The organism is Pseudomonas sp. RL_105y_Pfl2_101, from assembly GCF_963970585.1.
In the GTDB taxonomy this organism is placed as follows: domain Bacteria; phylum Pseudomonadota; class Gammaproteobacteria; order Pseudomonadales; family Pseudomonadaceae; genus Aquipseudomonas.
The window spans coordinates 171,998-229,668 of record NZ_CAXAPG010000001.1; the positions used below are offsets into that span (position 1 = coordinate 171,998).

At 61.9% G+C, this 57,671-nt stretch carries 48 protein-coding genes, 2 tRNA genes, 1 pseudogene and 1 riboswitch (2 of these 52 running past the window's edge); of the genes and pseudogenes, 15 read left to right on the forward strand and 36 right to left on the reverse strand.

From position 1 onward, the window contains the following. On the reverse strand, window positions 1-1,356 hold the 5' portion of the coding sequence (rnr, locus tag AACY31_RS00765) for a ribonuclease R (RefSeq protein ID WP_339478371.1). Its footprint begins 1,278 nt before the window's first position; only the first 1,356 of its 2,634 coding nucleotides appear in the window; the start codon lies at window positions 1,354-1,356; its stop codon lies beyond the left edge, outside the window. Window positions 1,357-1,582: 226 nt separating this feature from the next. Here rnr and AACY31_RS00770 point away from each other — a divergent pair. Both AACY31_RS00770 and AACY31_RS00775 read left to right on the forward strand, forming a co-directional pair. Continuing rightward, window positions 1,583-1,669 (forward strand) — tRNA-Leu (locus tag AACY31_RS00770). A gap of 176 nt (window positions 1,670-1,845) precedes the next feature. Continuing rightward, window positions 1,846-1,932: transfer RNA gene (locus tag AACY31_RS00775), tRNA-Leu, on the forward strand. A 236-nt stretch (window positions 1,933-2,168) separates the two neighbouring features. Here the strand turns inward: AACY31_RS00775 and AACY31_RS28785 are convergent. From AACY31_RS28785 to AACY31_RS00835, 13 genes and pseudogenes are all read right to left on the reverse strand, one after another. Beyond that, window positions 2,169-3,053: a methyl-accepting chemotaxis protein gene (locus tag AACY31_RS28785; RefSeq protein WP_445261514.1), complete on the reverse strand. Its 885-nt coding sequence runs from the start codon at window positions 3,051-3,053 to the stop codon at window positions 2,169-2,171. After that, a pseudogene (locus AACY31_RS28790) lies at window positions 3,027-3,767 on the reverse strand (HAMP domain-containing protein); the annotation flags it as partial. The gene AACY31_RS28785 and the pseudogene AACY31_RS28790, both read right to left, overlap by 27 nt. A gap of 487 nt (window positions 3,768-4,254) precedes the next feature. Then, entirely contained in the window at window positions 4,255-5,547 is a 1,293-nt protein-coding gene (locus AACY31_RS00785; RefSeq protein WP_339478367.1) for an adenylosuccinate synthase, read from the reverse strand. A 54-nt stretch (window positions 5,548-5,601) separates the two neighbouring features. Next, a complete protein-coding gene (locus AACY31_RS00790; protein ID WP_339478366.1) occupies window positions 5,602-6,789 on the reverse strand; it encodes an ATP phosphoribosyltransferase regulatory subunit in 1,188 nt (395 codons plus the stop codon). Between the two features lie 325 nt (window positions 6,790-7,114). Continuing rightward, entirely contained in the window at window positions 7,115-7,984 is an 870-nt protein-coding gene (gene hflC / locus AACY31_RS00795) for a protease modulator HflC (RefSeq protein WP_339478365.1), read from the reverse strand. Next, window positions 7,984-9,156: an FtsH protease activity modulator HflK gene (gene hflK, locus AACY31_RS00800; protein WP_339478363.1), complete on the reverse strand. Its 1,173-nt coding sequence runs from the start codon at window positions 9,154-9,156 to the stop codon at window positions 7,984-7,986. The genes hflC and hflK overlap by 1 nt, the downstream gene beginning before the upstream one ends. 85 nt (window positions 9,157-9,241) lie before the next feature. Continuing rightward, window positions 9,242-10,543, reverse strand: coding sequence for a ribosome rescue GTPase HflX (gene hflX / locus AACY31_RS00805; protein WP_339478361.1), 1,302 nt, complete (start codon window positions 10,541-10,543; stop codon window positions 9,242-9,244). 12 nt (window positions 10,544-10,555) lie between these two features. Beyond that, a complete protein-coding gene (gene hfq, locus AACY31_RS00810; protein WP_003186419.1) occupies window positions 10,556-10,816 on the reverse strand; it encodes an RNA chaperone Hfq in 261 nt (86 codons plus the stop codon). Between the two features lie 91 nt (window positions 10,817-10,907). Beyond that, window positions 10,908-11,879 (reverse strand): tRNA (adenosine(37)-N6)-dimethylallyltransferase MiaA, encoded by a 972-nt coding sequence (miaA, locus tag AACY31_RS00815; protein ID WP_339478358.1) that lies wholly within the window; start codon window positions 11,877-11,879, stop codon window positions 10,908-10,910. Next, complete coding sequence (gene mutL, locus AACY31_RS00820) at window positions 11,879-13,792, reverse strand: DNA mismatch repair endonuclease MutL (RefSeq protein ID WP_339478356.1); 1,914 nt, start codon at window positions 13,790-13,792, stop codon at window positions 11,879-11,881. Before mutL ends, miaA begins: the two co-directional genes overlap by 1 nt. Continuing rightward, window positions 13,789-15,219, reverse strand: coding sequence for an N-acetylmuramoyl-L-alanine amidase (locus AACY31_RS00825; protein ID WP_339478354.1), 1,431 nt, complete (start codon window positions 15,217-15,219; stop codon window positions 13,789-13,791). Before AACY31_RS00825 ends, mutL begins: the two co-directional genes overlap by 4 nt. A 3-nt stretch (window positions 15,220-15,222) precedes the next feature. Then, complete coding sequence (gene tsaE, locus AACY31_RS00830) at window positions 15,223-15,690, reverse strand: tRNA (adenosine(37)-N6)-threonylcarbamoyltransferase complex ATPase subunit type 1 TsaE (RefSeq protein ID WP_339478352.1); 468 nt, start codon at window positions 15,688-15,690, stop codon at window positions 15,223-15,225. Further along, window positions 15,678-17,177: an NAD(P)H-hydrate dehydratase gene (locus tag AACY31_RS00835; protein WP_339503664.1), complete on the reverse strand. Its 1,500-nt coding sequence runs from the start codon at window positions 17,175-17,177 to the stop codon at window positions 15,678-15,680. The genes tsaE and AACY31_RS00835 overlap by 13 nt, the downstream gene beginning before the upstream one ends. Before the next feature lie 63 nt (window positions 17,178-17,240). Between AACY31_RS00835 and queG the strand changes: the two genes are divergently transcribed. Beyond that, window positions 17,241-18,320 (forward strand): tRNA epoxyqueuosine(34) reductase QueG, encoded by a 1,080-nt coding sequence (gene queG, locus AACY31_RS00840; RefSeq protein ID WP_339478349.1) that lies wholly within the window; start codon window positions 17,241-17,243, stop codon window positions 18,318-18,320. Here queG and AACY31_RS00845 read toward each other — a convergent pair. After that, window positions 18,302-18,916 carry a trimeric intracellular cation channel family protein gene (locus AACY31_RS00845; RefSeq protein WP_204126993.1) on the reverse strand — a complete coding sequence of 205 codons (615 nt, stop codon included), beginning with the start codon at window positions 18,914-18,916 and terminating at the stop codon, window positions 18,302-18,304. The genes queG and AACY31_RS00845 overlap by 19 nt on opposite strands. Window positions 18,917-19,155: 239 nt before the next feature. Continuing rightward, window positions 19,156-19,698 (reverse strand): oligoribonuclease, encoded by a 543-nt coding sequence (orn, locus tag AACY31_RS00850; RefSeq protein WP_339478348.1) that lies wholly within the window; start codon window positions 19,696-19,698, stop codon window positions 19,156-19,158. A gap of 109 nt (window positions 19,699-19,807) precedes the next feature. Here orn and rsgA point away from each other — a divergent pair, with 109 nt between their 5' ends. After that, complete coding sequence (rsgA, locus tag AACY31_RS00855; RefSeq protein WP_339478347.1) at window positions 19,808-20,839, forward strand: small ribosomal subunit biogenesis GTPase RsgA; 1,032 nt, start codon at window positions 19,808-19,810, stop codon at window positions 20,837-20,839. 74 nt (window positions 20,840-20,913) lie between these two features. Here rsgA and motB read toward each other — a convergent pair whose 3' ends face one another. Together motB and motA are read right to left on the reverse strand one after the other, a co-directional pair. Further along, window positions 20,914-21,945 carry a flagellar motor protein MotB gene (motB, locus tag AACY31_RS00860; RefSeq protein WP_339478346.1) on the reverse strand — a complete coding sequence of 344 codons (1,032 nt, stop codon included), beginning with the start codon at window positions 21,943-21,945 and terminating at the stop codon, window positions 20,914-20,916. Window positions 21,946-21,948: 3 nt separating this feature from the next. Then, window positions 21,949-22,800: a flagellar motor stator protein MotA gene (gene motA, locus AACY31_RS00865; protein WP_339478345.1), complete on the reverse strand. Its 852-nt coding sequence runs from the start codon at window positions 22,798-22,800 to the stop codon at window positions 21,949-21,951. Between the two features lie 166 nt (window positions 22,801-22,966). On the opposite strand from motA, the gene AACY31_RS00870 reads away from it, so the two are divergent. From AACY31_RS00870 to AACY31_RS00885, 4 genes are all read left to right on the forward strand, one after another. Then, window positions 22,967-24,505, forward strand: coding sequence for an HDOD domain-containing protein (locus AACY31_RS00870; RefSeq protein ID WP_339503666.1), 1,539 nt, complete (start codon window positions 22,967-22,969; stop codon window positions 24,503-24,505). 42 nt (window positions 24,506-24,547) lie between these two features. Continuing rightward, entirely contained in the window at window positions 24,548-25,363 is an 816-nt protein-coding gene (locus AACY31_RS00875) for a rhodanese-like domain-containing protein (protein ID WP_339478342.1), read from the forward strand. A 19-nt stretch (window positions 25,364-25,382) separates the two neighbouring features. Further along, window positions 25,383-26,243 (forward strand): archaetidylserine decarboxylase, encoded by an 861-nt coding sequence (gene asd, locus AACY31_RS00880; RefSeq protein WP_339478341.1) that lies wholly within the window; start codon window positions 25,383-25,385, stop codon window positions 26,241-26,243. A 225-nt stretch (window positions 26,244-26,468) separates the two neighbouring features. Further along, window positions 26,469-28,229: a molecular chaperone gene (locus tag AACY31_RS00885; protein ID WP_339478339.1), complete on the forward strand. Its 1,761-nt coding sequence runs from the start codon at window positions 26,469-26,471 to the stop codon at window positions 28,227-28,229. 98 nt (window positions 28,230-28,327) lie between these two features. On the opposite strand, the gene serB is transcribed toward AACY31_RS00885, so the two are convergent. Next, entirely contained in the window at window positions 28,328-29,542 is a 1,215-nt protein-coding gene (gene serB, locus AACY31_RS00890) for a phosphoserine phosphatase SerB (protein WP_339478337.1), read from the reverse strand. A 133-nt stretch (window positions 29,543-29,675) separates the two neighbouring features. Here serB and AACY31_RS00895 point away from each other — a divergent pair, with 133 nt between their 5' ends. After that, the gene (locus AACY31_RS00895) at window positions 29,676-31,193 is read left to right on the forward strand and encodes an AhpA/YtjB family protein (RefSeq protein WP_339478336.1); all 1,518 of its coding nucleotides are present in this window, start codon (window positions 29,676-29,678) and stop codon (window positions 31,191-31,193) included. Between the two features lie 240 nt (window positions 31,194-31,433). Here AACY31_RS00895 and AACY31_RS00900 read toward each other — a convergent pair whose 3' ends face one another. From AACY31_RS00900 to AACY31_RS00940, 9 genes are all read right to left on the reverse strand, one after another. Continuing rightward, a complete protein-coding gene (locus tag AACY31_RS00900) occupies window positions 31,434-32,144 on the reverse strand; it encodes a PqiC family protein (RefSeq protein WP_339478335.1) in 711 nt (236 codons plus the stop codon). A gap of 179 nt (window positions 32,145-32,323) precedes the next feature. Then, a complete protein-coding gene (parC, locus tag AACY31_RS00905; RefSeq protein WP_339478334.1) occupies window positions 32,324-34,588 on the reverse strand; it encodes a DNA topoisomerase IV subunit A in 2,265 nt (754 codons plus the stop codon). 10 nt (window positions 34,589-34,598) lie between these two features. Continuing rightward, complete coding sequence (locus AACY31_RS00910) at window positions 34,599-35,117, reverse strand: retropepsin-like aspartic protease family protein (protein WP_339478332.1); 519 nt, start codon at window positions 35,115-35,117, stop codon at window positions 34,599-34,601. Next, window positions 35,114-36,100 carry an esterase-like activity of phytase family protein gene (locus AACY31_RS00915; RefSeq protein WP_339478330.1) on the reverse strand — a complete coding sequence of 329 codons (987 nt, stop codon included), beginning with the start codon at window positions 36,098-36,100 and terminating at the stop codon, window positions 35,114-35,116. Before AACY31_RS00915 ends, AACY31_RS00910 begins: the two co-directional genes overlap by 4 nt. Then, window positions 36,100-38,004 carry a DNA topoisomerase IV subunit B gene (gene parE, locus AACY31_RS00920; protein ID WP_339478329.1) on the reverse strand — a complete coding sequence of 635 codons (1,905 nt, stop codon included), beginning with the start codon at window positions 38,002-38,004 and terminating at the stop codon, window positions 36,100-36,102. The genes AACY31_RS00915 and parE overlap by 1 nt, the downstream gene beginning before the upstream one ends. A gap of 42 nt (window positions 38,005-38,046) precedes the next feature. After that, window positions 38,047-38,655 (reverse strand): YqiA/YcfP family alpha/beta fold hydrolase, encoded by a 609-nt coding sequence (locus tag AACY31_RS00925; RefSeq protein ID WP_339478328.1) that lies wholly within the window; start codon window positions 38,653-38,655, stop codon window positions 38,047-38,049. Window positions 38,656-39,179: 524 nt separating this feature from the next. Beyond that, window positions 39,180-39,995, reverse strand: a complete 816-nt coding sequence (gene cpdA, locus AACY31_RS00930) for a 3',5'-cyclic-AMP phosphodiesterase (protein ID WP_339503668.1) — start codon at window positions 39,993-39,995, stop codon at window positions 39,180-39,182. A gap of 123 nt (window positions 39,996-40,118) precedes the next feature. Then, on the reverse strand, window positions 40,119-40,571 hold the full coding sequence (locus tag AACY31_RS00935; RefSeq protein WP_003186471.1) for a DUF1249 domain-containing protein: 453 nt from the start codon (window positions 40,569-40,571) through the stop codon (window positions 40,119-40,121). After that, window positions 40,562-41,179, reverse strand: a complete 618-nt coding sequence (locus tag AACY31_RS00940) for an NUDIX domain-containing protein (RefSeq protein ID WP_339478323.1) — start codon at window positions 41,177-41,179, stop codon at window positions 40,562-40,564. The genes AACY31_RS00935 and AACY31_RS00940 overlap by 10 nt, the downstream gene beginning before the upstream one ends. A gap of 214 nt (window positions 41,180-41,393) precedes the next feature. Between AACY31_RS00940 and AACY31_RS00945 the strand changes: the two genes are divergently transcribed. Further along, window positions 41,394-42,131 (forward strand): DUF3298 domain-containing protein, encoded by a 738-nt coding sequence (locus AACY31_RS00945; protein WP_058546502.1) that lies wholly within the window; start codon window positions 41,394-41,396, stop codon window positions 42,129-42,131. Here AACY31_RS00945 and cytX read toward each other — a convergent pair. Further along, window positions 42,100-43,392 (reverse strand): putative hydroxymethylpyrimidine transporter CytX, encoded by a 1,293-nt coding sequence (gene cytX, locus AACY31_RS00950; protein WP_339478321.1) that lies wholly within the window; start codon window positions 43,390-43,392, stop codon window positions 42,100-42,102. The genes AACY31_RS00945 and cytX overlap by 32 nt on opposite strands. A gap of 84 nt (window positions 43,393-43,476) precedes the next feature. Continuing rightward, window positions 43,477-45,366, reverse strand: coding sequence for a phosphomethylpyrimidine synthase ThiC (gene thiC / locus AACY31_RS00955; RefSeq protein ID WP_339478320.1), 1,890 nt, complete (start codon window positions 45,364-45,366; stop codon window positions 43,477-43,479). A gap of 174 nt (window positions 45,367-45,540) precedes the next feature. Further along, window positions 45,541-45,646, reverse strand: a riboswitch (TPP riboswitch). A gap of 173 nt (window positions 45,647-45,819) precedes the next feature. Between thiC and AACY31_RS00960 the strand changes: the two genes are divergently transcribed. After that, window positions 45,820-47,259, forward strand: coding sequence for a TolC family outer membrane protein (locus tag AACY31_RS00960; RefSeq protein WP_339491201.1), 1,440 nt, complete (start codon window positions 45,820-45,822; stop codon window positions 47,257-47,259). A 118-nt stretch (window positions 47,260-47,377) separates the two neighbouring features. Here AACY31_RS00960 and waaA read toward each other — a convergent pair whose 3' ends face one another. Beyond that, on the reverse strand, window positions 47,378-48,658 hold the full coding sequence (waaA, locus tag AACY31_RS00965) for a lipid IV(A) 3-deoxy-D-manno-octulosonic acid transferase (protein WP_339478316.1): 1,281 nt from the start codon (window positions 48,656-48,658) through the stop codon (window positions 47,378-47,380). 22 nt (window positions 48,659-48,680) lie between these two features. Then, window positions 48,681-49,571 carry a LysR family transcriptional regulator gene (locus tag AACY31_RS00970; protein ID WP_339478314.1) on the reverse strand — a complete coding sequence of 297 codons (891 nt, stop codon included), beginning with the start codon at window positions 49,569-49,571 and terminating at the stop codon, window positions 48,681-48,683. Window positions 49,572-49,674: 103 nt separating this feature from the next. Here AACY31_RS00970 and AACY31_RS00975 point away from each other — a divergent pair, with 103 nt between their 5' ends. The 4 genes from AACY31_RS00975 to AACY31_RS00990 all read left to right on the forward strand — a co-directional run bounded on the left by AACY31_RS00975 (window position 49,675) and on the right by AACY31_RS00990 (window position 53,165). Then, window positions 49,675-50,007: a DMT family transporter gene (locus tag AACY31_RS00975; RefSeq protein WP_339478313.1), complete on the forward strand. Its 333-nt coding sequence runs from the start codon at window positions 49,675-49,677 to the stop codon at window positions 50,005-50,007. 173 nt (window positions 50,008-50,180) lie between these two features. Further along, a complete protein-coding gene (locus AACY31_RS00980) occupies window positions 50,181-51,356 on the forward strand; it encodes an NAD(P)/FAD-dependent oxidoreductase (protein WP_339478311.1) in 1,176 nt (391 codons plus the stop codon). Continuing rightward, window positions 51,353-52,165, forward strand: a complete 813-nt coding sequence (locus tag AACY31_RS00985) for an aldo/keto reductase (RefSeq protein ID WP_339478310.1) — start codon at window positions 51,353-51,355, stop codon at window positions 52,163-52,165. Before AACY31_RS00980 ends, AACY31_RS00985 begins: the two co-directional genes overlap by 4 nt. A gap of 34 nt (window positions 52,166-52,199) precedes the next feature. Continuing rightward, window positions 52,200-53,165, forward strand: a complete 966-nt coding sequence (locus tag AACY31_RS00990; protein ID WP_339503672.1) for a metal ABC transporter ATPase — start codon at window positions 52,200-52,202, stop codon at window positions 53,163-53,165. Between the two features lie 144 nt (window positions 53,166-53,309). Here the strand turns inward: AACY31_RS00990 and hldE are convergent, their stop codons facing one another. From hldE to msbA, 4 genes are all read right to left on the reverse strand, one after another. After that, a complete protein-coding gene (gene hldE, locus AACY31_RS00995) occupies window positions 53,310-54,731 on the reverse strand; it encodes a bifunctional D-glycero-beta-D-manno-heptose-7-phosphate kinase/D-glycero-beta-D-manno-heptose 1-phosphate adenylyltransferase HldE (RefSeq protein WP_339503674.1) in 1,422 nt (473 codons plus the stop codon). Between the two features lie 99 nt (window positions 54,732-54,830). Next, on the reverse strand, window positions 54,831-55,439 hold the full coding sequence (cysC, locus tag AACY31_RS01000; protein WP_339503676.1) for an adenylyl-sulfate kinase: 609 nt from the start codon (window positions 55,437-55,439) through the stop codon (window positions 54,831-54,833). Beyond that, window positions 55,432-56,136 (reverse strand): sulfotransferase family 2 domain-containing protein, encoded by a 705-nt coding sequence (locus AACY31_RS01005; protein WP_339503678.1) that lies wholly within the window; start codon window positions 56,134-56,136, stop codon window positions 55,432-55,434. Before AACY31_RS01005 ends, cysC begins: the two co-directional genes overlap by 8 nt. 216 nt (window positions 56,137-56,352) lie before the next feature. After that, window positions 56,353-57,671, reverse strand: the 3' portion of a protein-coding gene (gene msbA / locus AACY31_RS01010; RefSeq protein WP_339503680.1) for a lipid A export permease/ATP-binding protein MsbA. It continues 487 nt past the right edge of the window; 1,319 of the gene's 1,806 nt are visible here — the last part of the coding sequence; the start codon falls outside the window, past its right edge; its stop codon occupies window positions 56,353-56,355.

Sequence of the window (57,671 nt, forward strand, 5' to 3'; positions counted from 1 at the left end):
GACAATCCGGGTTTCCTGGGTCTCAAAATCGATCGCGCCACGCACGTGACGGGCGCCCAGCAGCACCTTGTACAGCGAGTACAGTTGCTTGAGGTGCGGCACCACGCCAGCGTATTCAGTACGCAGGGCCTTGGCTTCACTGGTCTTCGGCGTTTCCAGGATGGTGCTGACCTTGTTGTAAGTCAGGCGCGCCTGGGAGTGGATCACCGCTTCGTAGAACTGGTAGTCGGTCATTTCGCCGGCTTTGGAGATGGTCATCTCGCACACCATGGCCAAACGGTCAACTTTCGGATTCAGCGAGCACAGCCCGTTGGACAGCTGCTCAGGCAGCATCGGGATCACGCGCTCAGGGAAATATACGGAGTTGCCGCGCACCTGGGCTTCGTTATCCAGGGCCGAACCGATCTTCACGTAGCTGGACACGTCGGCAATCGCGACGAACAACTTCCAACCGCCGGAGAACAGGCGCAGCTTGCCAGGCCTTGCTTCGCAATAGACCGCATCATCAAAGTCCCGGGCGTCTTCACCGTCGATAGTGACGAATGGCAGATGGCGCAGGTCGATGCGTTTTTCTTTATCTTTCTCTTCAACTTCCGGCTTGAGCTTGGCGGCTTCCTTGAGCACAGCCTCGGGCCAGACGTGAGGAATGTCGTAGGTGCGCAGCGCGACGTCGATCTCCATGCCCGGCGCCATGTAGTTGCCGACCACTTCAACGATATCGCCCTGTGGCTGGAAGCGCGCCGTTGGCCAGTGGGTGATGTTCACCTCGACGAACTGACCAACCTTGGCAGCGCCATTACGGCCCGGGGTAATCAGCACTTCCTGCTGAACCTTCGGGTTATCCGGCACAACAAAACCGATACCACCTTCTTCGAAGTAACGGCCGACGATGGACTCGTGGGCACGGGACACCACTTCGACGATCACGCCTTCACGACGACCACGGCGATCCAGGCCGGACACGCGGGCCAGGGCCCGGTCACCATCGAACACCAGGCGCATTTGCGCCGGGCTCATGAACAGATCGTCGCTGCCGTCGTCCGGGATCAGGAAACCGAAGCCGTCACGGTGACCGGCAATGCGCCCCAGGATCAGGTCGAGCTTGTCCACCGGCGCATAGGTGCCGCGCCGGGTATAGATCAGTTGAGCGTCGCGCTCCATGGCACGCAGACGGCGGCGCAGGGCTTCGAGCTGGTCCTCGGTGGTCAGACCGAACTCTTCGACCAACTGCTCGCGGCTAGCAGGCGACCCCCGATCGGCGAGATGCGCCAGGATCAGTTCGCGGCTAGGGATAGGGTTTTCATATTTTTCCGCTTCACGAGCGGCCTCGGGATCGAGGGACTGCCAATCGGCCATTAGAGAGTTTTCACCTTGTCTATATGCGGGTTAGTTTGGCATAGGCGTAATGAAACGGGAAATTTCAAGCAGCCGATTGCTTTTCTAAAGTCTTTTGACCTGCCTTTGAAGCCCGGAAAAGCGCCACTCGTGAAATTTAGCGGTTTTTTTCTCAGAAGGGGTTTACAGTTAAAAAGACGCTCCGTATAGTGCGCGCCATCGACGACGTACACACGATGTCGATACTGCCCAGATGGTGAAATTGGTAGACACGCCAGCTTCAGGTGCTGGTGACCGCAAGGTCGTGGAAGTTCGAGTCTTCTTCTGGGCACCAATTTCGAGCAACAGGTCAATGGCCTGTAAGCTCAACAAAAACCCGCGAAAGCGGGTTTTTGCATTTTTGCCCCCTGCAATAGCGTCTGGAAATTACTAAAACAAAAACAGGGGTTTACAGATCAAAACGCGCTCCGTATAGTGCGCCACATCAACAGCGGCTACGCTGAAGATATTGCCCAGATGGTGAAATTGGTAGACACGCCAGCTTCAGGTGCTGGTGACCGCAAGGTCGTGGAAGTTCGAGTCTTCTTCTGGGCACCAATTCAAACTTCGAGGTTACAGCCTTGAAGCTCACAGAAACCCGCGAAAGCGGGTTTTTGCGTTTCTGGCCTCCTTACCCCCTCTCCCGCCAAACACGAGCCGTAGGCACTGCCAAGCACAACGAGGCTGCGATCTTTCTCCAGGCGATTGAATCGCGAGTGAAAGATCAAAAGATCGCAGACGCCTACAAACCTCACCACGAACTTGCTCGCAATGAGGCCTGCCCAGCCGCCTGATCAGGCCCGGAACTGCCCCAGGCTTGCCTTCAACTGCGCCGCCAGGGTGTCGAGCACCTTGCCGCTGGCGGTGGTCTCAACCACGGCCTGAGCCGCTTTCTCGGCCTGAGCATGGATGGTTTCCACCCGCCCACGCACCGCTTGCGCGCCCTGGGCCTGATGAGCCGCGGCCTGAGTCGCCAGGCCGATGGCCGCATGCACCTGCTCTACGGAGGCCTGCACCGACTGCTGCAACCGCGCGCTGTCGCGCAGCACCACCAAGCCTTCGCTGGCCTGGCGCCCGGCCTGGCCGATAGCGGCCACCGCCTCGCGAGCCCCCTGCTGCAAGGCCACGATATGCGCCTGGATATCGCCCGTTGAGCTTTGGGTCTTGCTCGCCAAGGCCCGCACCTCATCCGCCACCACGGCAAACCCACGCCCGGTTTCCCCGGCCCGCGCCGCCTCAATGGCCGCGTTCAAGGCCAACAAGTTAGTCTGCTCGGCAATGCCGTGAATCACCGTCAGTACCACTTCGATCTGCTCGCTCTGCTGCGCCAGCCGCTCGATCACTTTCGCCCCAGTGTCTACCTGCCCGGCCAACGCCTCGATCAAGCCACCGACCTTGGCCGAAGTGCGGGTGTTTTCATCGGTGGCCTGGCGAATCTCCACGACCTGCTGCAAGGCCGCCTGCATCGCCTGGCTTTCCGATTGAGCCTCATCAGCCATTTGCGACAGCGCACGCAGGCTCTCGGCCACTTCATCACGCTGCATCCCGGCAGCCGCATCGGCACCAGAGTTGCGCAAGGTCATCGCACCAATCTCCACACCGGTACGCTGGGCCACATCGCCCGCCTCGCGCACGATGGGTTGCAATTTATCCACAAAGCGATTGACCGCTGACGCCATGTCGCCGATTTCGTCCTTGCTATTGATTTGCACACGCTTGGTCAGGTCACCCTCGCCTGCCGCCAGGTCGTTCATGGCCGCGATCAGCAACTTCAAGCGATTGACCACCCGACGCCCCAGCACCACGGCCAGCAGGACCAGCACACCGAGGCCCACCAACGCCAACCCCAGGCCGATACGCCAGCGCAAAGTGCCTGCCGCTTCTTGCACGGTACTGGCGGTGTTGGCCTGCATCTGCGTGGCGGTAACCTGGGCCGACTCCAGGCGACCGCGCATGGCGGTGGCGCTGTCGGCAGCCGCCCCCTTGAGGCTGTCGCCGACCAACTGGTCACCGCTGGCAATCAAGGCCGAGAAGCGCTGGTCAAGCGCCTTCAGGTCAGTTTCAACGGTGGCCGTGGAAACCCCCATCAAGACTTTACCGATCTCGACGCCGTTGGGGCTGATCGAGGCTTCGAGGTAATACACCGACGGGTCATTCTTCGCCGCATCCAGCACTTTGTCCAACGCCCGCTCACCCTTGCCTTTTTCCAGCAGCGCCTTGTTGATCGGGTTTTGCCGATTCAGGTAGCGGGTCAGGTGCTCACCGTTAGCGTCGTCATAAATAACGAACAGTACATTAGGATTGCGCTGGGCCCGGCGGGCGAATTCGGAGAGGGCCGGTATGTCGCTGTCCCACATGGCGCGTGGCGAGACCGAGGCCAGGAGCTGCGCCATATCATTGGCGGAATCCTTGAGCGATTTCTCGAGCGTCGTGCGCAACTGCGCTTGCTCGTCCTTCAGACGCGTCGACAAACCGACGGTGAGGCGCTGACGAGTACTGACAGACAAACTGTCCAGGCTTGAGGTGACCTCACGTCCGGCCTGCTCCAGCTCGCCAGACAATTTCTGACTATCACCCCCCAGCCGGGCCCCTAGTTCGACCTCCAACGCGGTGACCGTGCTTCGGGTCAGCGCGACAGCCACGAGCACTTGCACCAAAAGGGCGATACCCAGGGTAACGAACACAGGCCGCAATAGACGGCTTTGTAACAGTGAGAGAACGGCCGACACAGGGGAATCCCTCTACTAAACGCCATTAAATTGATGGCACTTCAATGAAGTACTTATTGTTAACGATGTGTAGCAAAGGTCGTGCCGTTCGACAGGCAGATACGACAAAGGCCCCGAACGAGGGACCTTTGTGTTTTATATCAACGCGTTATCAGGCGAATGGGTGACGCAGAACGATGGTTTCGTTGCGGTCCGGCCCCGTCGAAATAATGTCGATCGGCGCACCGACCAGCTCTTCGACGCGCTTGATGTAGTTACGGGCCGCCACTGGCAGATCTTCCAGGGTCTTGGCGCCCACGGTCGATTCGGTCCAGCCTGGCATCTGCTCGTACACCGGCTCCAGGCCGATGTAGCTGTCGGCGTCGGTCGGTGCGTCGATGACGGCGCCGTCCTGGTTCTTGTAGCCCACGCAGATGTTGATGGTTTCCAGGCCGTCCAGCACGTCCAGCTTGGTCAGACACAGACCCGAAATACTGTTGACGTCGATGGCGCGACGCAGAATGACAGCATCGAACCAGCCACAACGACGGGCACGGCCGGTGGTAGCGCCGAACTCGTGGCCACGCTTGGCCAGGAAGGCACCGACGTCGTCGAACAGCTCAGTCGGGAACGGCCCCGAACCCACGCGAGTGGTATAGGCCTTGGTGATACCCAGGATGTAGTCCAGATACATCGGGCCGAAACCCGAACCGGTGGCGATGCCGCCGGCGGTGGTGTTGGAACTGGTCACGTACGGGTAGGTACCGTGGTCGATGTCCAGCAGCGAACCCTGAGCACCTTCGAACATGATGTCCTTGCCGGCGCGGCGCAGCTCGTGCAGCTCGGCAGTGACGTCGAGCATCATCGGCTTGAGCAGCTCGGCGTACTCCATGCACTCGTCCAGGGTTTTCTGGAAGTCGATGGCCGGTTCTTTGTAGTAATTGACCAGGACAAAGTTGTGGTAGTCCAGCAACTCGCCCAGTTTGGCGGCGAAACGCTCACGGTGGAACAGGTCACCGATGCGCAAGCCACGACGGGCTACTTTATCTTCATAGGCCGGGCCGATACCGCGACCGGTGGTGCCGATCTTCAGTTCGCCACGGGCCTTTTCACGGGCCTGGTCCAGCGCGACGTGATAGGACAGGATCAGCGGGCAGGACGGGCTGATACGCAGGCGCTCACGCACCGGTACGCCTTTTTCTTCCAGCTTGATGATTTCCCGCAGCAGAGCGTCGGGAGCAACCACCACACCATTGCCGATCAGGCACTGGACGCCTTCGCGCAGCACGCCCGAGGGAATCAGGTGCAGGACGGTTTTTTCACCGTCGATCACCAAGGTGTGACCTGCGTTGTGGCCACCCTGGTAGCGCACTACGGCGGCAGCATGTTCGGTCAGCAGATCAACGATCTTGCCTTTGCCCTCATCACCCCACTGGGTGCCCAGGACTACGACATTCTTACCCATAACACTTGTCCTCATTCGCGCAAACTTGGTGCCGGCCGCAGCCGGCAGGAAAACTCAAGAAGCCAGCGGCAATACTTGCCAAAGCCCGTTCTGCTGAATCAATTGCCGGTCGCAGCCCGCTTCACCGGCGGCGACCAAAGGCTGCCCAGGCAAGGCCTGGACGACACGCTGACCCTCACTGCGCAACTGGCAGACTGCTTGCCAGAGTGCCGCATCCGTACTGTCAGGCATCCAGATACCGCCAGACGGTAGCTCGACTTCAGCACGCCCCAGGGTCACCAGGGTTTTCAAATCGGTAGAGAAACCGGTCGCCGGACGGGCACGACCAAAGTCGGCACCAATGTCGTCATAACGGCCACCCTGGGCGATGGACTGGCCCACACCCGGTACGAACACGGCAAACACGACACCCGTGTGGTAGTGATAACCGCGCAACTCACCCAGGTCGAAATACAGCGGCAACTCGGGGAAGCGCACCGACAGACGCTCGGCAATCGCCAGCAAGTCGTCCAGCGCCGCCAACACAGGCGCCGGCGCGTGGGCCAGGCGCTCACGGGCAGCAGCCAATACTTCACGCCCGCCGCACAGGTTCACCAGCGCCCGCAGCATGCCCGACAGATCGGCCGGCAGGCCCTCGGTCAGGCTGATGACTTCGTCGATGGCCTTGCGTTGCAGGGCATCGAACAGCTGTTGCTCCACTTCGCCGGACAAACCGGCCGCACGGGCCAAGCCGCGATAGATGCCAACATGCCCCAGATCCATGTGGACATCCGGCACGTCAGCCAGTTGCAGCATGGCCAACATCAAGCTGATGACTTCTACATCGCTGCTCGGGCTGGCATCGCCATACAACTCGGCACCCAACTGGATCGGGCTGCGCGAAGAGGACAAGGCACGCGGCTGGGCATGCAACACACTGCCGGCGTAGCACAGGCGGCTCGGACCTTCACGGCGCAGGGTGTGGGCGTCGATGCGTGCCACTTGCGGCGTGATGTCGGCACGAAAGCCCATCTGCCGGCCCGACTGCGGGTCGATCACCTTGAAGGTGCGCAGATCCAGGTCCTGGCCCGCGCCCGTGAGCAGAGATTCCAGGTACTCGATATGCGGGGTAACGACGAACTCGTAACCCCAACTCTGGAACAGATCCAACACCTGCCGACGCGCTACTTCGATACGCGCAGCCTCCGGTGGCAGTACTTCTTCGATGCCATCTGGCAGCAGCCAGCGATCTACCGTTGCCATTACGCCATTCCCCTATGGTCCGGGCGGCCAGCTTTCGGGCTGGCCTTGAGTGAAGCAGAAAATGCCTGCGCCAGGCGCGCATCATGGGCAAAAAACGCGCAAGAGCGACGTGACGAATGGCCCGCAATCGGCCTCGCCCAGCACTTCCCTCGAAAAACCTGTCGAGTCGTTCAACCCGACGCCTGCACCTATGAACCGCAATCGAACGTGCAGACGCAAAAAAGCCGGGAATTTCCCGGCTGCCGCATCATACACACGTTTTCCCAAAGGATCACCCCGCCCGACGCTTTAGGCGCCGGGCGGAGCGTCTCAGGTCAACGTCGCATCAAGGCTTGGACTTTTCCAGGTAGTGGAAGAAGTCGCTGCTTGGGTCCAGGACCAGAACGTCAGATTTGCTCGCGAAGCTTTCACGGTAAGCACGCAGGCTACGGTAGAACGCGTAGAACTCCTGATCCTGACCATAAGCCTTGGAGTAGATCGAAGCGGCCTCGGCATCACCATCACCACGGACCTCTTCCGATTCACGATAGGCTTCGGCCAGCAGCACACGGCGTTGACGATCGGCGTCGGCACGGATGCCCTCGGCCAGCTCGTTACCCTTGGCGCGGTGCTCGCGGGCTTCACGCTCACGCTCGGTGCTCATCCGCTCGAACACGCTGCGGTTCACTTCCTTCGGCAGGTCGATGGCCTTGACCCGGACATCGACCACTTCGATACCCAGCTCCTTTTCCGCCATCGCATTCAGCGAACGGGTGATGTCGGCCATAAGCGCATCACGCTCACCGGACACGACTTCATGCAGCGTACGCTTACCGAACTGGTCACGCAGGCCCGACTCCAGACGACGGGACAAACGCTCGTCGGCGATCTGCTTGAGACCGGAGGTCGCGGTGTAGAAGCGCTCTGCGTCCTTCACCCGCCACTTGGCGTAGGCGTCTACCATCACGGCTTTCTTTTCCAGCGTCAGGAAGCGTTGCGTCGGTGCATCCAGCGTCATCAGGCGACCGTCGAACTTACGCACCTTGTTGACGTACGGCACTTTCACATGCAGCCCTGGCTGGACATCAGCCTGGACCACGCGACCAAACTGCAGCAACACCGCACGCTCGGTCTGAGCCACGATGTAGAAGCAGTTCCAGGCAGCGATCGCCACGACGACACCGACAATAAGGGCGATCAGCGATTTATTGCTCATCAGCGACTCTCCCTGGTACGTGCTTGCTGTTGCTGCAGGTCCGCCGCCGCACGGGCATTGGCTTCATTGCTGGCGGCTGCCGAGCTGCTCGCAGGCTTGCTGGTGCTGCGCCCGCTCTCCACCATCTTGTCCAGCGGCAGGTACAGCAGATTGCTCTGGCCGTTCTTGTTGCCGGTCACGAGGACCTTGCTGGTGTTGCTGAAGACTTCCTGCATGGTGTCCAGGTACAGGCGCTCGCGGGTGACTTCTGGAGCCTTGCGATACTCGGCTACCAGCTTGGTGAAGCGGTCAGCCTCACCCTTGGCACGGGAGACCACCTCGTCACGGTAACCATTGGCATCCTCGATGATGCGCTGGGCCTGACCACGGGCTTCCGGCACAACGCCGTTTGCATAGGTTTCGGCCTGGTTACGCGAACGCTGCTCGTCTTCACGGGCCCGGATCACGTCGTCGAAGGCTTCCTGGACCTCACGCGGGGCTGCCGCGCTCTGGACGTTGACCTGGGTGACGGCGATACCCGTGCGGTAGGTATCGAGGAACCGCTGCAGGCGCTCCTTGATTTCGCTGGCCATCAGCTCACGACCTTCGGTCAGCACCTGGTCCATGGCAGTGGAACCCACCACATGGCGCAAGGCACTTTCGGTCGCGTGCTGCAGGCTGATTTCCGGCTGGTCGACGTTCAGCACGAAGTCCTGCAGGTTGGTGATCTTGTATTGCACGGTCAGCGGCACTTCGACGATGTTCTCGTCTTCGGTCAGCATCTGGCCCTGCTTGGTGTACGCCCGCTCACGCGTGACGTTTTCCAGGTACTTCTGGTCGATCGGCGGGAAATAGATATTCAGGCCCGGCCCAACCGTCTCGTAGTACTTGCCGAAGCGAAGCACCACGGCCTGCTCCTGCTCGTCCACGACATAGACCGCGCTGTACAACCAGACAGCCGCCAGCACGACCAGACCGATGCCGAGCAGGCCGAAACCGCCGCCCTTGCCCGGACGACCGCCACCATCGTCACCGCGTTTTTTACCACCACCGAACAAACCGTTCAGGCTTTCCTGCAGCTTTCGGAAGGCCTCGTCGAGATCCGGCGGCCCCTTGCGGTCGCCGTTGTTACGACGCTTGCCACCCCAAGGATCCTGATTATTCGAGTTGCCACCCGGCTCATTCCAAGCCATAGCGCTCTCCATCTGATAAAGCAAAGACGCACCCACGGCGCGCCGACCAATGCTACAGAATGCCTGACACAGCTTTCTCAGGCTTTTATTGCAAAGTGTGTTGTTCGATGAACTCCATCGGCCGCAGCCCTTCCCGGCTGACCAGCCGGTTGAGCTCCGACCGAGGCAGGCGAACAGCCAATAGGCAGACGCCTTCGTCGTCGTGTTCTTCTTTTTGCACCGCCCCCAGCTCGAAAAACTGCGCACGCAACCGGGCGAAACGTTGCGGCAACTTCAAGGTGCCGACAAACAGATCGTTGCCCAACAGCTCGGCCACAGCCTGCTTGAGCAGGTCGAGGCCGGTGCCATCACGGGCCGACAGCCAGACCCGTTGCGGTTTGCCGTCGGCATCGCGCTGGATCTGCGGCTCCACGCCTTCGAGCAAATCGAGTTTGTTGTATACCTCGAGGATCGGCAAGTCCTGGGCCCCGATCTCGCCCAGCACCACCATCACCTGCTCGATCTGCAGCATCCGGTCAGGTTCGGCGGCATCGATCACGTGCAGCAGCAGATCGGAATTGCTCGACTCTTCGAGCGTAGCTCGAAAAGCCTCGACCAGCTTATGCGGCAGGTGACGGATGAAGCCCACGGTGTCGGCCAGCACGATCGGCCCGAGGTCGTCCAGGTCGAGCCGGCGCAGGGTCGGGTCGAGCGTGGCGAACAACTGGTCGGCGGCATAGACGTCGGATTGGGTGACGTTATTGAACAGGGTCGATTTGCCGGCGTTGGTATAACCGACCAATGAAACCGTCGGGATGTCCGCGCGCTTGCGGCCGCGTCGCGACTGCTCGCGCTGGCTGCGGACCTTTTCCAGCCGCCCCTTGATCTGACGCAGGCGCACCCGCAACAGGCGCCGGTCGGTTTCCAGCTGGGTTTCACCCGGGCCGCGCAGGCCGATACCGCCTTTCTGCCGCTCAAGGTGAGTCCAGCCGCGAACCAGCCGCGTACTCATGTGCTCAAGCTGGGCCAGTTCGACCTGGAGCTTGCCTTCATGGGTACGGGCGCGCTGGGCGAAAATATCGAGAATCAGCCCCGTACGGTCGATCACGCGACACTCGAAGACACGTTCGAGGTTACGCTCCTGACTGGGCGTGAGGATGTGATTGAAAATCACCAGATCGACCTGTTCGGCCTTGACCAGGTCGCGCAACTCCTCGACCTTGCCACTGCCGATCAGGAACTTGGCGGTTGGCCGATGACGCGGCACGTTGAAAAACGCGACGGTCTCGGCGCCAGCCGAAAGTGCCAATTCCTGAAACTCCTGCGGATCTTCGCGCGCCTCAGGGTCCTGTCCATCCAAGTGAACGAGAATGGCCCGTTCACCACCACCGTGGCGCTCAAAGAACAAAGGAGGCTCCTATCAGGCGTTACCCGGTTCAGCGTCACCGCCTTCGGATTCGGTTGCGCTAGGCAGACGAATTGGACGAACTGGCACGACTGTCGAGATCGCGTGCTTGTAGACCATCTGGCTGACGGTGTTTTTCAGAAGGATGACGAACTGGTCGAAAGACTCGATCGTGCCTTGCAGTTTGATCCCGTTGACCAGATAGATGGACACCCCAACTTTTTCTTTACGTAAAGTGTTCAAGTAAGGGTCTTGTAGCGAATGCCCTTTTGACATGTGCCGCACTCCTTTAAGGATCAATAATAAAAATCGGAATCAGATGGCTTGGGCCGTCACACCCCCAAGGATAGACGGCAATTGCAAGGACTCAGCTCAATATGGAGATGGTCCCAAGGTATTTCAAGGCGCGTGGCAGATTGTCGCAATCGAGACTGTCGAGCCAATGCAGGTCAGTCCAGCTGCGCAGCCAGGTGAACTGGCGTTTCGCCAATTGGCGCGTGGCAATGATCCCACGCTCCTGCATCTCGGCTGACGTCAGCTTGCCGTCCAGGTAATCCCAGACTTGTCGATAACCTACCGCACGTATAGACGGCAACCCGGCATGCAGGTCACTTCGCTCACGCAGGGCTACGACCTCGTCTATGAACCCCTGTTCCAACATTAATGTGAATCTTTGTTCAATTCGCCGATGCAGCACTTGCCGGTTCGCCGGAGCGATGGCCAGGTTCGCGACAGTATAGGGCAATTGTTGCAGTCCCGAAGCGGCTGCTTCAGTACTTTGCGCAGATTGTCGCTGGCGCAGGACCGTCATGCTCTGGCCGCTGACCCGATAAACCTCCAGAGCCCGACTGAGCCGCTGCGGGTCATTGGGGTGAATACGCGCCGCCGACTCCGGATCGATGACCGCCAATTGCTCGTGCAGGGCTTGCCAGCCAAGGCGCGCGGCCTCTTCTTCGATCTGCGCGCGCACCTCGGGATCGGCCGCTGGCATGTCCGCCAGCCCCTCGACCAAGGCCTTGTAGTACAGCATCGTGCCGCCCACCAGCAGCGGGATCTTGCCCCGCGCCGTGATCTCGGCCATGGCCTGGAGCGCGTCACGCCGGAAATCGGCTGCCGAATAAGCCTCGGCCGGGTCGAGGATGTCGATCAGACGATGGGGAAATTCGGCCAACAGTTCTTTCGACGGCTTGGCGGTGCCGATGTCCATGCCCCGGTAGACCAGGGCCGAATCGACGCTGATCAACTCGCAGGGCAGGACCTTGGTCAATTCGATGGCCAGGTCGGTCTTGCCGGCGGCGGTTGGCCCCATCAGGAAAATCGCGGGTGGCAACGGGCTCATCAGCGACCGCGCAGGAACAGTTTGTCCAGATCGTCCAGGCCCAATTGGGTCCAGGTCGGCCGGCCATGGTTGCATTGACCGCTGCGTTCGGTGTTTTCCATGTCCCGCAGCAGGCCGTTCATTTCCGGTAGGGCCAGGCGCCGGTTGGCGCGGATCGCGCCGTGGCAGGCCATGGTGCCGAGCAGTTCGTTCAGGTGCGCCTGGATGCGGTCGCTGGTGCCGTATTCCATCAGATCAGCCAGCACGTCGCTGACCAGGCGATTGGCTTCGGCCTGCTTCAACAAGGCCGGAATCTGACGGATCGCCAGGGTTTCCGGGCCCAGCCGTTGCAACTCGAAGCCCAGGCGCTGGAACCAGGCCACATGCTCTTCGGCGCAATCGGCTTCGCGCTGGCTGACGGCCAGGGACTCAGGCACCAACAGCGGCTGGCCGCTCAAGCCTTCGCTGGCCATGGCGATTTTCAGGCGTTCATACATGATCCGTTCATGGGCGGCGTGCATGTCCACCAGGACCAGGCCTTGGGCATTTTCCGAGAGAATATAAATGCCTTTGAGTTGCGCCAGGGCATAACCCAGCGGCGGGATATCGCCTTGGCCGTCAGGCATCGCCGCCGCTCCGGCTTCCGGCAACGGTTTGAAGAACTCGCGATAGGCCGCCTGAGCCTCGGCTGCCGGCACGCTGGATTGCGGGCGCGGGGTGTATTGATACTGATAGCCGCTACCGGCACCACTCCCGGCCGTGTTGTAGCTCGGCTGAGGCTGGGGTTGTTCCAGCAGTGCATTGGCCGCCAGGCGCATTTCGCCTTGCGGCCCGAATTCGCCAGCGTCCAGCCCCGTTGGCCGGACCATGCCGCCCACCGCCGCCGGAGCCGCCAGTTGGTCTTCCGGGCGCACATCGCCCAAGGCGCGGTGCAGGGTGCCGTAGAGGAAATCGTGGACCATGCGCCCGTCGCGGAAACGCACCTCATGCTTGGTCGGGTGGACGTTGACGTCCACCACGGCCGGATCGACTTCGAAAAACAGCACGAAGGTCGGGTGCCGGCCATTGAACAGCACATCGCGATACGCCTGGCGCACCGCGTGGGCCACCAGCTTGTCGCGCACCGCCCGACCGTTCACGTAGAAATACTGCAAGTCCGCCTGGCTGCGGGAAAAGGTCGGCAACCCGACCCAACCCCACAGGTGCAGGCCATTGCGTTCCACCTCGATGGGCAATGCCTGCTCCAGGAAACCTGCACCGCACACCGCGCCGACACGGCGGGCGCGGGCCGCATCATCGTGGGCCTCGTGCAGGCTGAGGATGGTCTTGCCGTTGTGGCGCAAATGGAACGCCACGTCAAAACGCGCCAGGGCCAGGCGCTTGATGACTTCTTGCAGATGATCGAATTCAGTCTTCTCGGCCTTGAGGAACTTGCGCCGGGCCGGGGTATTGAAGAACAGGTCGCGCACTTCCACCGAGGTGCCCACCGGATGGGCCGCAGGCTGCACGTGAGAGGCCATGTCCCGACCCTCGGTCTCGACCTGCCAGGCCTGCTCGGCGTCGCGGGTGCGGGAAGTGAGCGTCAGGCGCGACACCGAACTGATGGACGCCAGCGCCTCGCCCCGAAACCCCAGGCTCATGACCCGCTCGAGGTCTTCCAGGTCGCGGATCTTGCTGGTGGCGTGACGCGCCAGGGCCAGCGGCAGGTCGTCGGAAGAAATACCGCCACCGTCATCGCGTACCCGCAGCAGCTTGACGCCGCCCTGCTCGACATCCACATCGATGCGCCTGGCCCCGGAGTCAAGGCTGTTTTCCAGCAGCTCCTTGATGACCGACGCCGGGCGCTCGACCACTTCACCGGCGGCGATCTGGTTCGCCAGCCGGGGGCTGAGCAGTTCGATGCGAGCGTTGCTGCCGATCACTTCCTCACTCATCGCTGGACCGCCACGTCATTGGCGGGAATGGTCAGGGTCTGGCCGATCTTGAGCTCGTCGCTCTTGAGGTTGTTGGCGCTGCGCAAGGTCGCGGGCGACACTTGGTAACGCACGGCGATCATCGCCAGGGTTTCGCCGGGATTGACCCGATGGTCCCGCGGGCCCTGGGCGATCTTGCCAGAGTCGCGCAGCCAGGCGATGTAGGTGCCTGGCGGAGGATTCTGCTGGAAGAACTGCCGCACGCCGCTGCTGATGGAACGGGCCAGCGCCTGCTGATGACTGGAGGACGACAGCTTGGAGGCCTCATTGGCGTTGGAGATGAAGCCGGTTTCCACCAGGATCGACGGGATATCCGGCGACTTGAGCACCATGAATCCGGCCTGCTCGACGCGCCGTTTGTGCAGCGGCGTGACGCGACCAATGTTGCTCAGGACTTTCTGGCCGACGTTCAGGCTGGAAGTCAACGAGGCCGTCATCGACAAATCGAGTAGCACACCGGCGAGCATGCGGTCCTTGTCGTCGAGACTGACGTTGCCGGCACCGCCGATCAGGTCGGAACGGTTTTCGGTATCCGCCAGCCAACGGGCGGTCTCGGAAGTCGCGCCACGGTCGGACAGGGCAAACACCGAGGCCCCGAACGCAGCCGCCGAAGGCGCGGCGTCGGCGTGGATGGAGACGAACAGATCGGCGCCTTTCTTGCGGGCGATTACGGTACGCCCACGCAAGGGAATGAAGTAGTCTCCGGTACGGGTCAGTTCGGCACGGAAGCCTTTCATGCCGTTGACCTGGCGCTGCAATTCCCGAGCGATGGACAGCACCACGTCTTTTTCACGCTGCCCGCGAGAACCCGAGGCTCCTGGGTCTTCGCCCCCGTGACCGGCGTCAATCACCACGATGATGTCGCGCTTGCCGGTCGGGGCCGGTGGCAGCTTGAGCGTCGGCGCGGTCGGGGTCACCGGCACCGCTGGCACCGTGGCGACCTTGGTTGGCGGCGGTGGCGGTGGGTCGGCGTCGGCCGGGTTATCGAACAGGTCCACCACCAGCCGGTTGCCGTACTGGGCATTGGGGGTCAGGGTGAAGCTTTTCGGGGTCACGGCTTTTTTCAGGTCGATGACCACCCGCAGGTCGGTCGGCGTCCGTTGGGCCGAGCGTATCGCGGTAATCGGCGTGTTGGCGGTCGCCACATTCAATGGCGTGCCCAGGGTCGCCCCATTGATGTCGATCACCAGGCGATCCGGGGCGGTCAGGGTGAATACGCTGTGCTGCACCGGCCCCGTCAGGTCGAACACCAGCCGTGTATTGTCCGGCGCTCGCCAAAGGCGAACGCTGTTGACCTTTGTCTCGGCCACAGCATCGACGGCCAGTGCCGTAAGCAACAGTCCTACGACAGCAACCACCGCGCGAAAGCGCATACAAAACCCCATCATCAATTAGTTTTCCAATGCCAAAGCGGCACACCACGACTCGCCACGCGAGCCTTGCGGCGTCAGTTTCAGCGAACGCCCGCCGCCCTGCGCGCCAATGGTAATGGTCAGGTCAGGCTTTGGCAAAAAGCCTGCACCCTTCTGGGGCCATTCGATCAGGCACAAGGCGTCATCTTCGAAATAATCGCGGATACCGAGGAATTCCAGCTCTTCAGGATCCACTAGTCGATACAGGTCGAAATGGAAGGCGCGAATGTCGTCGATCTCGTAGGGCTCGACCAAGGTGAACGTGGGGCTCTTGACGGAGCCGACATGGCCGAGACCGCGAATAATGCCACGAGACAAGGTGGTTTTCCCCGCGCCGAGGTCGCCTTCAAGAAAAATCAGGCCATGGCCCGCGGTAATCTGCGCGATGCGGCCGCCAATTTGTGTCATGGCGTGTTCGTCCGCCACGTACAGGGTTACTTCAGACACGGTGAATGCTCCTCCAACAACTGACGAATGGCCGGGATCAGATCGGTTGCCGCCAACCCCCGTCCCGAGCGAGCGACCTGGGCACCGGCACTGGCATGCAGCCAGACCGCCAGGCACGCGGCCTCGAAACCCTCCATGCCTTGAGCCAGCAAGGCGCCGACCACACCGGCCAGTACATCCCCCAGACCGGCCGTGGCCATGGCCGGATGGCCCTGACTGCAAACCGCCAGGCGACCGTCCGGGCTGGCAATCAGGCTGCCGGCGCCCTTGAGGATCACCGTAGCGGTGTATTTCTGGCTCAGTGCACGGGCCGCCGCCGGACGGTCGGCCTGCACCTGAGCGGTGGATAGCGCCAACAATCGCGCCGCCTCGCCCGGGTGCGGGGTGATGACACACTGCTCAGGCAAGCGGACATCGCCACTGCTCAGCAGGTTCAGCGCATCGGCATCCCACACTTGCGGCAGCGGCGCATTGGCTGCCGCCGACAACAGACTACACCCCCACGCGGCCCGGCCCAGGCCCGGCCCGACCACCAGCACGCTGGCCTGCTGGAGCAAGCCCATCAATTGGTTTGCCGAATGGGTGCCTTGCACCATCACTTCCGGCAAACGCGTCAGCGCGGCGGATACGTGCTCGCTGCGGGTCGCCATCGAAACCATCCCCGCGCCGCAGCGCAGGGCGCTTTCGGCGCTCATCTGGATCGCACCGCCAAAGCCTCGGTCGCCACCGATCAACAGCACATGACCGAACTTGCCTTTGTGGGACGTGGCGAAGCGAGGCGTCAGACGTGGCAGATTATGGGGTGAGAGCAATCGGGCACTGGCCGGTGCCGCATCAACAATATCGGGATCGGCGTGCAGGTCGTTGAACACCAGTGCACCGACCCGATCCGCCGCTTCGCCGGTAAACAGGCCCAGCTTCAAGCCAATGAAGGTCACGGTGAGGTCGGCCACCACCGCCGTGCCTAGCACCCGGCCGGTATCGGCGCACAACCCCGAGGGAATATCCACCGCCGTGACCGGCAGACCGCTGACATTGATCGTATCGATAGCCCGCACATAAGGCTCGCGCACATCACCCTCCAAGCCCGTGCCGAGCAGCGCATCCAGCAACACGCCGCGCAACGCTGCCTCATCCGACCACGGCTCCATCGGCACGCCCACCGCCACAGCCTCGGCATGGGCATTGGCGGCGTCCCCCTGCAATCGCCGGGGTTCGCCCACTGTCAGCACCCGCACCGACCAGCCGGCGCGCCGGGCCAGGGTCGCGACCAGGTAGCCATCGCCAGCGTTATTGCCATGCCCGGCCAGCACCGTCAGTTCGTGGACGTCAGGCCAGCGCCGTACGATCGCTCGCCAGGTGGCGCGGGCGGCGCGCTGCATCAATTCGAAACCGGTGGTGCCGGCCGCGATCAGTTGCGCGTCGAGGGCCCGGACCTGCGCGGCGCTGTACAGCGCGTCGGGAAAATCATCTTTAGTGTGCGGCATGCGTCTTCGGGCTCCGATGTCTGGCAGAATTATACGCATCTCAGCTCTGGTTTCTCTCGCCTCATGCCTGCCATTCCCACAGACCTCCCCGCCCTAGCCCAATCCATCAAGGAATGGGGCCGTGAGCTGGGCTTCCAGCAGGTCGGCATCAGCGGCCTGGACCTCGCCGAGCATGAACAACACCTGCAACGCTGGCTCGATGCCGGCTACCACGGCGAAATGGACTACATGGGCGCCCACGGCAGCAAACGTTCGCACCCCGAGGAACTGGTGCCGGGTACGCTGCGGGTGGTTTCCCTGCGCATGGACTACCTGTCAGGCGATACGCACATGGCCCAGATGCTCGGCCAACCGGAAAAAGCCTACGTCTCGCGTTATGCATTGGGCCGCGACTACCACAAATTGATCCGTAAACGTGTGCAGCAACTGGCAGAAAAAATTCAGGCGGTCATCGGTCCCTTCGGTTATCGCGCCTTCGTCGACAGCGCGCCAGTCCTGGAAAAAGCCATCGCCGAACAAGCCGGCCTGGGCTGGATCGGTAAAAACACCCTGGTATTGAACCGCAAGGCCGGCAGCTATTTCTTCCTGAGCGAGCTGTTTGTCGACCTTCCGCTGCCGGTGGACCCGCCCCATGCCAGCGAACATTGCGGAAAATGCACCGCGTGCCTGGACATCTGCCCTACCAATGCCTTCGTCGGACCCTACGTACTCGATGCCCGCCGCTGCATTTCCTACCTGACCATCGAGCTGAAAAGCGCCATCCCCGAGGAGCTGCGGCCGTTGATCGGCAACCGGGTGTTTGGCTGCGATGACTGCCAGATCGTCTGTCCATGGAACCGCTTTGCCCGGCCGTCCGGGGAAAGCGACTTCAAGCCGCGGCACAACCTGGACAACGCCGGGCTGGCCGAGCTGTTCATGTGGGACGAGGCGACTTTCCTGAGCAGCACCGAAGGCTCCCCCCTGCGCCGCGCCGGCTACGAGCGCTGGCTGCGCAACCTGGCGGTGGGCCTGGGCAATGCGCCATCTACGATTCCCGTGCTGCAAGCGCTGGAGGCGCGGCGCGACTACCCGTCAGAGCTGGTGCGCGAGCACGTGGCGTGGGCCCTGCGCCAACATGCCGAGCGTCAAACCTCGTCGTTGTAGACGAACTTCGGCATTTCCCAGTGAAAACGAATCGCCAGGAGCCGCAGCAGGAAACCGCCGAACAAGGTAATGAGGATCGCCTGTTCGCTCGGTAGTTGCAGGAAGACGCACAGCAGATAACACCATGCTGCGGCAAACGAAACGCTGGCGTAGAGCTCGCGACGGAAGATCAGCGGAATATCGTTGCAGAAGATGTCTCGCAGAATGCCGCCGAACACCCCAGTGATGACCCCGCTGACCGACGCCACCAGCATCCCATGCCCCATTTCCAGGGCCGTCATGCAACCAATCAAGGTGAACGCCACCAAACCCACGGCGTCGAGCACCAGGAACAACGAGCGCAGGTGGCGCATCCAGCGCGCCAGGAACACCGTCAACATCGCGGCGGCAGTGGTCAGCACCAGGTATTCGGGGTGCTTGACCCACGTCAGCGGGTAATGACCGAGCAGCACGTCACGCACCGAACCGCCACCCAGCGCGGTGACACACGCGATCAGCACCACACCGAACCAGTCCATGCCCCTGCGCCCGGCAGACAAGGCGCCAGTCATGGCTTCAGCGGTGATGGCGATCAGATAGAGCATCAGCAACATGATGGCGGTCCTTACGAGAAGGCGCGCAGTCTAGCCATTTCGGGCAGGCACCAAAAGGGGGCAGTCCTCGACCATGCCAAACAAGGAATCTGTGCTCAGGAGATCTGTGGGAGCAAGGCTTGCCCACGATGAAGGCGGTGCGGTCCTTCAGAGACCGAGTCACCTGTTTCGCGAGCAAGCTTTGCTCCCACAAACTTTGCTCCCTCAAATCCCACGCGCTACAAGAATGCCGTGCGCTGGAATCAGAACTTGATGAAGTGCTTACGGTAATGTTGCAACTCGGCAATGGACTCGCGGATATCGTCCAGGGCCAGGTGGCTGCCGCCTTTCTGAAAGCTGTCGCGTACTTGCGGTGCCCAGCGGGCGGCCAGCTCCTTTAGGGTGGAGACGTCCAGGTTGCGGTAGTGGAAGTAGCTTTCCAGGGATTTCATGTGGGTGTACAGGAAGCGACGGTCCTGGCAGATGCTGTTGCCGCAGATCGGCGACTTGCCCTTGGGCACCCACTGCTCCAGGAAGGCGAGGGTCTGGACCTCGGCCTCGGCCATGCTGATCTTGCTCTCGCGCACCCGCTGGGTCAGGCCCGAGCCGCCGTGCTGGCGAGTGTTCCACTCGTCCATGCCGGCCAGGATCTCGTCGCTGTGATGGATCGCGATCACCGGGCCTTCGGCCAAGGTGTTGAGATCACTGTCGGTGACGATGGTGGCCATTTCGATGATGACGTCGGTGTCCGGGTTCAGACCGGTCATTTCCAGGTCGATCCAGATCAGATTCTGCGGGTTTTGCATAGGGAAGCTCCTCGGCGTAGCCACGCAGTTTAGCCTAGGCCGCCCCTTGGGCGTGCTAAACTCGCGGCCGTTTTACCCTATTCGCTGCATTTCTTCATACGGAACACCCATGGCCAAACGCCAACTCAATCGTCGTCAAAACTGGCGCATCGAAAAGATCCAGGGCGAGCGCGCCGCCCGCGCCGCCAAACGCGAATCCAGCGCTGTCGAAGCCCTGGAGGGTGGTGACCTGGGCCCTGAACAGACCGGCCTGGTCATCGCCCACTTCGGCGTACAGGTCGAGGTCGAGGCCCGGGAAGGCGAACTGGCCGGCCAGGTGTTCCGCTGCCACTTGCGCGCCAACCTGCCGGCGCTGGTGACGGGCGACCAAGTCGTCTGGCGTGCCGGCAACCAGGGCATTGGCGTGATCGTCGCGCAATTGCCGCGCCACACCGAGCTGTGCCGTCCGGACAGTCGGGGACAGCTCAAGCCCGTTGCCGCCAATGTCGACATGATTGTCATCGTGTTCGCCCCGCTGCCCGAACCCCACGCCAACCTGATCGACCGCTACCTTGTGGCCGCCGAGCACGCCGGCATCCGCCCGCTGTTGCTGCTCAACAAATTCGACCTGATCGACGAGCACAACGCCCCGGCGCTGAACGCCCTGCTGTCGGTCTATCGGGATTTGGGTTACCCGGTGCTGGAAGTCTCGGCCCACCACGGTAACGGCATGGAACAATTGCAACAACAACTGGACGGGCACATCAGTGTGTTCGTCGGCCAGTCCGGCGTCGGCAAGTCATCGCTGGTCAACAGCCTGCTGCCGGACGTCGAGACGCGCGTCGGGCCGTTGTCCGAGCTGTCCGGCCAGGGCACCCACACCACCACCACCGCGCGACTGTTCCACTTTCCCGGCGGCGGTGAATTGATCGACTCACCGGGCATCCGCGAATTCGGCCTGGGCCACGTCAGCCGGGCCGACGTCGAAGCCGGGTTCATCGAGTTCAACGAGCTGATCGGCACCTGCCGCTTCCGCGACTGCAAGCACGACCGCGAACCCGGTTGCGCGCTGCTCATGGCCTTGGAAGAAGGCCGCGTGCATCAGCAAAGGATGAACAGCTACCGCTCGATCATCGCCAGCCTGCCGGAAAGCAGTTACTGATTCTAAAAGGAATGTGAGTCGAGAGGACCTGTGGGAGCAAAGCTTGCTCCCACAGGTCTGTATCGGCTCTTAGGTCATTGCGCCGGTGGCTCGGCCGGTTTCGGCGCAACGTCGTCGAACAGGTTCAGGCGTTCGCGCAGCTCATGGGCCGGTACGGGTTGCTGATCCGCCGGCAAGGCATTCGGGTCCGCCGCAGCGCCAGGCGTCGCCGGCACTTCACCCGGTGCGCCCTGGGCCGGATCCGGCGCCAGATCATCGGCTTGCGAACCTTCGATGGCCTGCTGGGCCTTCCTGGTCAACACCACGATATCGATACGCCGGTTGACCGGGTTGAACGGATCCGCGCGGTCGAACAACGCTGAAGACGCATAACCGACCACCCTTGCCACCTGCTCGTCCGGGTAACTGCCCGCCACCAAGGCGCGGCGTGCCGCGTTGGCGCGGTTGGCTGAAAGCTCCCAGTTACCGAAGTCACCGTTGCCAATGAAGGGCTTGGCATCGGTATGACCGCTGACACTGATCTTGTTCGGCACCGCCTTGATGGTATCGGCCATGGCCAGCAGAATGTCTTCGAAATAAGGCTTCAGGCGCGCACTGCCGGAGTCGAACATCGGCCGGTTCTCGGCGTCCATGATCTGGATGCGCAAGCCGTTCGGCGTGATCTCGAACAGGATCTGGTCCTTGAACTTCTGCAGCTCAGGATTTTCTTCGACCTTGTTCTGCAACTCCTGCAACAACAGCTCCAGGCGCTCGCGCTCGATCTGCTCGGCCATGCCTTCGACCTGTTCGGAATCCACCGTCACCTTGTCGGGCTGGGGCTCGGATTTGACTTCGGGGTTGAGGGTCGTGTCCGGCGCCAGGGTCGGTGAGCCGCCCAGATCGATGATGTACGGCGTGCCGCTTTCCGTAAAACCGACCGGGTCCTTGAAGTAACCGGCGATGGCGATCTTCTGTTCCGGGGTTGCCGTAGACAGCAGCCACAGCACCAGGAAGAACGCCATCATTGCCGTCGCAAAGTCGGCGAAGGCGATTTTCCAGGCGCCCCCGTGATGCCCCCCGGCAATGCGCTTGACGCGTTTTACAATAATCGGCTGGTTATTTTCCATGGTTTAACGACCGCGAACCGCTTGTTCCAGCTCGGCAAAGCTTGGACGGTGCGCTGGGTACAGGACCTTGCGACCGAACTCCACCGCCAGCGATGGCGGCATGCCCGAGGCCGAGGCCACCAGGGACGCCTTGATGGACTCATAGACGTTGAGTTCTTCCTTGGCATCATGGGCCAGGGAATGGGCCAGCGGGCCGAAGAAACCGTACGCAGCCAGAATACCGAAGAAAGTACCTACCAATGCCGCACCCACGTGCAGACCGATGGAGGCCTGATCACCTTCTCCCAAGGATGCCATGGTCACCACGATCCCCAATACCGCCGCGACGATACCGAAGCCAGGCATGCCGTCGGCAATGCCGTTGACCGCGTGGGACGGGTGCTCCAGATCTTCCTTGAGGCTGTACAGCTCCATGTCGAACAGGCCTTCGAGTTCATGGGGCGCCATGTTACCGGACGACATGATGCGCAAGTAATCACAGATGAACGCCGTCATGCGAGCGTCCTTGAGTACCGCAGGGTACTTGGCGAAGATCGGGCTGGCGGCAGCGTCTTCGATATCGCCCTCGATCGCCATCATGCCTTCACGGCGGCTTTTGTTGAGGATCTCGTAGATCAGGCCCAGCACCTCGAGGTAGAAGGTGTGGCTGAAACGCGAGCTGAACATGCCCAGGGATTTCTTGAGCACATGCATCGTCATGTAGCCGGGGTTGGCCTGCAAGAATGCGCCAAGGGCCGCACCACCGATGATCAACACCTCGAAAGGCTGGACCAGGGCGGCAATCTTGCCATGGGAGAGCACGTATCCGCCAAGCACGCTCGCGAACACGACGATGATGCCGATAATTTTAGCCATAGATAGAAAGTACTTACTTAAGTCGGGTTCAAGGTCATATTCGGAAGCTGAAAAATCTCTTCTTCTCCTTATCGGCAAAACTGCGCCAGACTATAGGCTGTTCTGGCGAAAAGCCAATTTGCCCCGTTCCGGGCGTAGAGAATTCATACGATGATCACGTCCAGCCATGACTAACAAAACGAAGGTTCCAACGCCACGACCGACCACCCTCGAAGGCTGGGTGAAGTTGCTCGATGGCGTGCACCTACCGGTGCCCCAGGCCAGCCATGACCTGGTCTGCAAGGCCATTGCCGACAGCCGCCGCTCGTTGCGAGACATCGCCGAACTGATGCAGGACAGCCCCGCCCTGGCCCTGAGCGTCATCCGCGAGGCCAACCATCACACCCATGGCAGCCTCGCCGAACCTGCGGAAAACCTCGAAGTGGCCATCAACCGCCTCGGTCTCAAGCGTACCGAGGAACTGCTCGCTCGCCTGCCGTCGTTGCCGGGCCACGAAATCCCCATCGCCTTGCGCCAACTGCAATTGATCAGCCAGCACGCCACGCAACAGGCCAATGGCTTTTTTGCCAGCCGCCTGGCGCGGCTGTGGCAGGACATACACTGGGGCAGCCTGTTGTTTCTCTCGCCGCTGTGGCCACTGGCCCTGACTCACCCGCGGTTGCTGGGGGAATGGGAATTGCGAGTCGTCCACAAAGGCGAGCCTGCGCGCAAGGTAGAGCGCGAATTGTTCGGCGTCAGCCTAATGAAAATCTGCCTGGCGCTGGTGGAGACCTGGCGCCTGCCGATCTGGGTGATGCAGGGTTATCGCCTACTGCTCAATGAACGCCGCGAGCTGGTGCAGGTTCTGCGCATCGCCCGGGACAGCGAGCACCCGCTGCGCCAGCGGAATCGCCTAGACGACGACCCAACCCTGCGACGCTGGCTCAATCAACCGGCCAATACTGTGTTGCTGGCCAACGGCCTGGCACTTTCAGCACAACAGGCCTGGGACACCCCCCACAGTGCCCGCTGGCAATACCTCACCAGTTTGTATCTGCAGATGCCGATGGATGAGCTCCAACAACAACTGCACCAACAAGCCGTCACGAGCGCCCGTCATGACGCCATGCCAGACCTCTGGCATCCGGCCGTGGCGTTGCTCTGGCCCTGGGGCTGCCGACGCATCCACCCCGGCTTGCTACCGCCTCCGCCACCCAGCGCCGAGGACCTGAGCCAGTGGCGCAAACAATGTTCCGCACTGCTAGTGGAGCCGAGCCCCTTCAGCAATGCCATGCACCTGACCACCTCGGCACGTGACGTGTTGGCGGCCTGCGGCATGCGTCGAGTGATGATTTTGATGGCCGACCGCAACCAGACCAGCGTGCGCGTACATCAGACCGCCGGCCTGCCCAAAGAAGCCGCGGCCATGAGCTTTACCATCAACCAGAGAAAAATAGTGCAGCGCTTGCTGGCTCAGCAGGCCCAGGTTCGCCTGAACCCGGACAACAACGCGCAGTTTTCGGCACTACTGCCACCGGGCCTGCGCACCCTGTTCCGGGGTGAGCACCTGCTGCTGCGCTCCCTGACCTGTAATGGCCGAGTGATCATGCTGGTGGTGGTGGACCAGGGCGGTGGGCCGTTCTCGGACGTGACCGTGCAAGCCTTCGGCAAAACCGTGCAATGCATCGAAAGGGCCCTGCATACCTTTACCAACCGCGGCCGCTGAACTTGCTACAATCCTTTCCCTTTGCGCCCCTGGAGACCTCACATGCCTGACTTCTCTGGCTTGCCGCTGGTGATCGAGCCGAGCGAACTGCTACCGCGCCTCGATGCCCGCGAGCTGATTCTGGTGGACCTGACCAGCGCCGCCCGCTACAGCACCGGCCATATCCCCGGCGCACGCTTCGTCGATCCCAAGCGCACCCAGCTCGGCCACCCGCCGGCGCCGGGCCTGCTGCCGGCCAAAGCCGACCTGCAAGCACTGTTCGGCGAGCTCGGGCACAACCCGGATGCGGTCTACGTGGTCTATGACGATGAAGGCGGCGGCTGGGCCGGGCGGTTTATCTGGCTGCTGGACGTGATCGGCCACTCGAACTACCACTACCTCGACGGCGGCCTGCTGTCGTGGCTGGACGAAGGCCTGCCGGTGTCCGTCGAAGCGCCTGTGCCCGTCGCAGGCCCGGTCAGCCTGACGCTGCACGAAGCGCCCACCGCCACCCGCGAGTACCTGCAAAGCCGGCTCGGTGCCGCCGACCTGGCGATTTGGGACGCTCGCGGCCCGCTGGAATATTCCGGCGCGAAAGTCGTCGCAGCCCGAGGCGGGCACATTCCCGGGGCGGTCAATTTCGAATGGACTGCCGGCATGGACCAATCGCGCAACCTGCGCATCCGCAAAGACATGCCGCAAATCCTCGAACAATTGGGCATCACGCCTGACAAAGAAATCATCACCCACTGCCAAACTCACCACCGCTCCGGCTTCACCTACCTGGTGGCCAAGGCGCTCGGTTATCCACGGGTCAAAGGCTATGCCGGTTCCTGGGGCGAATGGGGCAACCACCCCGACACACCCATCGAGCTTTGAAGGTTCTTAAGGACAGTTAATGAAAAACCGTTTGTTCATCCTCACTCAATACCTGCTGCCCCACCACCTGCTGTCGCGGCTGGCCGGCTGCATTGCCGAATGCCGCGTGCGATGGTTCAAGAACGCCTTTACCGCGTGGTTTGCCAAGCGCTACCAAGTGGACATGTCCCAGGCCCTGGTGGAAGACCTGACTGCCTACGAGCACTTCAACGCCTTCTTCACCCGCGCCCTGAAAGACGGCGCACGTCCGCTGGACGACACCCCAGGCGCGATCCTCAGCCCCGCCGACGGCGCCGTCAGCCAGCTCGGCCCGATCGAGCACGGCCGGGTATTCCAGGCCAAGGGCCACAGCTTCAGCGTGCTGGAACTGCTGGGTGGTGACGCGACCAACGCGGCGCCGTTCATGGGCGGCGATTTCGCCACCATCTATCTGTCCCCCAAGGACTACCACCGCGTGCACATGCCGCTGGCCGGCACCCTGCGGGAGATGGTCTACATCCCTGGGCGGATTTTCTCGGTCAACCAGAGCACCGCCGAAAACGTTCCGGAGCTGTTCGCCCGCAACGAGCGCGTGGCGTGCATTTTCGACACCGAACGTGGGCCGATGGCCGTGGTACTGGTGGGTGCGATGATCGTAGCGTCCATCGAAACCGTCTGGGCCGGGCTGGTGACGCCACCCAAGCGCCAGCTGAAAACCTTCCGTTATGACGAAGCCGCCCGCGCGCCGATTCATCTGGAAAAAGGCGCCGAACTGGGGCGCTTCAAGCTGGGTTCGACGGCCATCGTGCTGTTCGGGCCGGACCAGGTGAAATGGGTCGAAGGCCTGGTGGCCGGTTCGCCAGTGCAGATGGGCCAGGGCCTGGCACTGCCAAAAGCCTGATTCACGCCCGCCCCTTGAACCAGGCCTGTAGAGACAGGCCTGCGGAAGTAGGATTGTGAGAGCAAGGCTTGCCCGCGATGAACGATGACGCGGTCCAAAAGAAACCGCGGCGCCTGCATCGCGAGCAAGCTTTGCTCCCACAGCACATTCAGGGCAACACACCGGCCTGTCAGCTGCTAGAGTTGGAAACATCACGTTCATTTCCCGCCGGAGCCCGTACACGGCATGAATGAGACCAGCCCTCTCCAGCTATTGCGCGTCCTGACCCCGACGCAATCACGCTTGTCGTTCTGTGAAGCCACGCCGCGCGACCTCAAGCGCTGGATTGCCGACCTGCCCAAGGCCAACATCGGCGAAACAGCCCGTCTTTTGTACCAAGCCCTTGGTGAACTCAACCAACTGCTCACGCCCAGCGACAATCGCCTGCAACTGCTCGAGCTGCTGCGGCCCGAGGTGTATTACGTCTGCAAGCACCTGGAACGGCACTTCCTGCAACAGGCCATCGTGCTGGATGAACGCTCGCGCAAAATCGTCAACCTCTGCCAGGCGCTGCAAACTCAGCTGGCGATGGGCTACAAACAGATCGTGGCGCGTATTACACCTAAATACACCAAGGACCGGGCCCGCCTGCTGAGCACCGCGCTGCAACGGGCGATGCATGCCCTCAATGGCCCGCTGCTGCGTGCCAGTCAGTTGTACAGCCCAGTGCCTGAGGGGCTGTGGCTCGATTTGCATCAGCTGTACCAGATCGCCTGCCTGCACCGGTTACAGCACCTGAGCGTGAGTGACGAACTGGCCAGCCAGGTTCATCAATTGACCGCCGAGCAGACCTATGTCGTCGCCCTGCTGCTGGGGGCGTCACGCAGCAATCAGCTGCGCCAGAGCCAAATCGGGCGACTGACCGAAGCGCTCGAAGCCTGGAGCCAGTGGGTCAAGCTGGAACCCGCCAGCAGAGCGGCCAGCCTGTTCGCGCTCGCTCCGCAACTGGACGTGGGGCCACGCTACCGCTCCAAGTTCCGCGCCGAACAACAGCCAACCTTGCAGGGCTTCGATCCACAGCCCTTGGTGCGCGCAATCGCCACGCACCTGGAAAAACCTGCCGAGCAAAGCCTGCCGATACCCGGTGGTATGAGCGTCGACACCTTGCATCACCTGCAAGCCGCCTGGGGCGAAGCGGCGGAACGCAGTTTCCAGCGCACCGAGGGTAACGGCACGCTGACGCTGTGCGTGGGCATGAGTGCACTGCACTACTACCTCGGCGGCGAGCGCTCTTTCAACGAAATACTGAAAAGCCCCGCCCCCCGCAAGGCCCGCTTCGAAGCCTCGTCGAGCAAGACAAACGACGCCTGGGACCAGGCCTTCGATGCCGCCCCTGCTGGCGACAGCGACCTACTGCCCTACGAAGAAATCGAGTACCCGGTCAACCCGAGCGACGACGACGGCAGCCACTCCGACAACCAGCATCACTTCCCCACCTACGACCTGCCGATCATCAACCACAGCCCTGGCGGCTACTGCCTCGGCTGGCCCAAGGAGGTGCCGGAACAGTTGCAAGCCGGGGAAATGATCGGCATTCGGGACACCAGCGACCAAGCCTGGAGCGTTGCCGTGGTGCGCTGGATCCGGCAAGTGCGCAACGGCGCCATGCAAATGGGCATCGAGCTGGTCGCACCACATGCCCAGCCTTGCGGGCTGCAACTGGTCCGGGAAGAAAATGAGCACGGTCACTACCTGCGCGGGCTGCTACTCCCCGAGATCAGCGCCATTGACCTCCCCCCTACCATGATCGCCCCGCGCCTGCCCTTCCAGGAGGGCCAGCGGGTGTTGATCAATACCAACGGCCAGGAACGCCGCGCCGGTCTGGACCGCCGGGTCACCAGCACCCACAGCTTCAACCAGTTTGCTTATCATCAGGAAGACTCAGCCACCCACGGGGATGGCGACGAGCAAGAAGGGGATTTTGATTCGTTGTGGAAGTCGCTTTAAACAGCCAACGCGTAACCCTTTGTGAAAAGAGAATTCTCTGTGGGAGCAAAGCCTGCTCCCACAACTAGATCCCCTCGCCACAAAAGATTGCGACAGACTCAGAGCTGCCCGTCACGATCCCTGAAGCCCAGCAGGTACAACACCCCGTCGAGCCCCAAGGTTGAAATCGCCTGCCTGGCCGACTGCTTGACCAGCGGCTTGGCGCGAAACGCCACGCCCAGGCCCGCTATCGCCAGCATCGGCAAATCGTTGGCACCGTCGCCCACGGCGATGGTCTGTTCCAGGCGCAGGCCTTCTTTTTCAGCCAATTCACGCAGCAGGTCCGCCTTGCGCTGGGCATCGACGATCGGCTCGACGGCCACGCCGGTCACCTTGCCGTCCACCACTTCCAGTTCGTTGGCGAACACATAGTCGATGCCGAGCTTGGCTTGCAACTGCTTGGCGAAGTAGGTGAAGCCGCCGGACAGAATGGCGGTCTTGTAGCCCAGGCGCTTGAGTTCGGCGAACAGCGTCTCGGCGCCTTCGGTCAGACGCAGGGAAGCGCCAATGGAGTCCAGCACGCTGACGTCCAACCCCTTGAGCAGCGCCAGGCGCTCCTTGAAGCTGGCGCGAAAATCCAATTCGCCAGCCATGGCGCGCTCGGTGATGGCCGAGACCTTGTCGCCCACGCCGGCTGCCTTCGCCAGTTCGTCGATGACTTCGGCTTCGATCAGCGTCGAGTCCATGTCGAATACCGCCAGGCGGCGGTTACGACGGAACAGCGAATCCTCCTGGAAGGCGATGTCGACGTTCAGTTCCTGGGCCACGCTGAGGAACTCGGCACGTAACGCCTGGGGATCGGCCGGCTCGCCGCGCACCGAAAACTCGATGCAGCCCTTGCCTTTGTCATCCGGAGTGTCCAGCGGCATGCGCCCGGACAGGCGGTCGATGTGATCGATGTTCAGGTCATATTTGGCGGTGATCGAGCTGACACGCTGCAACTGCTCGGCGGTAACCTTGCGGGTCAGCAGGGTAACGATGTGGCGCTTCTTGCCCTGGCCGGCCACCCAATGCTGGTAATCGTCCTCGGACACCGGGGTGAAGCGCACCTGTTGGTCAAGCTTGTAAGCGGTGAACAGGATGTCCTTGAGCACCGACTTGCCTTGTTCGGCGTCCGGGATTTCAACCAGGATGCCGAACGACAACGTGTCATGGATCACCGCCTGACCGATGTCGAGAATGTTCACACCACCCTGGGCCAGAACGCCGGTAATGGCCGCAGTCAGACCCGGACGGTCGCTGCCAGTGATGTTTATCAGGACGATTTCGCGCAAGGCGCACCCCCGCAGGTGGAAAAAAACCGCATTCTACCCACATTCAGTGACCATCGGGCACCGCCAGCGCTTTGCCGGTCATGGGGCTGTCGCTATACTGCGCGTCAATTTCACGGACAAAGAGCCGAGCTCAGTGAACCGGCCCACGCCAGTCAAAACCGACAACTTCTTCCTGCTGATCTTCCGTGCACTGCGTCACCGTCGTGTGCCGATTGCATTGCGCATTGCCAGCCATAACGTGATTCTGGTCGCCCTGGCCCTGGTTATCTATGCCTGCGTGATGGGTTTGCAATTCAAGCAGGCGATGCACGAGCAGGCCGATGCCCTGGGTGAAAGCCTGACCACCCAGACCGCCACATCCGCCACCGAGCTGCTGGTGTCCAACGACATCCTCAGCCTCAACGTGCTACTCAACAACCTGACCAAGAACAAACTGGTGGCTCACGCCGCCATCTACAGCGTGGACAACCGCATCCTCGCCGAGGCCGGCCAGCGTCCCAAGGCAGGCCTGCTGGGCGAGCCCGGTGGCATGTACCAGAGCAAGATCACCTTCCAGGACGTGACCGCCGGGCAACTGCGCATCAGCCTGGACATGGACCAGTTCCAACAACCGATGACCATCAGCCTGCAAAGCATGGGCATCCTCAGCGCGATCCTGCTGGCGCTGGCATTGGCCTTGAGCCTGCGCCTGGGACGGCACATCTCTACGCCGCTGTTGCAATTGCGTGTCTGGCTGCGGGACATCGACGAACACACGCCGGCCACCCAGCGCCAGGACGAGATCGGCGACTTGGCCCGGCAACTGCACGTCAGCTTCGCACCGGAGCCTGCGCCCGTGCCGGAACCTGAAGACATCGACTACGTGGACGACGACGATGCCGAGCCAGGCTTCGAAGTGCGCAACCTGCGCGACCCAGGGTTTGATGAAAGCCAGCCAATGCCCGCCTCCAAACCAGCGCTACGCCACGTGGTACGCACGGTAGAGGACGAGGAGGACGACGACGCGTTCGCCGATCTGCGGGACGAGTCAGTCGATCGAGCACCTCAACCGGTCGCCAGGCCAGTCGTCTCGAACCTGCCCCAGCACAGCGCCGTACTGGCCGTGCAACTGGGCGCCCAGGACCAACTGCGCCGCCTGCCCCAGGCGCGCCTGAAGGAATTGCTCGAGCGCTATCGCGACTGCCTCGACCAGGCCGCGTCACTCTATCAGGGCGAATTGCACACCCTGAACGACGGCAGCACGCTGATGCTGTTCCACGCCGAAGACAGCGGTGACGACTACCTGACCAACGCCATTTGCTGCGGTGAGCTGCTGCGCGCCTTGGGCCACCAGTTGCAGATAGAAGTCGCCGACAGCGGCATCACCCTGCAACTGCAATTGGGCCTGACCCTGGGCGACGACTTGTTCGGCCTGAGCCAGATCGACCTGCTGCTGACCGAAACCGCCCAGGACGCCCTGGCGCTGTCGCAACACAGCCGCAACTTGCTGCTGGTGGAGCGCAAGATCAACGACGACGCCCTGATCCGTCAGCGCACCCGCATTCGCCCCATCGCCAGCCCCGAAGGCGCGTGTTGCGTAGAACGCTTGATGGAGCCTTACCCATCGATGCTGGAACGGCAGCTGGCACGGATGCATGAACGCCAGGCCTGATCCCCAGACTTGAAATGACGAAGCCCGCAGATGAGTGATTGTCTGCGGGCTTTTTTGTCGCCTTTGTCTGGCCTCTTCGCGAGCAGGCTCGCTCCCACCGGAAGTTCTCTGTATGACCACAGATCTTCTGTGGGAGCGAGCCTGCTCGCGATAGGGCCAGGACAGACGCCAGAGATTCCGCCAGACAGAAACAACAAAGCCCGCATCAACGCGGGCTTTGTTTTGCATCCAGTCCTGGCGTCAGAACCTGAACACTTCCATGTCCGTGCGAATCGGCAAGGCCATGGGGATCTTGTCCTTGTCCTTGTCCTTTTCTACCGGCTTGGCCGGGGCGGGAGCAGACTTTCGTGGGACTTCTGCGACAGGAGGCTGGTTGGCCAGGGGCTTGAGCGACACGGACAGCTGTTCGGCCAGGCGTTGCAGGAGCACGCCCTGGGCCTGGACCTGTGCCGCCGTGGTGCCGGCATGTTGTTCTTGCAAATGAACGATGCGGTTCTCACGCACCTTGCCACGACGGTCGACCAATCGCCATTGGGCATCGAGCACTGCCGGCTGGGCTTTACCCGAGTCCAGGCGGGTAATCGACAGCAACACCTGTACATCCGGGGTGAAGCCTTGGGTCGCGGGTGCCAGCACCACACGCTGGCTGTCCAGATGCCCGGCAACCTGGCGTAGCAGCAACTGATCGATATCAGAAGACAAGCTGCCAGCCCAACGACCGTCAGTGGCGGCCTGCAGGCTGCCGTCCGGTTGGCGTTGCAATAAGGTTTCGCGTTGCAGGTAATCGGCAATCAGGACCGGCCCCAGCAATACTGCCATGCCTGTGCTTTGCGCAGGCTGGGCCGGGGTTCCGCTGTCCAGTTGGTACAGCGACACCGGCTGGTTCATGCTGCAGCCCGCCAGGCCAAGCAGGCCGGCGAGCCACAAAATAGGGAGGCGCAGAGCAGTCATCGTTCCGTCCAGGTGGCAGCCACAAGGCTTACCACAGTGAAAAAATACTCGGTCATTATGAAGAACGCTCGGCCACGCCGGCGCTTGAAAGGGCCTATCATCCGTGAATATGCGCGCCGACTCCAGCGCGAAAGTATCGATCTGCGGCATTTAATCGCAGACCGAGCCCTCTAGTACGCCTAATTGAGGTTTTCGACGAGCAGCGCATCGACTCGCTGAAATCCCCTTGGAAGCTTGTTGCCCCGCCGACCGCGTTCACCCTTGTAATGTTCAAGATCGTCTGCTTTCAACGAAAGCGTGCGCTTTCCTGCCTGTAGCACAAGCGTCGCACCTTCCGGCAACACTGCAATATCCGTGACATATTCCTCACGGCTGGCGACCCGTTCGCCGGAAATACCAATAATCTTGTTGCCCTTGCCTTTACCCAGCTGTGGCAGGTCGCTGATCTTGAACACCAGCAACCGGCCTTCGGTGGTGACCGACGCCAGCCAGTTGTTCTCCCGGTCAGCAACCGGCCGCGGCGCAATCACCTTGGCGTTGTTCGGCAAGCTCACCAACGCCTTGCCTGCCTTGTTCTTGGCTTGCAGGTCCTCACCCTTGACCACGAACCCGTAACCCGCGTCCGACGCAATTACGTACAGTCCATCATCTTCAGGCATCAGCACGCATTCAAAAGTTGCACCCGGTGGCGGCGTTAACCGACCGGTCAGCGGTTCGCCCTGGCCACGAGCCGATGGCAGGGTATGCGCCGGCACCGAATAACTGCGCCCGGTGGAGTCGACGAACACCGCAAATTGATTGGAACGCCCGGCCGCCAAGGCCTTGAACCCGTCCCCGGCCTTGTAGGAAAGCCCCGTCGCGTCAATATCATGCCCCTTGGCGGAGCGCACCCAACCTTTTTCTGACAGCACGACGGTGACTTTCTCGTTCGGCAACAGGTCGTGTTCGGTCAGCGCCTTGGCTTCGGCACGCTCGACGATGGGCGAGCGACGGTCGTCGCCGTAGGTTTCAGCGTCCTTGAGCAGTTCGGTACGCACCAGTTTCTTGAGCTTGGCTTCGCTGCCCAGCAGGGCTTGCAGCTTGGCCTGCTCTTTGAGCAATTCATCCTGTTCGGCGCGCAGCTTCATCTCTTCCAACCGCGCCAACTGCCGCAGGCGGGTGTCGAGGATGTAGTCGGCCTGGATTTCGCTCAGATCAAAACGGGCGATCAGGCTGGCCTTGGGATGCTCCTCGGTGCGGATGATGTGAATCACTTCATCCAGGTTGAGATAGGCAATCAGCAAACCGTCCAACAGGTGCAGGCGACGCTCGACCTTGTCCAGGCGGAATTGCAGGCGCCGGCGCACGGTCTCGACCCGGAACGCCAACCACTCCACCAGCAATGCCCGCAGGTTTTTCAACTGCGGCTTGCCGTCCAGGCCGATGATGTTGATGTTGACCCGGTAGCTCGACTCCAAGTCGGTGCTGGCGAACAGGTGCTGCATCAGCGCGTCGTGGTCGACTCGGCTGTTGACCGGGATAATCACGATGCGGCACGGGTTTTCGTGGTCGGATTCGTCACGCAAGTCCGCCACTTGCGGTGCTTTCGACGGCTTTGCCTGCATCATCGCCGCAATCTGCTCCAAGACCTTGGCCCCGGAGACCTGATGCGGCAGCGCCGTGACAATGATGTCGCCGTCTTCGATGTGGTACACGGCGCGCATGCGCACCGAACCGCGACCGGTCTCGTAGATTTTCAGCAGGTCGGCACGCGGCGTGATGATTTCCGCTTCGGTCGGATAGTCCGGGCCCTGGATGTGTTCACAGAGTTGTTCTACCGTGGCTTTGGGCTCGTCCAGCAAACGCACGCACGCCGTGGCCACTTCCCGCAGGTTGTGGGGTGGCACGTCAGTGGCCATGCCCACGGCAATGCCCGTGGTGCCATTGAGGAGAATATTCGGCAAGCGCGCCGGCAAAACCAGGGGTTCGTCGAGGGTACCGTCGAAGTTCGGCCCCCAGTCCGCGGTGCCCTGGCCCAACTCGCTGAGCAGCACCTCGGAATAGCGCGACAACCGCGCCTCGGTGTAACGCATGGCCGCGAAAGACTTGGGATCGTCCGGCGCACCCCAGTTACCCTGCCCGTCCACCAGCGTGTAGCGATAGCTGAATGGCTGGGCCATCAGCACCATGGCTTCATAGCAGGCTGAGTCGCCGTGGGGGTGGAACTTACCGAGCACGTCACCGACGGTACGCGCCGATTTCTTGTGCTTGGAATCAGCATCCAGCCCTAGCTCACTCATGGCATAGATGATCCGCCGTTGAACCGGCTTCAAACCATCACCGATGTGCGGCAAGGCGCGGTCCATGATCACGTACATGGAGTAATTGAGGTAGGCATTTTCGGTGAAGTCAGCCAGCGATCGGCGTTCTACGCCGTCTAAGCTGTCTGCAAGAATGTCGCTCATGCGGGCCTCATCAGTTCGTTGTCTGGCGCAGCAGCATGGTGCCGTCGCGCTGGGTAAATTCAAGTTTGTTCAGGGCGCTCATACCCAGCAGCACTTGCGTGCCACCCAGGCCGGGCGCCACCAGGGCACGGACATCGCGCAATACGATGTCACCCAATTGCAGCCGGTCGATGCGGGTGCGATAGCCCTCGCTCAAACCGTTGGCAGTGCTCAACGTCACGCCGAAACCTTTTTCCAGCTTGAGGCGCTCGGCCAACTCCACCGGAATCGCCACGTCGGTGGCGCCGGTGTCGAGCATGAAATCCACCGGCTGGCCGTTGATCTGGCCGCTGGCGACAAAATGTCCCTGCCTGTTGCCGACCAACTTCACCTCGATAAACCCTTCGCGTCTTTGCGAATACACCTGGGCATTGGGGTTTTGCTGGCGCTGTTCCCATTGGGCAAAAAACCGCGTTGCCAGGAACAGCGCCGCGCACCAGGCCAATATCATCAACACCCGGCCAGCACGCTTGCCCGGCGGCTGACTCATGGCGAGGCGCTCCAACCACCGTCCGGCGCGGCGAAGCGCCAGATGATCGGCCGGGTTTCGCCGTCGGCGCGAGCACCGTCGTTATTGTCCAGGCCGATCCAGGCGCCCTCGGCGTCTACGACCAGCGCTTCGGCCAGCCCATAATCCTGGGCGTAACGCCGACTGTCCTGCAACGCCTCGGCGGCGAACGACCAGCACCGCTCCACTTGGGCGGTCTGCAGGTCACGTCGACAGATCTGAAAGGCGTTGCGTTCCAGGGTAAACAGCTTGCCGTTGAACAATGACAGGTCAGCAAAATCCCGTGAAACCGCCTCGGCCTTGGGGAATTGCGCCGGTTGCATCTCCAGTCCTGCTTCGCTCAGCAGCACGCAGCTACCGTCGCAGTCCCAGACCGTTTGCTGGCGCTTGATCAGCAACAGGCCGCGACGCTCACGTTCGGCCGCCAACCACAGTTGGTCACCGGCAGGGTTGACCGCCAAGCCTTCGAACAACGCATTGAAATGCAGCAACATGCCACTGGCGCGGGCCTGGCGGATCATGGTTGGTGCAATTCTCAACCAGGACGCCGGCTCCGTCGGCGGCACCTGCAACACGGCGGCATGGGACTCGCTGACCACGTAGCGATTGCCAGCGCTGTCGCAGCTGATGCCTTCGAAATCCAGCTCGCCACCGCGCAGGAACGAGGCCGCCCAAGTCCGTGCGTTCAAGCCCCAGGGCAAACCACTGTCCGGCACCTCAGGCACCTCGATGTCAACCACTTCGGCTTGCCAGAGAGGCGCCTCGGAGGGCGCGAGGCGATAGAGCCGATCATCGTCGCGATCGGATACCGTCCACATTTCGTCGCCGCACAGCGCCAGCCCGGACAGATTGCCGCCGCGCATGCCATCGACGACATGCTCGGACAGCAACTTCAGTTCCGGCGCAGGCCCTGCGACCACCCCCCCCGCCCACAGCAACAACGCCAGGGCGAAACCGTTGCGCATCAGGCCAACACCTCGGCCAGGTCCCCTTTGGATTCGAGCCAGGACTTGCGATCGCCGGCGCGTTTCTTCGCCAGCAACATGTCCATCATCTCCGACGTCGCTTCGAAATCATCCAAGGTCAACTGCACCAGACGGCGGGTGTTCGGGTCCATCGTGGTTTCACGCAGTTGCGGCGGGTTCATCTCGCCCAGGCCTTTGAATCGAGTGACCTGCGGCTTGCCGCGCTTCTTCTCGGCCACCAGGCGATCCAGAATGCCGTCGCGCTCGGCTTCGTCCAGGGCGTAGTAGATCTCCTTGCCCAGGTCGATGCGGTACAGCGGCGGCATCGCCACATAGACGTGGCCGGCGTCCACCAGCGGGCGGAAATGCTGGACGAACAAAGCGCAGAGCAACGTGGCGATGTGCAGGCCGTCGGAGTCGGCGTCGGCGAGGATGCAGATCTTGCCGTAGCGCAGCTGGCTCATGTCCTCGGCGCCCGGATCGACACCGATGGCCACGGCGATGTTATGCACTTCCTGGCTGGCCAGCACTTCGCTGCCGTCCACTTCCCAGGTGTTGAGGATCTTGCCCCGCAGTGGCAGGATCGCCTGGAACTCCTTGTCCCGCGCCTGCTTGGCCGAGCCGCCGGCGGAGTCACCTTCCACCAGGAACAGCTCGGAACGCATCGGGTCCTGCCCGGCGCAATCGGCGAGCTTGCCCGGCAATGCCGGCCCTTGGGTAATGCGCTTGCGCTCGACCTTCTTGCTGGCCTTGAGACGACGGCCAGCGTTGTTGATCGCCAGCTCGGCCAGGGCCAAACCGGTTTCAGGGTTGGCGTTGAGCCATAGGCTGAACGCGTCTTTGACCACCCCGGAGACAAACGCCGCCGCTTCGCGGGACGACAGGCGCTCCTTGGTCTGGCCGGAGAACTGCGGTTCCTGCATCTTCATCGACAAGACGAAAGCGATGCGTTCCCAGACGTCTTCCGGCGCCAGCTTCACGCCACGGGGCAACAGGTTGCGGAACTCGCAGAACTCACGCATCGCATCGAGCAAGCCTTGACGCAAGCCGTTGACGTGGGTGCCGCCCTGAGCCGTAGGGATCAGGTTGACGTAACTTTCCTGGACGCTTTCGCCACCTTCGGGCAGCCACAGCAGTGCCCAGTCCACGGCTTCCTTGTTACCGGCCAGACTGCCGCAGAACGGCTCGTCGGGCAGGCGCTCGAAACCGTTGACCGCATCCACCAGGTAAGAGCGCAGGCCGTCTTCGTAATGCCATTCGACTTTCTCGCCGGTGGCCTTGTCTTCGAAACTGACCAGCAGTCCCGGGCACAACACGGCCTTGGCCTTGAGCACATGCTTGAGGCGGCTGACGGAAAACTTCGGTGAGTCGAAATACTTCGGGTCCGGGGCGAAATACACGCTGGTCCCGGTGTTGCGCTTGCCGACGGTGCCGACCACTTCCAGCTCGGTGGCCTTGTAGCCGTCGGCGAAGGTCATCTGGTATTCGTTGCCGTCACGCTTGACCCGCACCCGCACCTGGGTCGACAAGGCGTTGACCACGGAAATACCCACCCCGTGCAGGCCGCCGGAGAACTGGTAGTTCTTGTTGGAAAACTTGCCGCCGGCGTGGAGCTTGGTGAGGATCAACTCGACGCCCGACACGCCTTCTTCAGGGTGAATGTCCACCGGCATGCCGCGGCCATCATCGCTGACTTCCAGCGAGTGATCGGCGTGCAGGATGACCTGCACCGAACGGGCGTGCCCGGCCAAGGCTTCGTCGACACTGTTGTCGATGACTTCTTGGGCGAGATGGTTCGGCCGACTGGTGTCGGTGTACATGCCGGGGCGTTTGCGCACCGGGTCGAGGCCCGAGAGGACTTCGATGGCGTCTGCGTTATAAGAGCTAGCGCTGGGAGTGGCCATGGGGTCTCGTCGTCAGTGTTCAATGAAAAAGGGGCGATGGGCTCACAGCGACGTGAAGTCGATCGCCTGGTACAAATCGGCGCCAATGCCGGCAAAACTCAACAGCGCCGGCAACTGCTGGGTAAACCCTTGGAAACTGTGGTCGCCGCCGGCCTGGATGCGCAAGGCACAGGCGCGGTAATACTGCTGGGCGAGGCGATAATCCAGCGTTTCGTCACCGGTTTGCAACCATACCTGAAACCGTTGCGGATCCCGGGGTGCCGGCACTTGCAGTTCGGCCAGGGCCGTGACGTGGTCGTGGGTCAACTCCCAGGTTTCGTCGGTGTACAAATTTTTCTGCGTGCCCAGGTACCCGTCGAACATCCGATGCGGGCTGACGGCAGGGTTGACCAACAGGGCCTTGAGGCCGTGGCGCTCGGCCAAGTGAGTCGCATAGTAGCCGCCGAGCGAGCTGCCGACCAGCAGCGGGCGCCCCAGTTCTGTAATCGCCTGCTCCAACTGACCGATGGCCTGGCGGGGGTGGTGATGCAAGGCAGGCACCTGCAACTGGTCGCCCAGGCCCAGGCGTGTCATCACTTGCGTCAACTGACAGGCCTTGGTCGACGCTGGGGCGCTGTTGAAGCCATGGATATAAAGGATCGAACCCGACATTGCCGACTCCCTGGGTGTTGGGCAAAGGCCGGAGTTTACAGGGAGATTGCGGTGATTGGGGGGGATTTGACCGTGTTGTTGCCTCCTATGACCCGTCGATCACAGCGGCTGTGGGAGCAAAGCTTGCTCGCGATGGCGGCCTGGTGTCCGACCTGGTACTCCCTGTTGTACTTCGATCAAACTGTGGGAGCGAGCCTGCTCGCGATGGCGGCTTGACTGAGTACATATCCATTGCTGCGGTAACGGCCACTTAGGGTTCCGCCCTGACGGCGGGTCACTTTTGAAAAGCCCGGAAGCCGGCCCAGTCAAAAGTAACCAAAACGCTCCTGCCCCACCACTCGGCACCGAGCCTAGGCGAGGCACCGAGTGGTGGGGCAAGCCTTTTTTGCTTACTTTTTTTGGCGTTTGAAAAAAAGTGAGCCGCCGTCAGGGCGGAACCCTAAGCAGCCGTTACCGCAGAAATGGATATGTACTCAATCAAGCCTTCGCGAGCAGGCTCGCTCCCACAATAAACAGGATCGAACTCAGTACCCGTTGGAGCCATAGTCCGGGGTAAACGCAAACCCAACCACCCGCTCAACCCCCGTCTCCAACCGCCCATCCGGCAACAACCGCAACCACCGATACCCCGGCGCCTGCGAGCCCACCGCAAAATCCTCACTCCCCGGCTCAAACTGAATACAAGTCGAAGGCGAAGCCAACAAACGAACCCCCTCGCGCACCTGGTCAATCTCCTGATGCACATGCCCCCAGAGCACCGCCCGCACCTGGGGAAAGCGATCCACCACCGCAAACAGCGCCTCAGGATTACGCAACCCAATCGGCTCCATCCACACACACCCAATCGACACAGGATGATGATGCAGGCACACCAAGTGATGCCGCTCCGGTGCGTCACTCAAGGCATTGGCCAACAGAATCAACTGCTCCTCAGCCAAAAACCCCGGTACCGAACCGGGCACGGCGGAATCGAGCATCGTCACGCGCCAGTTGCCAATGTCCACCACCGAATCGAGCAACGTACTCCGGACCGCCGCCTGGAGCATCACCTGCGGCTCATCATGATTGCCCGGAATCCACCGCGCCGGCGCATCGATTCGCGCAGTCAATTGCCGAAACGCCGCGTAGGACTCCAGCGTGCCGTCCTGGGACAGATCCCCGGTGGCGAGCATCAGGTCAATGTCCGGCTGCTGCTTGAGCACCAAATCAATGACCGCCCGCAAACTGTCACGGGTATTCATGCCCAGCAACGAGGCATCGGCCTCGGCGAACAAATGGCTGTCAGACAATTGGACCAGCAACGCCGCATCGGCAGTGGTCAAGCTGGATACGCTCGGCAAATCGCTCTCTCCCAGGCGCACTCGCACCGTTGGATGAAGCCGCAATTATGCTGGGGAAGATCGAAAGGGGAAACCCGCGAACCGGAACCGGTTCACAACCAGCGTCCAGTATTTGAAAGACAACTACCGAACGACTTCGAACTCGTGGCCCAGCGCCAGGCAATGACTCAGCCACTCGCCCAGGAACAGGTTCAACTGGGCCTTTTCGTCCGGCTGGTGCATTGACGCATTGGGGTAAGGATAGATGCCGCGAAAGCGTCGTGCATGTTCGGCGCTGACGACTTCGGCCATGCGTGCATCGTGATAGACCTGGACCTCCAACTGCGGCACCGGCAGCCAGGGCAGGCTGTGCTCCTGGCGCACTTGCAGCGTGGTGGTGTAGGGGCAGGTCTGCAGCACTTCCAGGGCCAACACGCCCAGCATCTGGTCGCCATGGGTCACGGCGATACGCCGCGGCGCCGGATCGTTGCGCATGTCCGGCAACAAGCGCATCAGGCGAGCGTAGTTGGCCTCGCAGGCGGCCTGCAACCCCACCAGATCGACGCGATAGCGATCGCGCAGCTTGTTCAGGACCATAGCCCCCTCACTTCCTCGCGATTCAAGGCCAGCCATTGCAGGGCGATGATGCTCGGTGCATTGCAGATTTGTCCGTCGCGCACAGCTTGCAGGGCATCGTCGAAAGACCAGACTTTGACGCGGATATCTTCCGCCTCTTCCGCCAGGCCATGCAGCCCGCCCGCCCCCGTGCTGTCGCAACGTCCCAGGTACAAATGAACGAATTCATCGCTGCCGCCCGGAGATGGAAAATACTTGGTCATCGGCCAAAGCGCAGCGAAGGCAAGCCCAGCTTCCTCCTGCGCTTCACGATGAGCAACTTCTTCCGGTTGTTCGTCCTTGTCGATCAGGCCGGCCACCAATTCCACCAGCCAAGGGTTGGCGACCTTGCCCATGGCGCCGACGCGAAACTGCTCGATCAACACCACTTCATCGCGCTGCGGGTCGTAAGGCAGCACACACACCGCGTCATGACGCACGAACAATTCACGGCTGATTTCGCGGCTCATGCCACCGGCAAACAACTCATGGCGCAGGTGCACGCGGTCGAGCTTGTAGAACCCCTGGAAGCAGCTCTCGCGCTTGACGATCTGCACGGCGTTTGGTGTGGCGTTGGCGAAATCGGTCATGACAATCCTCGTGTGCAATGGATCAATACGAGGTTCCAACCTCGGCTTCGCGCCATCCTAACGCGCCCGTACCCTTTGATGCAGCCCCTTTCCACTCATCGGGATGGACGGCAGAAGGTGAAAGAACTCTAATGAGCTTAGTGGCGAACTGATTGTCCTGCTGGCAGTCGAAGCGGGTAACTTTTCGCCTTTCCCTGTTCCATGAAGGACGCCCATGTCGCTTTTCAAAACTGCCTCCGTGGCCGCCATTGCCCTGACCCTGGGCGCTTGCCAAAGCCTGTTCCAACCCAATTACCGCGCACCGCTGGAAACCACCCGCGATGCGTCGGAACAACTGCAACCAGGTTGCGCCAGTGCCGACTGCCCGCTGGTGAACATCGATACCCTGCACTTTCCCACCGAGCCTGCCCTGGACGGCATCGTCGAAAAACGCCTGCTGCAAATGACCCGTACCACCCCGGTGGCGCCGACGCTTGCCGCCTATCGCGAGCAGTTCCTGCGCAGTGCCGCCCCCCGCAACAGCAGCTATTTGCAGGCCAAGGTACGTGAGCAACATGACGGCCTGGTGATCATCGAATTGTCCAGCTACCTGGACACCGGCGGCGCCCACGGCACACCGGGTCGCGGCTTCATCAACTATTCGCGCCAGCAACACAAGGTGCTGACGCTGTCGGACATGCTGCTGCCGGGCCAGGAAGAAGCCTTCTGGAAAGCGGCCCAGGTCGCCCACAACAGTTGGCTGATCAGCACCAAGCTGGATCAGGAACCCGAATTCCTGAAACAGTGGTCCTTCCAGAAAACCCCACACGTGGCGCTGACCTATGGCGGGGTGATCCTCAAGTACGAAGTGAGCACCATTGCGCCGTACGCCCTGGGCCACATCGAATTGAAGATCGCTTACCCACGCCTCAATGGCATCCTCAAGCCCGAGCTGTTCCCTGGCCGTAGCTGAAAGCCCGGCCCAGCAGCAGTTGCAGTAACCCTGCCAGGATCAGCGACGGCAGGGTTGCGCCGATGTCCGGATAGAAGTTGGCCAGCAAGTGATAAGTGCTCACCCCACCCAACCAGGCCAACAGGGCCGGCCAGCGTAACGCCGCTGACACCACTTGGCTGCTGCGCTTGCGCAGGATGAAGTGGTCCACCAGCACCACGCCGAACAGCGGCGCGAACACTGAGCCGATCAGCAACAGAAAGTTCTGGTATTGCGCCAGCGGCGCGAAGCAGGCGATCACGGTGCAGAGCACGCCTATCGCCAAGGCCAGGTGTTCGACTTTCAGCCCCGACAACATGCCACTGGAGACCGCCGCCGAGTGAATGTCGGCGAAGGCGTTTTCCGACTCATCCAGCAGAATCAGCAGCAGCGGAATGCCCAACCCGGCGCCAGCCAAGGCCAGTAGCAACGCGTTGACTTCACCGCTCGGCGCGAACGCCAAGGTGTAGGCCACGCCCAGGCTCATCAGCCAGACGTTACCGATGAAAAACCCCAATGCGGTGCCGCCAAACACATTTTTGGCGCGCTTGCCGAAACGTGAGTAGTCAGCGATCAGCGGCAGCCACGACAGCGGCATCGCAATGGCGATATCAAACCCCACCGCCAGCGACATCGAGCCGTCGCCCGCCTGAGCCCACAGCGCTGCCAGGTCGGCCTTGGCGAACAGGTTCCAGGTCAACCAGATACAAGCCGCCAGCAGCAACCAGATGCCCCACTTGCGCAGGACCTTACGCACGAACGTCAACGGTCCGCTGACCGCGAGCAGGGTCGCCAGGGCGCCGAAAAACAGGGTCCACAACAGTGGATTGGAGCCCAGGCTGCCTTCGCTGAAAGCCCGGGCACCGAGCAGGCTGGCGGCGTCACGCATGACGATGATTTCGAACGAGCCCCAGCCGATCAGCTGCAACAGGTTCAATACCGCCGGCACGCTCGCGCCCTTGCCGCCGAGGCTGAGCTTGAGGGCAGCCATGGCCGACAGGCCGGTGTCGCTGCCGATCACGCCGACGGCCGCCAGCAGCAGGACGCCCACCAGCGTGCCAAGGAAAATCGCCAGCAACGAGCCACTCAAGCCCAGGCCCGGCGCGAGCAAGGCACCGACCTGCAAGACCATCAGGCCGATGCCCAGGGAGAACCACAGGGAAAACAGATCGCGAGCGCCGAAGACGCGCTTGTCCAGGGGGACGGCGGTGTCTGGAGAGTAGGTGCCGGGTTGGATGTTCAAGGGGGGTTATCTCAGAGGGATATTTGTTGTTCTGATGATTGCTCGCGAAGGCGGCAGTAAGATCACCACCGCCCCCAGCTCAAATCAGACTTTCTTGTAAAGCTGACTACCTTCCTTCTTGAATCGCTCAGCCTGCTCCGCCAAGCCCTGGGCAACGTCGACGTCCACCGCCTCGATGCGTTGGTTGGCCGCGTACTCGCGCACTTCCTGGGTGATTTTCATCGAGCAGAATTTCGGCCCGCACATCGAGCAGAAATGCGCCACCTTGGCCGAGTCCTTCGGCAGGGTTTCGTCGTGGTACGAGCGGGCGGTGTCCGGGTCCAGGCCGAGGTTGAACTGGTCTTCCCAACGGAACTCGAAGCGCGCCTTGCTCAAAGCGTTGTCGCGGATCTGCGCACCCGGGTGGCCCTTGGCAAGGTCGGCTGCGTGCGCGGCGATCTTGTAGGTGATGATCCCGGTCTTCACGTCATCCTTGTTCGGCAAGCCGAGGTGTTCCTTCGGCGTGACGTAGCAGAGCATGGCGCAACCAAACCAGCCGATCATCGCCGCACCGATGCCGGAGGTGATGTGGTCGTAACCTGGCGCAATGTCGGTGGTCAGCGGGCCGAGGGTGTAGAACGGCGCCTCGTCGCAGCACTCGAGCTGCTTGTCCATGTTCTCTTTGATCAGTTGCATCGGCACGTGGCCGGGGCCTTCGATCATGCATTGCACGTCGTGCTTCCAGGCGATCTTGGTCAGCTCGCCCAGGGTTTCCAGCTCACCAAACTGCGCTTCGTCGTTGGCGTCGGCAATCGAGCCCGGACGCAGGCCATCGCCCAGCGAGAAGCTGACGTCGTAGGCCTTCATGATTTCGCAGATGTCTTCGAAGTGGGTGTAGAGGAAGTTCTCTTTGTGGTGCGCCAGGCACCACTTGGCCATGATCGAACCGCCACGGCTGACGATACCGGTGACGCGCTTGGCGGTCATCGGCACATAGCGCAGCAACACGCCGGCGTGGATGGTGAAGTAATCGACGCCCTGCTCGGCTTGTTCGATCAGCGTGTCGCGGAACAGCTCCCAGGTCAGGTCTTCGGCCGCGCCGCCGACTTTTTCCAGGGCCTGGTAGATCGGCACGGTGCCAATCGGCACTGGCGAGTTGCGGATGATCCACTCACGGGTTTCATGGATGTGCTTGCCGGTGGACAGGTCCATGACCGTGTCCGAGCCCCAGCGAATACCCCAAGTCAGCTTCGCCACTTCTTCTTCGATGGACGAACCCAACGCACTGTTGCCGATGTTGCCGTTGATCTTCACCAGGAAGTTACGGCCGATGATCATCGGTTCCAGTTCGGTGTGGTTGATGTTGGCCGGGATGATCGCGCGACCACGGGCGATTTCGTCACGCACGAATTCCGGGGTGATGACTTTCGGCACACTGGCGCCGAAGCTGTGGCCGGCGTGTTGCTGGTCCAGCAGGCCAGCGGCGCGGGCGACTTCCAGCTTCATGTTTTCGCGGATGGCGACGTATTCCATCTCGGCGGTGATGATGCCTTTGCGCGCATAGTGCATCTGGCTGACGTTGGCACCCGGCTTGGCGCGACGCGGGTTGTTCACGTGGGCAAAGCGCAGTTTGGTCAGCTCAGGGTCGGCCAGGCGTTCCTGGCCGAAGTTGGAGCTCAGGCCGGCAAGACGCTCGGTGTCACCACGGGCTTCGATCCATGGCGAGCGCACGTCGGCCAGGCCTTTGCGCACGTCGATGATCACGCTCGGGTCGGTGTAGGGGCCCGAGGTGTCGTACACCACGACCGGCGCGTTGATTTCGCCGCCGAAGTCGGTGGGGGTCACGTCGAGGCTGATTTCGCGCATGGGCACGCGGATATCCGGGCGGGTGCCCTGGACATAGATTTTTTGCGAGCGGGTAAAGGGCTGTACCGATTGTTGATCGACTTGGGCCGATTCACTGAGGTTGGTCGCGTTTTTTGATTTTGTCGTCATCACGGGCTCTCCAGACACACATCCAGGCAGTGGATTTTTGTCGGAGCGAACCTGTAACGAATGGACGCACCCTGCACGACTGTGCGGATGCTGTGCTTGCTGCTCGAGCGTGCTCGAAAATCGAAAGTCGATGGTCGAACAACATCCCGGACGAAGCACAAGAGGACTCGCCGGGTGACGAGAAATCTTGTTCCCTACGCAGGCGCTAACCTGATCAGGTTCAACGGGATCCGAAATTATTCGATCTCAGCCTCATAGCAAGGCACCCCGACAAGAACCCGGCCAGTCTAGACATAACCGCGATAGAACGCCATCGCCTGGGCAAAAGGCGTGATGAATGGCGCCTATACAGGATTGTTGCCGCGCCTTCGCACAACTACACTCGCTACGCCGCGCTTCTTAATTGCGCACTCTCATTTGTGAATTCTCATTTTATGAACCAGGGATAGCCTCATGCTGCGCAAACTTTCACTGGCACTTGCCGTGTCTTGTGCGTCCAACGCAATGGCATGGGCTGCCGAAGCGCCACTGACCACTAAAACCGATCTGGTGAGCGTGTATCAGGAAGCGGTGGATAACAACGCTGACCTGGCCGCTGCCCGCGCCCAGTACGGCGCCCAGAAGGAAGTGGTGCCCCAGGCTCGCGCCGGATTGTTGCCCAACCTTTCAGCTGGCGCCGACCTGAACAACACCCGCACCGAGCTTGACCAGCCGGCGATGACCTCCAACCGAAGTTCCACGGTTTACCAGGCGACGCTGTCCCAGCCGATTTTCCGCGCCGACCGCTGGTTCCAGTTCCAGGCGGCAAAGTCCGTCGACGAACAAGCGTCGCTGCAACTGTCAGCCACCGAACAGAACATGATCCTGCAAAGCGCCGAGAGCTACTTCAACGTGCTGCGCAGCCAGGACAACCTGGCCTCGACCAAGGCGGAGGAAGCCGCGTTCAAGCGCCAGCTCGACCAGTCCAACGAACGTTTTGACGTGGGCCTGTCGGACAAGACCGATGTGCTGCAATCCCAGGCCAGCTACGACACCGCACGGGCCAACCGGATCCTCGCCCAGCGCCAGGTCGACGACGCCTTCGAAGCCTTGATCACCCTGACCAACCGCCAGTACAACTCGCTCCAGGGCATCGTCCATACCCTGCCGATCCTGCCGCCGACGCCGAACGATGCCAAAGCCTGGGTCGACACGGCGGCCAAGCAGAACCTGAACTTGCTGGCCAGCAACTACGCCGTCGATGCCGCCGAGGACACCCTGCGCCAACGCAAGGCCGGCCATGCGCCGACCCTCGATGCGATAGCCCAGTACAGAAAAGGCGATAACGACGGCCTTGGTTTCACCAATCCGAACCCCACCGGCCAGCGTTATGGCGGCGATGCCGAGCAACGCACCATCGGCCTGCAACTGAGCATCCCGATCTACAGCGGCGGGCTGACCAGCTCCCAAGTGCGTGAGTCCTACTCGCAACTCACCCAGACCGAACAGCAGCGCGAAGCCCTGCGCCGGCAAGTGGTGGAGAACACCCGTAACCTGCACCGTGCAGTGAACACTGACGTGGAGCAGGTCCAGGCCCGGCGCCAATCGATCATCTCCAACCAGAGCGCGGTGGACGCCACGGAAATCGGCTACCAGGTGGGCACCCGCAACATCGTCGATGTGCTCGATGCCCAGCGCCAGCTGTACACCTCGGTGCGCAACTACAACAACGCCCGCTACGACTACATCCTCGACAACCTGCGTCTCAAGCAGGCGGCCGGGACGTTGAGCCCAGCGGACTTGCAGGACCTGTCGCGCTACCTCAAGCCCGACTACAACCCCGACCGCGACTTCCTGCCGCCGGACCTGGCCCAGGCGGCAGCGGAGCAATTGCGCTCGCGGCCGGCGCAGTAGGAGCGGTGTAGGAGCTGTCGAGTGCAACGAGGCTGCGATCTTCCCCCAGACACTTGAATCCCAAGTGAAAGATCAAAAGATCGCCGCCTTCGGCAGCGCCTACGAGCCAGGCCAGCGATTAGCGCCTGGCGAGCAACCGCCCCAACCCGTCCAGCAACCGCTGCAACGCGCCCTGGTTGCCGCGCATCACCGCAAGCCCCGCCTCGGCCATGTGCTGGGCATCGCGGGGCAATTCGAACAGGCGCTGTACCGCCAGGGCCAGGCTTTCGGCATCGTCCACTTCCGCCAGCGCACCGGCGTCGCGCAGTTGCGCGGCGATCTCGAGGAAGTTGAACAGGTGCGGCCCGCTGAGCACCGGTTTCGCCAGCGCCGCCGGCTCGAGCAGGTTGTGCCCACCATTGGGCACCAGACTGCCACCGACAAACGCGCTGTCGGCCAACGCGTAGAGAAACAGCAGTTCGCCCATGGTGTCACCGAGCAACACCGAAGCCTGCGCTGTCACGGGCTGCCCGCTGGAGCGCCGAACCGTGACCAACCCTTCGCTTTCACACAGTTGGTGCACTGAGTCAAAGCGCTCGGGATGACGCGGCACCAGGATCAGCAACGCATCGGGATAACTGTCGAGCAGCCGACGGTGGGCGGCCAATACCACTTCGTCCTCGCCCTCGTGGGTACTGGCGGCGATCCACACCGGACGCTCGGTTGCCTGCCACTGACGGCGCAAGGCGCTGGCGTCTTCGAGCAGTTGCGGGGCGATGGTCAGGTCGAACTTGATGGAACCGGTGACTTCGACGGTTTCCGCCCGGGCGCCCAACTGGCGAAAACGCTCGGCTTCGGCTTCGGTCTGCACGGCAAACAAACTCATCTCGGCGAGCATGGGCCGGGTGAGCTTGGGAAAGCGCCCATAGCCCCGCGCCGAACGCTCCGACAACCGCGCGTTGGCCAGGGCCACGGGAATGCCGCGTTTGGCGCATTGGTGAATGTGGTTGGGCCACAGCTCGGTTTCCATGATCACCGCCAGGGACGGCCGGACCCGGTCAAGAAAATGCTTGGCGGCGCAGGGCAAGTCGTAAGGCAAATAGCAATGCTGGATGCGCGACTCGCTGGCGAACAACGCCCGGATCCGCTCCGAACCGGTGGGCGTCATGCACGTGACGGTGATCGGCAGCTCTGGATAACGTTGCAGCAAGGCGCGGATCATGGGCGCGGCGGCGATGCTCTCGCCCACCGACACGGCGTGAACCCAGATGCCCCCCGGCACCATGACCGGCAGCCCCCAGGAGAACCGTTCGCCAATGCGCCGGGCATAAGCCGGCGCCTTGCGGGCCCGCAACCACAGCCGAATCGCTACCAGTGGCAGCCCCAGGTAAAACAACGCGCTATAGAGAGTTCTGTTCATGGCGGCGGAGTTTATCGGTTTTTCAGCCAATCGCCTGCAACTGCACGGCAAAACGTTCCGCCAGCCAACACGCGGCCGGGCCCAGGGGTTCATCGCGGCGCCAGACCAGTTCCACCACCAGGGCCGGCGGAGTCCATTCGCTGCTGAGCTCGACCATGTCGCCCAGGTACGCCGGGTATTGCACCACATGCCGAGGCAGCCAGGCCCAGCCCAGGCCACTCCTCAGCCACTCGGCCAACACGTAGAAGCTGTCAGCCCGCCAGACCTGGGGGCTGGCCTGCTCGCTGCCGGGGTAGACGCTGGACTGGGTCGCCATCAACAACTGGCGGTGCCGGGCCATTTCCCGACAGGTCACATACGCGTGGTTCGCCAAGGGGTGGCCCCTGCCGCACACCGTGACCATCTCGACGCTGCCCAGCACCCGGCGCTCCAGCGCCTCGGGGATCTGGTCGTGATAGAACAACAACCCGAGGTCGGCGCGGCGCTCCACCAGTTTGCGCGCCACATCGCCTTGGGCAGCGCTGGCCAGTTGCACCTCGAGGGCGGGGAATTGCTCCGCCAGGGCCGCCAGGCTGTCGATGACCGGTTGATAGGGCATGGCCTCGTCCTGGGCCAGGCGCAGAGACGCTTCCTGCCCGCGCATCAGGGCCAGGGCCCGGCCATTGAGGCGCTCGCACTGACGCAGCACTTCCTTGGCCTCTTCGAGCAAGGCTTGGCCAGCGTCGGTGAGCCTGGGCTGACGGCCGCTGCTGCGCTCGAACAGGCTCACGCCCAAATCCGTCTCCAGCAACGCAATCGCACTGCTGATAGCCGATTGGGCCTTACGCTGATCCCGGGCCACGGCCGAAAACGAACGTTTCTCGGCGACCCCGACAAACAGCCGCAATTGCTCCAGGTTCCACTGCTCGTTCATGGCTCAACCTATCTCAAATACAGATAGGTAATGACTTTACCGCATTTGGACGAGCTCTAGAATAGCCCCATCGAAAGACGCAACCGTCGAAGAGGAACCGCCCATGAACGCCTACTACTACCTGGCCATCGCCATCTGCGCCGAAGTGATCGCCACCGTTTCGATGAAAGCGATCAAGGGCTTGAGCACACCTTTGCCTTTGCTGCTGGTCATCGTCGGCTACGGCACTGCGTTCTGGATGCTGACGCTGGTGGTGCGCACCGTACCGGTGGGCGTGGCTTATGCGGTCTGGGCCGGACTGGGGATCGTCATGGTCAGTGTCGCGGCGTTGTTCATCTATGGGCAGAAACTGGACGTGCCGGCGATGTTGGGGATGGCGTTGATTGTTTTTGGGGTTGTCGTGATCCAACTCTTTTCCAAGACCGCCGGACACTAAAAGAGCAAGGATGCGTGGGATCAAGGCTTGCCCGCGATGAAATCCGCACGGTATCTGCCAAACCGAGGCGTCTGTATCGCGAGCACGCTTTGCTCCCACAGGTTGATCGCCAACAAATTCCCTCTGCATCGAGTCTGTATACTGCGCCCTCGTCTTGAACACTGAGGTCGCTCATGCCATCCGTTATTTCCACCGACATTCTGATTGTCGGCGCAGGCGTCGCCGGTCTCTGGCTGAATGCACGCCTTCGGCGCCAGGGTTTTTCGACCGTGCTGGTGGAAAGCGCCAGCCTCGGCGGCGGACAGAGTGTCAAATCCCAGGGCATCATCCATGGCGGCGCCAAGTACGCCTTGCACGGCGCCTTGACCGGCGCCTCGGAAGCCATTGCCGACATGCCGCGTCGCTGGCGCGAAGCCCTGAAAGGTGAAGGTGAGCTAGACCTGTCCGGCGTGCGCATGCTGTCCGATGCCCATTACCTCTGGTCCCCCGGCACCCTGGCCGGCAACATCACCAGTTTCTTTGCCAGCAAGGCCGTACGCGGGCGGGTCGATCAGGTCAAGGGCGACCAGTTGCCGCCGGCCCTGCAAGACAAGCGCTTCAAGGGCAAGGTCTATCGCCTGGCCGAGCTGGTGGTGGACGTGCCGAGCGTGATCGCGCGCCTGGCGGAACTGGCCGGTGACAGCTTGCTGGCAGGGCAACACATCGAACCGCTGCGCGAAGGGGGCGAGCTGATCGGACTTAAGGTCGATGGCCGCGAAATTCGCGCGCAACGCATTGTCCTCAGCGCCGGGGGCGGCACCGCCGACCTGCTCAACGCCTTGGGCCTGGACCAGCCAGCCATGCAGCGCCGACCATTGCACATGGTCCTGGTCAAGGGCCCCAGCCTCAAGCCGCTCTATGCCCACTGCCTGGGTGGCGGACCGAAGCCGCGCGTCACCGTGACCACCCATCCGGCGGCCGATGGCCAATGGGTCTGGTACCTGGGTGGCGATCTGGCCGAAGGCGATGGCGTGACCCGCGAGCCTGCCGCCCAGATCGCCGCCGCCCAGAAAGAACTCGGCCAATTGTTGCCTTGGGTTGACCTGAGCACCGCGCAATGGGCCACGCTGCGCGTTGACCGCGCCGAACCGTTGCAGTCGGGCCTGACCCGCCCGGACAACGCCTTCCTCGCCGAGCAGGATCGCCTGCTGGTGGGCTGGCCGACCAAACTGGCCCTGGCCCCGGACTTCGCCGATCGGGTGGTCAATGCCCTGCAACGCGAGGGCATCCAGCCAAGCCACCCGGCCCCACTGCCGGACCTGCCAAAGCCGCCGATGGGCGTCCCTGCCTGGGAGCAACTGCTGCCATGAGCCAACCGACCCTGCATGACCTCTATCGCCCCCTGGGCCATGACGGCCCGCGGGTCTCCCCCCTGGGCCTGGGCACTGTGAAGCTCGGTCGCGACCAAGGCGTCAAATACCCCAACGGCTTTCAGATCCCCGATGACGACGAAGCGCGCATGTTGCTCAAACTGGCGCGCGAGCTGGGCATCAACCTGATCGACACCGCGCCGGCCTATGGCCGTAGCGAAGAGCGCCTCGGCCCGCTGCTACGTGGCCAACGCCAGGACTGGGTGATTGTCAGCAAGGTCGGCGAAGAGTTCAGCGACGGCCAGTCGCACCACGACTTCAGTGCCGCCCATACCCGATTCTCGGTGGAACGCAGCCTCAAGCGCCTGGAAACCGACTATATCGACCTGGTGCTGGTACATTCGGATGGCAACGACCTGGCGATCCTCAACGACAGCGAGGTCTACCCGACCCTGGCGGCGCTCAAGCACGAGGGCAAGATCGGCGGCTTCGGGTTTTCCGGCAAAACCGTCGACGGCGGCTTGAAAGCCTTGGAGCAAGGCGATTGTGCGATGGTCACCTACAATCTGAACGAACGAAACGAAAAGGCTGTCATTGACTACGCCAGCGAGCATGGCAAAGCGATCCTGGTGAAGAAAGCCCTGGCCAGCGGCCACGTCTGCCTGAGCCCCGGGGTAGACCCGGTTCGCGCCAGCTTCGAACTGTTGTTTGAGCATCCTGGGGTCGCCAGTGCTATTGTCGGCACCATCAATCCGCTGCACCTCGCCCATAACGTCGCGACCGTAGCCAAGGTCCTGCGTAAAAACTGACGCCGCCCTACGCGGCCTTAAGGAAGGAGCCGACATGCCGCGTACGCTCATCAGAAAGAATCCGAGTAACTTCAAGACCCTGCCCCTGTTCGTCGAAGCGACACCCGAAGGCCTGACGTACCAGAGCGTCGGGATGCCGCTGAATTTCGCCCAGACCTTGCAGCGCCGCCGCCCTGTAGCTGTGGCCGATACCGAGCGCTTTTCCCTGGAGCTGGCAAACCTGGGCGTCTCGGTGCGGCTGACCCTGCATTGGCAGAACCGTGACTATTGGGTGCTGGTACGCCAACGGCGACAGGATCGCGGCGATGTGGTGCTCAAACTGATTTCCGGCTACGTCCCGGCCCACGAACTGAATCTGCCGCTGCTCACCGCCATCAGCGAAATTGCCGAAGAATGCCTGCTGGAAACCCCGGAAGGCTGGCTTGGCGGGCGTTTCAACGACACCTGGCTGCCGGCCCCCTACGCCACGGCGCTGCATTACCGCGAAGCCTTGCCGTTTCGGCTGACGCCACTGTCGGGCTCGGCCCGCCCGGTGCGTAGCGCCAACCTGCAACTGATCGAGCGGCCACGGGCCTACGTGCACCTGCCGACGGCATCGCTGCAATTGATCTACGACTTGCGCCTGGATGTGCCCAAGGAGGCCAAGTCCCTGAGCCTGTTTCACGTCGATGAGCGTCTGGAAGGCGACCAGTTGGTCGCGCGCCTGGATCGCAAACGGCCTGATCTGTACCTGATGCCGCTGCAGGACGGGCAGCCCTTGCCCGAGCTGTACACCTTGAAAAAGGATCAACTGCACCCGGCCAGCACCCGTGGCCTGTACCTGGCGGAAAGTTTCGCCCGGCAGGATGGCTGGCTGGTGCGCGACGAACGGATTCGCTGGAAGGACTGGCTGCGCCAGCAAGGGCTGACGCCAACGGGCAAGGAATCGGGCCTGACCCGGCTCAAGGGCAAGGCGCGGCAGTTGCTCAAGAAGATCGTGCCGCGCAAGGTGACTCGTTAGGAACCACGCCACTCAGAACGCTTTTGTGGCGAGGGCGCTTGCTCCCGCTTGGGTGCGTAACGCCCATAAAATTGGGGTTGCTGCGCAACCCAGCGGGGGCAAGCTCCCTCACCACAAAAAGCAAGCTGGCTGCAGTACACAGGCTCAGTTATTGCGGATTTTTTCCACAATCGCCGTCGTCGAGCTGTTTTCCACCAACCCCAACACTTTCACGGTCCCGCCGTACGCGGTCACGATGTCCGCGCCTACGACCTGGTCGATGCCGTAGTCACCGCCCTTGACCAGCACATCCGGCTTGACCTGGCACAGCAGGTTTTCCGGCGTGCCCTCGCTGAAGCTGATCACCCAATCCACCGCACCCAAGCCGGCCAGGACCGCCATGCGCCGGTCGACGCTGTTGATCGGGCGCCCAGGCCCCTTGAGACGGCTGACAGACGCATCGTCATTGACCGCGACGATCAGACGATCGCCTTGGGCCCTGGCCTGCTCAAGGTAGGTCACGTGGCCGGCGTGCAAAATGTCGAAGCAACCGTTGGTGAACACGATTCTTTCGTTGTGGGCACGGGCGTCGTCAACGGCCAACAGCAGTTGTTCCAGGCCCAGCACACCTCGCTCGGAGCCTTCCTCGCGCTGGATGGCGCGGCGCAGCTCGGGGGCGCTGATAGCCGCCGTGCCGAGCTTGCCGACGACAATGCCTGCCGCCAGGTTCGCCAGGGCGACCGCATGGGGCAATTCCTCGCCGGCAGCGATCGCCGCGGCCAAGGTGGAAATCACGGTGTCGCCAGCCCCCGTCACGTCGAACACTTCCCGGGCACGGGCCGGCAGGTGCAACGCTGGGTGGTCGGGGCGCAGCAGCGTCATGCCATGCTCGCCTCGGGTCACCAGCAAGGCACCGAGTTCGAGGTCTTGCATCAGCTGTGCGCCTTTATTCACCAAGTCGTGCTCATCGACGCAACCGCCGACGATGGTTTCAAACTCGCTGAGGTTCGGCGTGATCAGGCTCGCACCACGGTAGATGGAAAAATCCTTGCCCTTGGGGTCGGCCACGACCGGAATGCCACGGGCACGAGCAGCCTGGATCAGCATCTGGTGATTTTTCAACGCACCTTTGCCGTAGTCCGACAACACCAGCACCTTGATGCCTTCGAGCAGGTGATCAACCTCGGCACCAAGGGCCAGGGGATCAGTGGCGAACGGTTCTTCGAAATCGATTCGCAGCAACTGTTGGTGACGGCTCATGACCCGCAGCTTGACGATGGTCGGCTGGTGCGCAATGCGCTGGAATATTGCCCGCACCCCCGCGCCCTTGAGGCTGTTGGTCAGACTGTCGGCAGCCTCGTCGTCGCCGGTCACCCCCACCAGGGAAGCCGGCGCACCGAGGGCGGCGATGTTCAGGGCAACGTTGGCGGCACCACCGGGGCGATCCTCGATGTGCTCGACCTTGACCACCGGCACCGGCGCCTCAGGGGAAATCCGTGAGGTACCGCCATGCCAGTAGCGGTCGAGCATGACATCGCCGACCACCAATACAGGGGCTTGATCGAATCGCGGCATGGACAACTTCATGGAGCATCCCACATACAAAATGAACAGGGGCGCGATATTAGCACAGGGTTGGCGAAGGCTTGTCCATGGCTGCAACGCGAGGCCAGGACGCTGGCTCGATCAGATTTGCAGCAACGCCGATAGCCGCGCACAGGCCTGGGCCAGCTCAACCTCGCTGGTGTCGATCGCGCAGTCCGGCGCAAGTGGCGCCTCGTAAGGGCTGTCGAGTCCGGTGAAGTTTTTGATCCGCCCCGCACGGGCTTCTCGGTACAGCCCCTTGGGGTCACGCTCGGCACAGACGTCGAAGGGTGTGCTCACATAGACTTCCACGAAGGTGCCCTCGGGAAATAACTGTCGGGCGGCCTCCCGGTCGGCGCGAAACGGCGAGATGGCCGCTACGATGACGACCAGTCCGGCGTCGACCATCAAGCGCGCCACCTCGGCAATACGACGGATATTTTCCTTGCGGGCCTCGGCATCCATGCCCAGCCCCCGGCACAACCCCTGGCGCAGGTTGTCGCCATCGAGCAGGGACGTGTGCAAACCCTGTTGGTTGAGCTGGACTTCCAAGGCATTGGCCAGTGTCGACTTGCCCGCCCCCGACAGCCCCGTCAGCCAGATGCAGCGTGGGCGCTGGGCTTTGATAGCTGCCCGATCCGCTGGCGTAAGCGCCTGTGCATAAGGACGAATCGGTGCCTGCTGCATCGATAGGTTGGACGTTTCATTCATAACCAAGCATCTCGTAATCACGTTGGTATACCCGCCGCACCAGCCGACGGGTCCGCACCGAGCAAATATCCCTGACCGGCACCGTAGAGCGTTGCCAGCTGTGGTTCACATGGGGCAACGCCGCGACCACCCCCAGGTGCTCGCACACCCGCTGATAGTCCCGCTCCAGATATTCCTGATAACCGATGAAGTTCATCGTCAGGTGGCCGAGGGAGTCGGTGAGGAAATCCGTTTGGGCCGCGAAATGCAATTGCCGGGTGGTGTTTTCCGGGTGCAGCCACCGTGCGACGAAATCGTCGAAGTCGCGGTATTGGCCCACCATTTCCTGCGCCGCATGGTCACGCGGCCCCAACGTGTTGCCCCGCAGGAAAGCATAGGCTGAATACGCACGTTCCAGCGGATCGCGGACAAAAGCAAACTTGAAACTGGCGGCGTACTGCTGCGCAAACTGCTCCTCGTACCAATACAGCGGCAAGTGGCCCGGACTGTACCCATCGAAAAGCCCCACGCAAACACTGCTGCCGGCGCATTTAGGTACATGGATGAACAGGCAGGCGCGCTGGGCAAAAGCCTCGGGGAAACGGCAATTGGCCGACATCGATTTATTCACGACCTGGCGGTCGACAACCGACAAGCGTCCCAACAGAAAGGAGCGCTGCGACTTGGGCAGTAGCTTCCAGAGATAGCGTTGCAGCATTCAAGCACCCCTGCGGGAGGGATGGCCCCCTCGATGACTGGAATTGGTTCAGGAAGAATCCTGTAGCCAAACCTTAGCAGTCACGGGTCACGGGTTTATTGTGGATTGGTCAAGACAAGTAAGGCTTTCGATACAAACCCTAGTGGAGCAAGCTCGCACAGTTGATCTAAGCCGGCCGAGAGAAACGGGCCGGCTATCAGCGCCTGGAGGCCGGACTCAGGCGATATTCTGGGCGGGAGCGTCCAGCCCCATGGCATGAAGACGCGCGTAGTAACCGTTCTGCGCCAGGAGCTCGGCATGGGTGCCCCGTTCAACAATGCGGCCTTGATCCATCACCAAAATCATGTCGGCTTTTTCGATGGTCGACAGACGGTGGGCGATGACCAGGGTCGTACGGCCTTTCATGACTTGATCGAGCGCGGCCTGGATATGCCGCTCGGACTCGGTGTCCAGCGCCGAGGTGGCCTCGTCGAGGATCAGCAGCGGCGCGTTCTTCAACAAGGCCCTGGCAATCGCCAGGCGTTGGCGCTGGCCACCGGACAGCAGCACGCCGTTTTCACCCACTTCGGTGTCCAGGCCATTGGGCAACTGCTCGATGAAGTCCATGGCATAGGCATCCCGGGCCGCCTTTTCAATGTCCGCCCGTGGCGCACCGACCAGATCGCCGTAAGCGATATTGTTGGCGACCGTGTCATTGAACAGCGTCACATGCTGGGTCACCTGGGCGACATGACGCCGCAGGTTACGCAGGCGGTAGTCTTCGATTTCCACGTCGTCGAGCAGGATCTGGCCGACCTCATGGTGATAGAAACGCGGGATAAGGCTGGCCAGGGTCGACTTGCCACTGCCCGAACGCCCCACCAGCGCAATCATCTGCCCGGGGGCTGCCGTGAAGCTGATGTCCTTGAGCACCTCGCGGTCAGCGCCCGGGTAGGTGAAGCTCAGATTGCGCACATCGAGACGACCACTGACCCGCTCCTGCTCGACTGTCCCCGTATCGACTTCCGGCTCGACATCCAGTTGTTCGAAGATACTCTCGGCACCGGCCACGCCTTTCTGGATGGTGGAGCTGACTTCCGAGAGTTGGCGAATCGGCTTGGGCAGCAAGCCAGCCGCCGTGATGTAGGCCACCAAGTCACCGGCCGTTGCGTCACCGCGCAGGAACAGCACCAGGAACATCAGGGCCGCCATGGCGGTGTAGATCACCAGCTGCAGCATCGGCGTATAGACCGCCCCGGTTCGAGTCATGCGCAATTGCTTGTCGGTATTGCCCTGGCTGGCGCTGGCAAAGCGCTGCTCTTCATAGGCCTCGCCGCCGAAACTGCGTACCACGCGGTAGCCCTGGATGGTCTCGGAGGCAACGTGGGTCACGTCACCCATGGCCACCTGGATCTTTTTGCTTTGCTTGCGGAATTTCTTGCTGGTGCTGCTGACCATGACCGCGATCAGTGGCAGGATCGCCAACATCACCAGAGTCAGTTTCCAGTTCATCCACACCAGGTAGGCGAAGAGGAAAACCACGGTGAGGCCTTCAC

Bases quoted from the DNA above. Each gene is read 5' to 3' on its own strand.
- AACY31_RS28785 (WP_445261514.1), bottom strand. From the start codon at position 3,053: ATGGCGTCAGCGGTCAATCGCTTTGTGGATAAATTGCAACCCATCGTG.
- AACY31_RS00785 (WP_339478367.1), bottom strand. From the start codon at position 5,547: ATGGGTAAGAATGTCGTAGTCCTGGGCACCCAGTGGGGTGATGAGGGC.
- AACY31_RS00790 (WP_339478366.1), bottom strand. From the start codon at position 6,789: ATGGCAACGGTAGATCGCTGGCTGCTGCCAGATGGCATCGAAGAAGTA.
- hflC (WP_339478365.1), bottom strand. From the start codon at position 7,984: ATGAGCAATAAATCGCTGATCGCCCTTATTGTCGGTGTCGTCGTGGCG.
- hflK (WP_339478363.1), bottom strand. From the start codon at position 9,156: ATGGCTTGGAATGAGCCGGGTGGCAACTCGAATAATCAGGATCCTTGG.
- hfq (WP_003186419.1), bottom strand. From the start codon at position 10,816: ATGTCAAAAGGGCATTCGCTACAAGACCCTTACTTGAACACTTTACGT.
- miaA (WP_339478358.1), bottom strand. From the start codon at position 11,879: ATGAGCCCGTTGCCACCCGCGATTTTCCTGATGGGGCCAACCGCCGCC.
- mutL (WP_339478356.1), bottom strand. From the start codon at position 13,792: ATGAGTGAGGAAGTGATCGGCAGCAACGCTCGCATCGAACTGCTCAGC.
- AACY31_RS00825 (WP_339478354.1), bottom strand. From the start codon at position 15,219: ATGATGGGGTTTTGTATGCGCTTTCGCGCGGTGGTTGCTGTCGTAGGA.
- AACY31_RS00835 (WP_339503664.1), bottom strand. From the start codon at position 17,177: ATGCCGCACACTAAAGATGATTTTCCCGACGCGCTGTACAGCGCCGCG.
- queG (WP_339478349.1), top strand. From the start codon at position 17,241: ATGCCTGCCATTCCCACAGACCTCCCCGCCCTAGCCCAATCCATCAAG.
- orn (WP_339478348.1), bottom strand. From the start codon at position 19,698: ATGCAAAACCCGCAGAATCTGATCTGGATCGACCTGGAAATGACCGGT.
- rsgA (WP_339478347.1), top strand. From the start codon at position 19,808: ATGGCCAAACGCCAACTCAATCGTCGTCAAAACTGGCGCATCGAAAAG.
- motB (WP_339478346.1), bottom strand. From the start codon at position 21,945: ATGGAAAATAACCAGCCGATTATTGTAAAACGCGTCAAGCGCATTGCC.
- motA (WP_339478345.1), bottom strand. From the start codon at position 22,800: ATGGCTAAAATTATCGGCATCATCGTCGTGTTCGCGAGCGTGCTTGGC.
- AACY31_RS00870 (WP_339503666.1), top strand. From the start codon at position 22,967: ATGACTAACAAAACGAAGGTTCCAACGCCACGACCGACCACCCTCGAA.
- AACY31_RS00875 (WP_339478342.1), top strand. From the start codon at position 24,548: ATGCCTGACTTCTCTGGCTTGCCGCTGGTGATCGAGCCGAGCGAACTG.
- asd (WP_339478341.1), top strand. From the start codon at position 25,383: ATGAAAAACCGTTTGTTCATCCTCACTCAATACCTGCTGCCCCACCAC.
- AACY31_RS00885 (WP_339478339.1), top strand. From the start codon at position 26,469: ATGAATGAGACCAGCCCTCTCCAGCTATTGCGCGTCCTGACCCCGACG.
- AACY31_RS00900 (WP_339478335.1), bottom strand. From the start codon at position 32,144: ATGACTGCTCTGCGCCTCCCTATTTTGTGGCTCGCCGGCCTGCTTGGC.
- parC (WP_339478334.1), bottom strand. From the start codon at position 34,588: ATGAGCGACATTCTTGCAGACAGCTTAGACGGCGTAGAACGCCGATCG.
- AACY31_RS00910 (WP_339478332.1), bottom strand. From the start codon at position 35,117: ATGAGTCAGCCGCCGGGCAAGCGTGCTGGCCGGGTGTTGATGATATTG.
- AACY31_RS00915 (WP_339478330.1), bottom strand. From the start codon at position 36,100: ATGCGCAACGGTTTCGCCCTGGCGTTGTTGCTGTGGGCGGGGGGGGTG.
- parE (WP_339478329.1), bottom strand. From the start codon at position 38,004: ATGGCCACTCCCAGCGCTAGCTCTTATAACGCAGACGCCATCGAAGTC.
- AACY31_RS00925 (WP_339478328.1), bottom strand. From the start codon at position 38,655: ATGTCGGGTTCGATCCTTTATATCCATGGCTTCAACAGCGCCCCAGCG.
- AACY31_RS00935 (WP_003186471.1), bottom strand. From the start codon at position 40,571: ATGGTCCTGAACAAGCTGCGCGATCGCTATCGCGTCGATCTGGTGGGG.
- AACY31_RS00940 (WP_339478323.1), bottom strand. From the start codon at position 41,179: ATGACCGATTTCGCCAACGCCACACCAAACGCCGTGCAGATCGTCAAG.
- AACY31_RS00945 (WP_058546502.1), top strand. From the start codon at position 41,394: ATGTCGCTTTTCAAAACTGCCTCCGTGGCCGCCATTGCCCTGACCCTG.
- thiC (WP_339478320.1), bottom strand. From the start codon at position 45,366: ATGACGACAAAATCAAAAAACGCGACCAACCTCAGTGAATCGGCCCAA.
- AACY31_RS00960 (WP_339491201.1), top strand. From the start codon at position 45,820: ATGCTGCGCAAACTTTCACTGGCACTTGCCGTGTCTTGTGCGTCCAAC.
- waaA (WP_339478316.1), bottom strand. From the start codon at position 48,658: ATGAACAGAACTCTCTATAGCGCGTTGTTTTACCTGGGGCTGCCACTG.
- AACY31_RS00970 (WP_339478314.1), bottom strand. From the start codon at position 49,571: ATGAACGAGCAGTGGAACCTGGAGCAATTGCGGCTGTTTGTCGGGGTC.
- AACY31_RS00975 (WP_339478313.1), top strand. From the start codon at position 49,675: ATGAACGCCTACTACTACCTGGCCATCGCCATCTGCGCCGAAGTGATC.
- AACY31_RS00980 (WP_339478311.1), top strand. From the start codon at position 50,181: ATGCCATCCGTTATTTCCACCGACATTCTGATTGTCGGCGCAGGCGTC.
- AACY31_RS00985 (WP_339478310.1), top strand. From the start codon at position 51,353: ATGAGCCAACCGACCCTGCATGACCTCTATCGCCCCCTGGGCCATGAC.
- AACY31_RS00990 (WP_339503672.1), top strand. From the start codon at position 52,200: ATGCCGCGTACGCTCATCAGAAAGAATCCGAGTAACTTCAAGACCCTG.
- hldE (WP_339503674.1), bottom strand. From the start codon at position 54,731: ATGAAGTTGTCCATGCCGCGATTCGATCAAGCCCCTGTATTGGTGGTC.
- cysC (WP_339503676.1), bottom strand. From the start codon at position 55,439: ATGAATGAAACGTCCAACCTATCGATGCAGCAGGCACCGATTCGTCCT.
- AACY31_RS01005 (WP_339503678.1), bottom strand. From the start codon at position 56,136: ATGCTGCAACGCTATCTCTGGAAGCTACTGCCCAAGTCGCAGCGCTCC.